Source organism: Alloyangia pacifica, from assembly GCF_900116195.1.
Taxonomy (GTDB): Bacteria; Pseudomonadota; Alphaproteobacteria; order Rhodobacterales; family Rhodobacteraceae; genus Salipiger; species Salipiger pacificus.
In genome coordinates this window covers 341,846-394,768 of sequence record NZ_FOZW01000005.1, presented here as the reverse complement: position 1 = coordinate 394,768, position 52,923 = coordinate 341,846, and the positions used below count along the sequence as shown (strand labels likewise).

Annotated in this window: 50 protein-coding genes (1 of these 50 running past the window's edge); 28 read left to right on the top strand and 22 right to left on the bottom strand. The window is 67.6% G+C overall.

The window, feature by feature from the left end; translation table 11 throughout:
- A partial coding sequence (locus BM397_RS30070) for a LysR family transcriptional regulator (protein ID WP_143015381.1) occupies positions 1 to 71 on the bottom strand: 71 nt, incomplete at its 3' end.
- 101 nt (positions 72 to 172) lie between these two features.
- On the opposite strand from BM397_RS30070, the gene BM397_RS13225 reads away from it, so the two are divergent.
- Positions 173 to 1,405 carry a urate hydroxylase PuuD gene (locus BM397_RS13225; protein ID WP_092424711.1) on the top strand — a complete coding sequence of 411 codons (1,233 nt, stop codon included), beginning with the start codon at positions 173 to 175 and terminating at the stop codon, positions 1,403 to 1,405.
- Between the two features lie 47 nt (positions 1,406 to 1,452).
- On the opposite strand, the gene BM397_RS13220 is transcribed toward BM397_RS13225, so the two are convergent.
- Entirely contained in the window at positions 1,453 to 1,947 is a 495-nt protein-coding gene (locus tag BM397_RS13220; protein WP_245696067.1) for a hypothetical protein, read from the bottom strand.
- Positions 1,948 to 2,248: 301 nt separating this feature from the next.
- Here BM397_RS13220 and BM397_RS13215 point away from each other — a divergent pair, with 301 nt between their 5' ends.
- The gene (locus BM397_RS13215) at positions 2,249 to 2,713 is read left to right on the top strand and encodes a GNAT family N-acetyltransferase (protein ID WP_092424709.1); all 465 of its coding nucleotides are present in this window, start codon (positions 2,249 to 2,251) and stop codon (positions 2,711 to 2,713) included.
- Positions 2,714 to 2,717: 4 nt separating this feature from the next.
- Here the strand turns inward: BM397_RS13215 and BM397_RS13210 are convergent, their stop codons facing one another.
- Complete coding sequence (locus BM397_RS13210; RefSeq protein ID WP_092424707.1) at positions 2,718 to 3,233, bottom strand: DUF2478 domain-containing protein; 516 nt, start codon at positions 3,231 to 3,233, stop codon at positions 2,718 to 2,720.
- A 78-nt stretch (positions 3,234 to 3,311) separates the two neighbouring features.
- Between BM397_RS13210 and BM397_RS13205 the strand changes: the two genes are divergently transcribed.
- Genes BM397_RS13205 through BM397_RS13190 form a run of 4 tightly spaced genes read left to right on the top strand, consistent with a single transcriptional unit; the run spans position 3,312 to position 7,481 of the window.
- On the top strand, positions 3,312 to 4,187 hold the full coding sequence (locus BM397_RS13205) for a formate dehydrogenase accessory sulfurtransferase FdhD (protein WP_092424705.1): 876 nt from the start codon (positions 3,312 to 3,314) through the stop codon (positions 4,185 to 4,187).
- Positions 4,184 to 4,834 (top strand): molybdenum cofactor guanylyltransferase MobA, encoded by a 651-nt coding sequence (gene mobA / locus BM397_RS13200; RefSeq protein ID WP_092424703.1) that lies wholly within the window; start codon positions 4,184 to 4,186, stop codon positions 4,832 to 4,834. Before BM397_RS13205 ends, mobA begins: the two co-directional genes overlap by 4 nt.
- Entirely contained in the window at positions 4,831 to 5,322 is a 492-nt protein-coding gene (mobB, locus tag BM397_RS13195) for a molybdopterin-guanine dinucleotide biosynthesis protein B (protein ID WP_092424701.1), read from the top strand. The genes mobA and mobB overlap by 4 nt, the downstream gene beginning before the upstream one ends.
- Positions 5,319 to 7,481 (top strand): molybdopterin-binding protein, encoded by a 2,163-nt coding sequence (locus BM397_RS13190; RefSeq protein ID WP_092424699.1) that lies wholly within the window; start codon positions 5,319 to 5,321, stop codon positions 7,479 to 7,481. The genes mobB and BM397_RS13190 overlap by 4 nt, the downstream gene beginning before the upstream one ends.
- A gap of 173 nt (positions 7,482 to 7,654) precedes the next feature.
- Here BM397_RS13190 and BM397_RS13185 read toward each other — a convergent pair whose 3' ends face one another.
- Positions 7,655 to 7,882, bottom strand: a complete 228-nt coding sequence (locus BM397_RS13185) for a sulfurtransferase TusA family protein (protein WP_092424697.1) — start codon at positions 7,880 to 7,882, stop codon at positions 7,655 to 7,657.
- A gap of 151 nt (positions 7,883 to 8,033) precedes the next feature.
- Here BM397_RS13185 and BM397_RS13180 point away from each other — a divergent pair, with 151 nt between their 5' ends.
- Complete coding sequence (locus tag BM397_RS13180; RefSeq protein ID WP_092424695.1) at positions 8,034 to 9,728, top strand: NAD(P)H-dependent oxidoreductase subunit E; 1,695 nt, start codon at positions 8,034 to 8,036, stop codon at positions 9,726 to 9,728.
- A gap of 109 nt (positions 9,729 to 9,837) precedes the next feature.
- Positions 9,838 to 12,606, top strand: coding sequence for a formate dehydrogenase subunit alpha (gene fdhF / locus BM397_RS13175; RefSeq protein WP_092424693.1), 2,769 nt, complete (start codon positions 9,838 to 9,840; stop codon positions 12,604 to 12,606).
- Positions 12,607 to 12,850: 244 nt separating this feature from the next.
- On the opposite strand, the gene BM397_RS13170 is transcribed toward fdhF, so the two are convergent.
- From BM397_RS13170 to BM397_RS13145, 6 genes are all read right to left on the bottom strand, one after another.
- Entirely contained in the window at positions 12,851 to 14,794 is a 1,944-nt protein-coding gene (locus BM397_RS13170; RefSeq protein ID WP_092424691.1) for a sensor histidine kinase, read from the bottom strand.
- Positions 14,795 to 14,897: 103 nt separating this feature from the next.
- A complete protein-coding gene (locus BM397_RS13165; RefSeq protein WP_092424689.1) occupies positions 14,898 to 15,395 on the bottom strand; it encodes a DUF6505 family protein in 498 nt (165 codons plus the stop codon).
- Entirely contained in the window at positions 15,392 to 16,102 is a 711-nt protein-coding gene (locus BM397_RS13160) for a biotin/lipoate--protein ligase family protein (RefSeq protein WP_092424687.1), read from the bottom strand. The genes BM397_RS13165 and BM397_RS13160 overlap by 4 nt, the downstream gene beginning before the upstream one ends.
- A complete protein-coding gene (gene apbC, locus BM397_RS13155) occupies positions 16,099 to 17,163 on the bottom strand; it encodes an iron-sulfur cluster carrier protein ApbC (protein ID WP_092424685.1) in 1,065 nt (354 codons plus the stop codon). Before apbC ends, BM397_RS13160 begins: the two co-directional genes overlap by 4 nt.
- A gap of 3 nt (positions 17,164 to 17,166) precedes the next feature.
- Complete coding sequence (locus tag BM397_RS13150) at positions 17,167 to 17,358, bottom strand: DUF6494 family protein (protein ID WP_092424683.1); 192 nt, start codon at positions 17,356 to 17,358, stop codon at positions 17,167 to 17,169.
- A gap of 37 nt (positions 17,359 to 17,395) precedes the next feature.
- On the bottom strand, positions 17,396 to 19,342 hold the full coding sequence (locus BM397_RS13145) for a 4Fe-4S binding protein (RefSeq protein WP_092424681.1): 1,947 nt from the start codon (positions 19,340 to 19,342) through the stop codon (positions 17,396 to 17,398).
- Between the two features lie 374 nt (positions 19,343 to 19,716).
- Between BM397_RS13145 and BM397_RS13140 the strand changes: the two genes are divergently transcribed.
- The 11 genes from BM397_RS13140 (at position 19,717) to BM397_RS13095 (ending at position 30,903) form a co-directional block, all read left to right on the top strand.
- Positions 19,717 to 20,250, top strand: coding sequence for a DUF3305 domain-containing protein (locus BM397_RS13140; protein ID WP_092424679.1), 534 nt, complete (start codon positions 19,717 to 19,719; stop codon positions 20,248 to 20,250).
- Positions 20,247 to 20,885: a DUF3306 domain-containing protein gene (locus BM397_RS13135; protein WP_092424677.1), complete on the top strand. Its 639-nt coding sequence runs from the start codon at positions 20,247 to 20,249 to the stop codon at positions 20,883 to 20,885. The genes BM397_RS13140 and BM397_RS13135 overlap by 4 nt, the downstream gene beginning before the upstream one ends.
- Positions 20,886 to 20,905: 20 nt before the next feature.
- Positions 20,906 to 21,520 carry a TorD/DmsD family molecular chaperone gene (locus BM397_RS13130; protein WP_092424755.1) on the top strand — a complete coding sequence of 205 codons (615 nt, stop codon included), beginning with the start codon at positions 20,906 to 20,908 and terminating at the stop codon, positions 21,518 to 21,520.
- Positions 21,521 to 21,570: 50 nt separating this feature from the next.
- Positions 21,571 to 21,765: a twin-arginine translocation signal domain-containing protein gene (locus BM397_RS13125; RefSeq protein ID WP_092424675.1), complete on the top strand. Its 195-nt coding sequence runs from the start codon at positions 21,571 to 21,573 to the stop codon at positions 21,763 to 21,765.
- 124 nt (positions 21,766 to 21,889) lie between these two features.
- Positions 21,890 to 24,868: a formate dehydrogenase subunit alpha gene (locus BM397_RS13120; protein WP_092424673.1), complete on the top strand. Its 2,979-nt coding sequence runs from the start codon at positions 21,890 to 21,892 to the stop codon at positions 24,866 to 24,868.
- 12 nt (positions 24,869 to 24,880) lie between these two features.
- A complete protein-coding gene (gene fdh3B / locus BM397_RS13115) occupies positions 24,881 to 25,474 on the top strand; it encodes a formate dehydrogenase FDH3 subunit beta (RefSeq protein WP_092424671.1) in 594 nt (197 codons plus the stop codon).
- A gap of 115 nt (positions 25,475 to 25,589) precedes the next feature.
- Complete coding sequence (locus BM397_RS13110) at positions 25,590 to 26,798, top strand: formate dehydrogenase subunit gamma (RefSeq protein ID WP_092424669.1); 1,209 nt, start codon at positions 25,590 to 25,592, stop codon at positions 26,796 to 26,798.
- Positions 26,799 to 26,803: 5 nt separating this feature from the next.
- Entirely contained in the window at positions 26,804 to 28,078 is a 1,275-nt protein-coding gene (locus BM397_RS13105) for a c-type cytochrome (protein ID WP_092424667.1), read from the top strand.
- Positions 28,079 to 28,084: 6 nt separating this feature from the next.
- Positions 28,085 to 28,210, top strand: a complete 126-nt coding sequence (locus tag BM397_RS29710) for a hypothetical protein (RefSeq protein WP_256218755.1) — start codon at positions 28,085 to 28,087, stop codon at positions 28,208 to 28,210.
- A gap of 10 nt (positions 28,211 to 28,220) precedes the next feature.
- On the top strand, positions 28,221 to 29,597 hold the full coding sequence (locus BM397_RS13100) for a sigma-54-dependent transcriptional regulator (protein WP_092424665.1): 1,377 nt from the start codon (positions 28,221 to 28,223) through the stop codon (positions 29,595 to 29,597).
- Positions 29,598 to 29,637: 40 nt separating this feature from the next.
- Positions 29,638 to 30,903 (top strand): lytic murein transglycosylase, encoded by a 1,266-nt coding sequence (locus BM397_RS13095; RefSeq protein WP_092424663.1) that lies wholly within the window; start codon positions 29,638 to 29,640, stop codon positions 30,901 to 30,903.
- Here the strand turns inward: BM397_RS13095 and BM397_RS13090 are convergent.
- From BM397_RS13090 to pobA, 5 genes are all read right to left on the bottom strand, one after another.
- Positions 30,900 to 31,787, bottom strand: a complete 888-nt coding sequence (locus tag BM397_RS13090) for a substrate-binding domain-containing protein (protein WP_092424661.1) — start codon at positions 31,785 to 31,787, stop codon at positions 30,900 to 30,902. The two genes, BM397_RS13095 and BM397_RS13090, sit on opposite strands and share 4 nt — an antisense overlap.
- A gap of 46 nt (positions 31,788 to 31,833) precedes the next feature.
- Complete coding sequence (locus BM397_RS13085; RefSeq protein ID WP_092424659.1) at positions 31,834 to 32,655, bottom strand: ABC transporter substrate-binding protein; 822 nt, start codon at positions 32,653 to 32,655, stop codon at positions 31,834 to 31,836.
- A gap of 58 nt (positions 32,656 to 32,713) precedes the next feature.
- Entirely contained in the window at positions 32,714 to 33,481 is a 768-nt protein-coding gene (locus BM397_RS13080) for an ATP-binding cassette domain-containing protein (protein WP_176806642.1), read from the bottom strand.
- A 23-nt stretch (positions 33,482 to 33,504) separates the two neighbouring features.
- Positions 33,505 to 34,212, bottom strand: coding sequence for an ABC transporter permease (locus BM397_RS13075; RefSeq protein ID WP_092424657.1), 708 nt, complete (start codon positions 34,210 to 34,212; stop codon positions 33,505 to 33,507).
- 172 nt (positions 34,213 to 34,384) lie between these two features.
- Positions 34,385 to 35,554, bottom strand: coding sequence for a 4-hydroxybenzoate 3-monooxygenase (gene pobA, locus BM397_RS13070; RefSeq protein ID WP_092424655.1), 1,170 nt, complete (start codon positions 35,552 to 35,554; stop codon positions 34,385 to 34,387).
- A gap of 89 nt (positions 35,555 to 35,643) precedes the next feature.
- Here pobA and BM397_RS13065 point away from each other — a divergent pair, with 89 nt between their 5' ends.
- From BM397_RS13065 to BM397_RS13025, 9 genes are all read left to right on the top strand, one after another.
- Positions 35,644 to 36,489 carry a helix-turn-helix domain-containing protein gene (locus BM397_RS13065; RefSeq protein ID WP_092424653.1) on the top strand — a complete coding sequence of 282 codons (846 nt, stop codon included), beginning with the start codon at positions 35,644 to 35,646 and terminating at the stop codon, positions 36,487 to 36,489.
- A gap of 113 nt (positions 36,490 to 36,602) precedes the next feature.
- Positions 36,603 to 37,586, top strand: a complete 984-nt coding sequence (locus BM397_RS13060; RefSeq protein WP_092424651.1) for a type I glyceraldehyde-3-phosphate dehydrogenase — start codon at positions 36,603 to 36,605, stop codon at positions 37,584 to 37,586.
- Between the two features lie 119 nt (positions 37,587 to 37,705).
- Positions 37,706 to 38,059, top strand: a complete 354-nt coding sequence (gene uraH / locus BM397_RS13055; protein WP_092424649.1) for a hydroxyisourate hydrolase — start codon at positions 37,706 to 37,708, stop codon at positions 38,057 to 38,059.
- Positions 38,060 to 38,227: 168 nt separating this feature from the next.
- Complete coding sequence (locus tag BM397_RS13050) at positions 38,228 to 39,313, top strand: ABC transporter ATP-binding protein (protein WP_092424647.1); 1,086 nt, start codon at positions 38,228 to 38,230, stop codon at positions 39,311 to 39,313.
- A 25-nt stretch (positions 39,314 to 39,338) separates the two neighbouring features.
- On the top strand, positions 39,339 to 40,307 hold the full coding sequence (locus tag BM397_RS13045) for an ABC transporter substrate-binding protein (protein WP_092424645.1): 969 nt from the start codon (positions 39,339 to 39,341) through the stop codon (positions 40,305 to 40,307).
- Between the two features lie 4 nt (positions 40,308 to 40,311).
- Entirely contained in the window at positions 40,312 to 42,048 is a 1,737-nt protein-coding gene (locus BM397_RS13040; RefSeq protein WP_245696066.1) for an ABC transporter permease, read from the top strand.
- On the top strand, positions 42,036 to 43,061 hold the full coding sequence (locus BM397_RS13035; RefSeq protein ID WP_092424643.1) for an MBL fold metallo-hydrolase: 1,026 nt from the start codon (positions 42,036 to 42,038) through the stop codon (positions 43,059 to 43,061). The genes BM397_RS13040 and BM397_RS13035 overlap by 13 nt, the downstream gene beginning before the upstream one ends.
- A gap of 3 nt (positions 43,062 to 43,064) precedes the next feature.
- Complete coding sequence (locus BM397_RS13030; RefSeq protein ID WP_092424641.1) at positions 43,065 to 43,646, top strand: dual specificity protein phosphatase family protein; 582 nt, start codon at positions 43,065 to 43,067, stop codon at positions 43,644 to 43,646.
- Between the two features lie 56 nt (positions 43,647 to 43,702).
- Positions 43,703 to 44,674 carry a LacI family DNA-binding transcriptional regulator gene (locus BM397_RS13025; protein WP_245696065.1) on the top strand — a complete coding sequence of 324 codons (972 nt, stop codon included), beginning with the start codon at positions 43,703 to 43,705 and terminating at the stop codon, positions 44,672 to 44,674.
- Positions 44,675 to 44,685: 11 nt separating this feature from the next.
- Here BM397_RS13025 and BM397_RS13020 read toward each other — a convergent pair whose 3' ends face one another.
- From BM397_RS13020 to BM397_RS12990, 7 genes are all read right to left on the bottom strand, one after another.
- Complete coding sequence (locus BM397_RS13020) at positions 44,686 to 45,084, bottom strand: PIN domain-containing protein (RefSeq protein WP_092424637.1); 399 nt, start codon at positions 45,082 to 45,084, stop codon at positions 44,686 to 44,688.
- An 18-nt stretch (positions 45,085 to 45,102) separates the two neighbouring features.
- Positions 45,103 to 45,330 carry an AbrB/MazE/SpoVT family DNA-binding domain-containing protein gene (locus BM397_RS13015; RefSeq protein ID WP_092424635.1) on the bottom strand — a complete coding sequence of 76 codons (228 nt, stop codon included), beginning with the start codon at positions 45,328 to 45,330 and terminating at the stop codon, positions 45,103 to 45,105.
- A gap of 747 nt (positions 45,331 to 46,077) precedes the next feature.
- A complete protein-coding gene (locus BM397_RS13010) occupies positions 46,078 to 48,282 on the bottom strand; it encodes an NADP-dependent isocitrate dehydrogenase (RefSeq protein ID WP_092424633.1) in 2,205 nt (734 codons plus the stop codon).
- Between the two features lie 301 nt (positions 48,283 to 48,583).
- On the bottom strand, positions 48,584 to 49,708 hold the full coding sequence (gene flhB / locus BM397_RS13005) for a flagellar biosynthesis protein FlhB (RefSeq protein ID WP_092424631.1): 1,125 nt from the start codon (positions 49,706 to 49,708) through the stop codon (positions 48,584 to 48,586).
- Positions 49,709 to 49,718: 10 nt separating this feature from the next.
- Complete coding sequence (locus tag BM397_RS13000) at positions 49,719 to 50,474, bottom strand: flagellar biosynthetic protein FliR (protein WP_092424629.1); 756 nt, start codon at positions 50,472 to 50,474, stop codon at positions 49,719 to 49,721.
- Positions 50,474 to 52,573, bottom strand: coding sequence for a flagellar biosynthesis protein FlhA (gene flhA, locus BM397_RS12995; RefSeq protein WP_092424627.1), 2,100 nt, complete (start codon positions 52,571 to 52,573; stop codon positions 50,474 to 50,476). Before flhA ends, BM397_RS13000 begins: the two co-directional genes overlap by 1 nt.
- A protein-coding gene (locus BM397_RS12990) for a lytic transglycosylase domain-containing protein (protein WP_092424625.1) crosses the window boundary here: on the bottom strand, positions 52,573 to 52,923 show its 3' portion. The gene runs 462 nt beyond the window's last position; the window shows 351 of its 813 coding nt (coding positions 463–813); the start codon falls outside the window, past its right edge — the gene reads right to left on this strand; its stop codon occupies positions 52,573 to 52,575. The genes flhA and BM397_RS12990 overlap by 1 nt, the downstream gene beginning before the upstream one ends.

The following is a 52,923-nucleotide window of genomic DNA, read 5'->3' as shown; positions in this document are numbered from 1 at the left end:
CGCCCCGCGGCGGACATGCTGCCCAACTCGTAGACACGGACGAAGGTGCGGATATTGTCGAGGTAGGACATTCTCTGGGAAATCTTGAAACTGCTTGGTTTACCCCGGAGATAGCAGAATAATCGGTCCCGGCCTAGGGTGCCGCAAAAGACCACATCAGGGAGAGACGGGCATGTATGATCTTGCCATCATCTGGGATTGGCTCGGCTTCGCCGTGCGCTGGCTGCACGTGATCACCGCGATCGCCTGGATCGGCTCGTCCTTCTATTTCATCGCGCTCGACCTCGGACTGCGCAAGGTGCCGCACCTGCCCCCCGGTGCCAGCGGCGAGGAATGGCAGGTCCACGGCGGCGGCTTCTACCACATCCAGAAGTACCTCGTGGCGCCCGAGACCATGCCCGACCACCTGACCTGGTTCAAATGGGAGAGCTACGCGACCTGGCTGTCGGGCGCGGCGCTGCTGATGATCGTCTACTGGGCCGGCGGCGAGCTCTTCCTGCTCGATCCGACCAAGGCCGACATCTCGCTCTTCGTCGGCATCGTGATCTCTGCGCTGTCGCTGACCATCGGCTGGCTGATCTACGACCGGCTGTGCAAGTCCAAGCTCGGCGAGACACCGACGCTGCTGATGCTGCTGCTCTTCGGGATGCTGGTGGTGATGTCCTGGGGCTACAACCAGATCTTCACCGGCCGCGCCGCGCTGCTGCACCTCGGCGCCTTCACCGCCACCATCATGACCGCCAACGTCTTCTTCATCATCATGCCGAACCAGCGCATCGTGGTGGACGACCTGAAGAACGGCCGCACGCCCGATCCCAAGTACGGCAAGATCGCCAAGCTGCGCTCGACGCACAACAACTACCTGACGCTGCCCGTCGTCTTCCTGATGCTGTCGAACCACTACCCGCTGGCCTTTGCCACCGCCAACGCCTGGATCATCCCCTGCCTGGTGTTCCTGATGGGCGTGACGATCCGGCACTTCTTCAACTCGATGCACGCCCGCAAGGGCACGCCCTACTGGACCTGGGCGGTCACCGCGCTGCTGTTCATCGCCATCGCCTGGCTCTCGACCGCGCCGATGATGGACAGCTACGAGGAGGCCGAGGCCCGGCCCCTCACCGCGACCGAGCAGAAGTTCGCGGCGGCGACCGGCTTCGAGGACGCCTATTACGCGGTGATCGGCAATTGCTCGATGTGCCATGCGCGCGAGCCCTCGTGGGACGGGCTGCACCACCCGCCCAAGGGCGTGGTGCTGGAGACCGAATCCGACGTCGCGCGCCACGCGAAGTTGATCTTCCTGCAGGCCGGGGCCAGCCACGCCATGCCGCCGCCCAACGCCATCCAGATGGACGACGCCGCGCGCCGCGAAATCGTGCAATGGTACCGCGCCGCGACAAGGGGCTGAGCGGAAACCGGCCCTGACCGGAGGGAGCGGCCAGGACCTGTCCCGCCTCAGTGTAGCGGCTGCCGCTCCACCGAAGGTCGGACCGGCGCCGAAGGCAGCGCCGCGCAGAGATCTCCCATCGCGACGATCAGCCCCTCGGTCGCGTTGCCCTCGCAGAGCAGCATCGCATGCGCTTCGGCATCCGCGATGCGGCCCCGGCGCACCGCCCGGAAGGTGTTGAGGAACAATCTCTCGTGCCCGCAGAGCCGCGCCGCGCAACCGGGGCAGTCGGGATTGGAGAAGTTGAAATGATTGCGCCGGGCGGCCCGCATCTGCTGCACGGAGCGCAGCACCGCGCAGACCACATGCGGTCCCGCCTCGCGCCCCATCACCTGCTCGGCGCCAGAGATCGCGCGCAGCCATCCCTCGGCCTCGGGCTGTGCGAAGGACTGGAAGAAGTAGCGGGCGATCATCAGGACGACCAGATCGCTCTGCCCCAGTCCGGTCAGGTCCGACAGCCCCGCCGGGCCCCGACCGCAACGGTCATGCCCCGCGCCGCTCATGTCGCGGACCCTTCGCCATTCGCCGTGTGAACCTTTGCCATGTCGCCTCCGGAGTCTGAAGACAGCGCCTGTCTTCGCCTGTGGAATTGGATCGCTCTGGCTGGCGCGTTGCTGGCCGCGCGCCTTACATGACAAAAATACTCGGATTAATCAAGCCCCCGCGCATCTCGATCTCGCGGCGCGCCGCCGACCCGTGATCACGTCATTGTTATGACGCGCATGCATGACGGGATCCCCGTTTTGTCGGTAGTGCGACAGGCCGCTCATCTCTATCTCACCGTCGGTGCAGAAAGGATGACCCATGGCGACCGCAGAGGCAGTGCTGACAACCGTAACGACCGAAGGTTCCGTCCATCGGGCGGCGGCGCTGCTCTATGGCCATTGGAAACGCCTGAGCGCCGCGGCGATCCGCAGCCGCTTTCACAGCCGCGTCGGCGATGATTGGCTGAAGCGCCGCGCCCTGTCCTGCCGTCCCGACCTTGTTCTGGGACTGGAGGCCGATGGCGACACCCGCGCCGTGCTGGAGGTCTACCGGGTCGCGCGGACCCACGCGGAGATCGCCCTGTCGGTCGAAGACGCCTACCAGGGCCGCGGCTACGGGCGGCAGCTCTTTGCCGCCGCGCTCGGCCACGCCCGCGACATGGGTATCGAGACGGTCGAGGCGACCTTCTCCCATGACAACCGCGCCATGCTGCAGATCGCGCTCGGGGCCGGCGCCAAGATCATCGCCGAGAGCGGAAACCGATGCGCGACAATCTGGCTCTGAGGTCCTAGGCCGCCTGCGCCTCGCGGATCCGCGCGCGGCACCAGTCGGTGACCGCATCGGCATCGGTGGGCAGCGGCTCTGCCATGTCCTCGGCAAAGGCAAGGAAGGCATCGAGGTTGCCGGCATTGACCGCAACCAGCACCGGCACGCCTGACGACAGCGCCTCGCCGATCACCGGGCGGAAGCCGCGGCCGTCCACCTCCTGCTTGCCGAACTTGTTCACCAGCAGCAGCGCCGCGCCCTTCTGCAGACCCGCGCTGACCAATCCGACGACGCGCTCGAGCCCCTGCGGATCGAGCCGGCAGCCGCGCGACAGCGCGCCGAGATCCTGGCTGATGCGCACCACGTCTTCACCGCTCAGCACCTGCAGGTCCATGTGGCACTTGCTGGCGGGTCCGGTTTCGATGTTGTGCTGCACCGCGCCGGCAAGCGGCAGCCCCTCGGCGCGCAGCCGGTCAGCGACCTCGCGCATCAAGCGGTCCACTTCGCCGCGCCCCAGACCCGTTACGTACCCAAGCATGCTCGTCCCCTTGAAACTCCCCGGCGCAGGTTACAAGATGCCCAACGCGCAGGCCAGAGGAGGCGCAAGATCATCCGCATGCCCGAATTTCCCCTGCTCCCCAACCCCACCGACCCGCGCCTGACCCGGCGCATCTCGGGCACCGACCAGACCGGTGCCGCGACCGAGATCTCGGTGGTCGAGGAGCGCCCGCTCACCATCTATCTCAACCGTCAGGAAATCGTCACCGCGATGACCATCGGCGACTATCCCGAGTATCTTGCGCTGGGTTTCCTGCGCAATCAGGGAATGCTGCGCGCCGATGACGTGGTGACCGGTGTCGACTACGACGACGAGATCGAGACCGTCGTCGTCCGCACCGAGCGCGAGACCTCCTACGAGGAGAAGGTGCAGAAGAAGACCCGCACCTCCGGCTGCGCCGTCGGCACCGTCTTCGGCGACATGATGGAGGGGCTCGAGGGGCTGACCCTGCCGCGGGCCGAGGTCCGCACGTCGTGGCTCTATGCCTTGGCGAAAGAGATCAACACCACCCCCTCGCTCTATCTCGAGGCCGGGGCGATCCATGGCACGGTGCTGTGCCAGCAGGACAAGCCCTTGGTCTACATGGAGGATGTCGGACGGCACAACGCGGTCGACAAGATCTCGGGCTTCATGTTCCGCCACGGGCTGAGCGCCGAGGACAAGATCCTCTACACCACCGGGCGGCTGACCTCGGAGATGGTCATCAAGACCGCGCTGATGGGCATTCCGGTGCTGGCCTCGCGCTCGGGCTTCACCGCCTGGGGCGTCGAGATTGCCCGGCAGGTCGGCCTCACCCTCATCGGCCGGATGCGCGGGCAGCGCTTCGTCTGCCTGTCGGGCGAGGAGCGGCTGGTGCGCGACGTCGATCCGTCGTCCGTCCCCGAGGAAGACCGCAAGTCCCGCCGGAAGTCTGCAGACGAGGCCGCCGAATGAGCCGCCCGCTGCAACAGCCGCTGGGGGTGATCCTCGCGGGCGGCCTCGCCACGCGTATGGGTGGCGGCGACAAGGGGCTTCTGGAGATCGGCGGCGAGCCCCTCCTGCAGCGCGTGATTGACCGGATCGAGCCACAGGTGGGCGGGCTGGCGCTCAATGCCAACGGCGATGCGGGCCGGTTTGCCCGCTACCGCCTGCCGGTGCTGCCCGATACGATCCCCGGCTTCCCCGGCCCGCTGGCCGGTGTTCTGGCCGGGCTCGACTGGGCCGCCGAACAGGGGGCCGACAGCATCGTGACGGTGGCCGCCGATACGCCCTTCTTCCCCTGCGATCTGGTGCCGCGTCTGCTGCTTGCCGCCGAAGACGCGCCACACCTGCTGGCGCTGGCCTGCACGCCGCGCTCCGGTGACGAGGCGCTAAAATCCGGCGGCGGCAAGAAGATCAACCGGCACCCGACCTTCGGCCTCTGGCCGGTTTCGCTGCGAGACGACCTGCGCGCGGCGCTCGAGGGCGGGCTGCGCAAGGTGGTGCTCTGGACCGACCAGCACGGCGCGGGCGAGGCGCTCTTCCCCGCCGAGCCCTTCGATCCCTTCTTCAACGTCAACACGCCCGAGGACCTGGCGCGGGCGCAGGCGCTCGCGTCATGAAGATCTACGGCGTCACCGGCAGCAAGAACTGCGGCAAGACCGGGCTGATGGAGCGGCTGGTGGCGGAGGTCTGCGCCCGCGGCCTGTCCGTCTCCACGCTGAAGCACGCCCATCACAGCACCGACGTCGACCAGCCCGGCCGCGACAGCTACCGCCATCGGCAGGCCGGCGCGCAGGAAGTGCTGCTCGCCTCGCCGCACCGCTGGGCGCTGATGCACGAATTGCGGGACGCCCCCGAGCCGCCGCTCTCCGAGTTGCTGACGAAGCTCTCCCCAGTCGATCTGGTGCTGATCGAGGGCTACAAGGCCGCACCGCATCCGAAGATCGAGGCGCATCGGGCCGAGACCGGCAAACCGCTGCTCTCCCCCGCGAATTCCAGCATCCGCGCGGTGGCCGCCGACAGCCCGGTGGACACGGCCCTGCCCCGGTTCAATCTCGACGACACCAAGGCCATCGCCGATTTCATCCTGCGCGAGGTCGGGCTTTGAGCTTCGACACCTTCGTCGTCGTGGACTGGTCGGGGGCGTCGAAACCCTCGCCCGCGAAACCGTCGAAGGATGCGATCTGGATCGGCGTTGCCCGGGAGAAGGGTGTCGAGGCCAGCTACCACCGCACCCGCCACGACGCGATCGAGACGCTGGCCGCGCTCTTCGAGGCGGAGCGCGCCGCCGGACGGCGGGTGGTGGCGGGTTTCGACTTTCCCTTCGCCTACCCGAAGGAATTTACCCAGGCGCTGACCGGCTCGTCCGACCCGCTGCGGCTCTGGCGCGCCCTGAGCGAGCGCGTCGAAGATGCGCCGGACAATGCAAACAACCGCTTTCAGGTCGCCGCCGAGCTGAACGATCTCTTTCCCGGCGTCGGCCCGTTCTGGGGCTGCCCGGAGACCTTTGCTGACCCGCGCCTGCCAACCCGGGGCACGCAGCGGGAGGGCCACGGCCTGCCCGAGCGGCGCGCGTGTGACGGCACCCCCGGCGCGCAGCCGGTCTGGAAGCTCTACACCACCGGCTCGGTCGGCTCGCAGGCGCTGCTCGGCATCCCCCGCCTGCAGGCGCTGCGCACGCGGTTCGGCGATGATATCGCCGTGCGCCCCTTCGAGAGCCGCGAGGCGCCGATCACGCTGGTGGAGCTCTTCCCCTCGTTGATCGCCCGGACCGTGGCGGAGCTGGCCGAGCCGGACGAGATCAAGGATCGCGCGCAGGTGCGCATCCTGGCCGGGGCGCTGCGCGCGCTCGACCCGCAACGGCTTGACGCAATGACCCGCGAAGGCGATGCCAAGGAAGGCTGGATTCTCGGCCTCGGACACGAGGACGCTTTGATCGCAGCCGCCCGTCGCGCCTTTCCCCAGCCCAGCGAGCTCGCCATGCCTTCCGATCCCGAAAGCCCCCTCCTCCCGCCCCGCCTGCGCGACGACTGTTTCGCCATGCCGCAGGGAGTTGCCTGGGTGCCGGTGGACGAGGCGCTGGCCAAACTGCAAGGCGCGCTCCGCCCGGTGACCGGCACCACCACAATCGCCACCGCGCGCGCCGCGGGCCGGGTGCTGGCCGAGGATGTAGCCGCCAAGCGCTCCAACCCGCCGATGCCGAACTCAGCGGTGGATGGCTACGGCTTTGCCCACGCCACCACCGGCAGCGGCGTGCAGCGCCTGCCGCTGGTGGCGGGCCGCGCCGCCGCCGGCCAGCCCTATCCCCACGCCGTGCCCGCAGGACAGGCGGTGCGCATCCTCACCGGCGCGATCCTGCCTGAAGGGGTGGATACGGTGGTTCTGGAAGAAGACACCAACACCGACGGCACCACGGTGGTCTTCGACGGGCCGATCAAGCCGCGCGCCAACACCCGCAAGGACGGCGAGGACGTGGCGGCCGGGGCTCCCGCGCTGACGAAGGGCCAGCGGCTGCGCGCCCCGGACCTCGCGCTGGCCTCGGCGCTCGGCATTGCCGAACTGCCGGTGCACCGGACCCTGCGCGTCGGTGTGCTCTCGACCGGCGACGAGATCATCGCCTCGCCCGAGCTGCCCGCCGCGCCGCACAAGATCTGGGACGCCAACCGCCCCATGCTGCTGTCTCTGGCGCAGGGCTGGCACTACGAGCCTGTGGACCTTGGCCATGTCGGCGACGATGCCGAAGAGATTGCCGAGCGTCTGCATGAGGGCGCGCGCGAGGCTGACGTGATCCTCACTTCGGGCGGCGCCTCTGCGGGGGACGAGGACCACGTCTCGGCATTGCTGCGCGCCCGCGGCACGCTGTCGAGCTGGCGCATCGCGCTGAAGCCGGGCCGTCCGCTGGCGCTGGCCATGTGGGAGGGCGTGCCGGTCTTCGGCCTGCCGGGCAACCCGGTGGCGGCGCTGGTCTGCGCCCTGGTCTTCGCCCGCCCGGCGCTGTCGCTGATGTCCGGCGCAGGCTGGACCGCACCGCAGGGATTCACCGTTCCCGCCGCCTTCGGAAAGCGCAAGAAGCCCGGCCGCCGCGAATACCTGCGCGCACGGCTGAACGCGGAAGGCGCGGCCGAGGTCTTCGGCTCGGAAGGCTCCGGTCGGATCAGCGGGCTTTCCTGGGCGGATGGGCTCGTCGAGTTGCCGGACGAAGAGATGAATGTCACACCCGGCACGCCCGTGCGCTACATCCCCTATGCCTCGTTCGGGCTGATCTGAGGCGGTCGAAGCCCGGCCCATGGCAGCTGCTGCGCGGCTTTCACGACGCTCCCCTTCCACCACCCTGGATGAAGGGCGGCCCGGCAATCTACGGCAGGATTTCGCGACAAGGTGGGCGGAGCACAGCGTCAGTTGATGCCACCTTTGACATACCGTCGCGCAACCTCCCGCCCTCAGCCCTTGCGGATCAGGTAGACCTGCGCCTCGCCCTCTTCGGAGGTGCCGACCAGCAGGTGACCGGCCTCGTTGCAGAAGTGCGGCACGTCGATCACCGCCGCAGGATCGGTGGCAATCACCCGCAGCACCTCGCCGCTGTCCATGCCCTGAAGACGCTTGCGCGCCTTGAGCACCGGCAGCGGGCAGAGCAGCCCGCGGGCATCGAGTTCGTTGTCCCAGGTCATGCGATCTCAATAGCAGACGGCCTGGCGCTGTCCATCCTCCTGAACTTCGTTTGATTGAGATTCTCTATCAATTGACGGCATAGCGATATTGACTGGCAATGACCCGATGCCCGAAGAACGGACACCCACCGCGACGACAGGGAGGCAACCGATGGCGCTGGATCAGCAGCAGGGGATCTGGAAATCCGGCCGCAAGGGCGGCAAGGGACGCGCCACGCCGAAGGGCCGCCAGCTCGACGACCGCGCCTGGGACGAGGTGAGGGCGCTGCTCGGCGACCGCCCGCGTCGCCGCGACCTGCTGATCGAGTTCCTGCACCTGATCCAGGACCGCTATCACCACCTTTCGGCCGCCCACCTAAGGGCCTTGGCCGAGGAGCTGCGCATCTCCATGGCCGAGGTCTGGGAGGTCGCGACCTTCTACGCCCATTTCGACCCTGTGAAGGAGGGCGAAGCCCCGCCGCCCGACCTGACGATCCGCGTCTGCGACTCGCTGTCCTGCGAGATGGCCGGCTCCGAGGCTCTGTTCGACGCGCTTTGCGCCGGCCATGACCCCGCTCGGGTCCGCGTATTGCGCGCGCCCTGCATGGGCCGCTGCGACACCGGACCCACCGTCGAGATCGGCCACCTGCACGTCGACCACGCCACTCCCGAAAAGGTCCAGGCGGCGCTCGACAAGGGCGACTTCGAGCCTGTGATCCCGGCCTATGAGACCTTTGAGTCCTATCGGACGAGCGGCGGTTACGACAAGCTGCTGGCGCTGCGCGATGGCGGCGACTGGGAAAAGGTGCAGGAGGAGATCTTTGCCGCCGGCCTGCGCGGCATGGGCGGCGCCGGCTTCCCCTCGGGCAAGAAATGGGGCTTCGTGCGCGCCAATCCGGGGCCGCGCTACCTCGCGGTAAATGGTGACGAGGGCGAGCCGGGCACCTTCAAGGACCGCTTCTACCTCGAACGCACGCCGCACATGATGCTCGAGGGCATGCTGATCGCCGCCTGGGCGGTCGAGGCGGAGACCTGCTTCATCTACATGCGTGACGAATATCCGGCGATCCATCACATCCTGCACAAGGAAATCGCCGCGCTCGAGTCCGCGGGGATTGTCGAGCCGGGCTACATCGACCTGCGCCGTGGTGCCGGGGCCTATATCTGCGGCGAAGAGTCGGCGATGATCGAATCCATCGAGGGCAAGCGCGGCATGCCGCGCCTGCGCCCGCCCTTCGTGGCGCAGGTGGGCATCTTCGACCGCCCGACGCTGGTGCACAACGTCGAGACCCTGCACTGGATCGGCCGCATTGCCCGCGAAGGGCACCAGATCAAGTCAGAGGTCTCGCACAACGACCGCAAGGGGATGCGCAGCTACTCGCTCTCTGGCCGCGTCGCCAATCCGGGCGTCTACGTGCTGCCGGCCGGCAGCACGATCAACGATCTCATCAAGGCCGCGGGCGGCATGGCCGAGGGGCATGTGTTCAAGGCCTACCAGCCGGGCGGCCCCTCCTCCGGGCTGCTGCCCGCCTCTCTGGGCGACGTGGCACTGGATTTCGACACGCTGCAGCCGCATGGCACCTTCATCGGATCCGCCGCCGTGGTGGTGCTGTCGGATCAGGACAGCGCCCGGGGCGCGGCGCTCAACATGCTGAAGTTCTTCGAGAAGGAGAGCTGCGGCCAATGTACCCCCTGCCGCGTCGGTTGCGAGAAGGCGGTGAAGCTGATGCAGGCCGAGACCTGGGATGGCGATCTGCTCGAGGATCTCTGCCAGGTGATGACCGACGCCTCGATCTGCGGCCTCGGTCAGGCCGCCCCGAACCCGATACGCCTGGTGATGAAACATTTCCCCGACGAGGTGAAATGATGCGCGTTCCCGCTCCCTGTCCCCAAAGGAACGCGCAGCAGCGCGGCCGCGGTATCCATCCCGCCGCGGCCGCACCCAAACCCAAGCCCAGCCACCGCGAGGCATAGTCATGGCCGACGGATCGAACGTTCCCCAGACCTCCTTCATTCTCGACGGGCAGGAGGTCAGCGCCTTCCCCGGCGAGACCATCTGGCAGGTCGCCAAGCGGCTCGGCACCACGATTCCCCACCTGTGCCACAAGGACGCGCCGGGCTACCGGCCGGACGGCAACTGCCGCGCCTGCATGGTCGAGATCGACGGTGAGCGCACGCTGGCCGCCTCCTGCTGCCGCGCGCCCGCCGAGGGCATGAAGGTGACCACCGACAGCGCCCGCGCCAAGAAGTCGCGCGAGATGGTCATGGAGTTGCTGCTGGCCGACCAGCCCGTCCGCGACGAGGCTCACGACCGCAGCTCGCATTTCTGGGACATGGCCGAGGCCACGGGCGTTTCCGAGAGCCGCTTCCCGAAGTTGGAAGAGACCCGTATCCCTCTGCTCGACGACAGCCACGTGGCGATGAAGGTCAACCTCGACGCCTGCATCCAGTGCAACCTCTGCGTCCGCGCCTGCCGCGAGGTGCAGGTGAACGACGTGATCGGCATGGCGGATCGCGGCCACGACGCCTTCCCGGTCTTCGACATGGACGATCCCATGGGCGACAGTTCCTGCGTCGCCTGCGGCGAATGCGTGCAGGCCTGCCCCACCGGCGCGCTGATGCCCGCCACGGTCGTGGACGACCAGCAGCACGGCGACAGCCGCGATTTCGATGAGGCGGTGCAGTCGGTCTGCCCGTTCTGCGGCGTCGGCTGCCAGGTCTCGCTGAAGCTGAAGGACGGCAAGGTCAAATACGTCGAGGGGATCAACGGCCCGGCCAACGAGGGGCGGCTCTGCGTCAAGGGGCGCTTCGGTTTCGACTACATCCACCACCCGCACCGGCTGACCAAGCCGCTGATCCGTCTGGACGGCGCCGAGAAGGGGCTGAACGTCGATCCTGCCAATCCCTTCAGCCACTTCCGCGAGGCGTCGTGGGACGAGGCGATGGAGGCCGCCGCCAGCGGCCTTGCCAAGCTGCGCGATCAGGGCGGCGAGACCGTCGCGGGCTTCGGCTCGGCCAAGTGCACCAATGAAGAGGCCTATCTCTTCCAGAAGCTGATCCGCCAGGGCTTTGGCCACAACAACGTCGACCACTGCACGCGCCTTTGCCATGCCTCCTCGGTCTCGGCGCTTATGGAGAACGTCGGCTCCGGCGCGGTCTCGGCCACCTTCAACGAGATCGAAAACGCCGACGTGGCCATCGTCATTGGCGCCAACCCGATCGAGAACCACCCTGTCGCCGCGACCTTCTTCAAGCAGTTCGCCAAGCGCGGCGGCAAACTCATCGTCATGGATCCGCGCGGCCATGCGCTGAAGCGCTTCGCCAGCCATATGGTGCAATTCCGCCCCGGTGCCGACGTGCCGCTGCTCAACTCGATCATGTCGGTGATCGTCGAGGAAGGGCTCTACGATCAGGCCTATATCGACAAGTTCACCGAGAACTGGGAAGCCGAGAAACAGCACCTTGCGGGCTTCGCGCCAGAGGCGCTGGAGGAGCTGACCGGCATTGACGCCGCCACGGTGCGCGACGTCGCCCGCACCTTCGCGACCGCCAACGCAGGGCTCATCTTCTGGGGCATGGGCGTCAGCCAGCACATCCACGGCACCGACAATTCGCGCTGCCTGATCTCCCTCGCGCTGATGACCGGCAACGTCGGCAAGCCCGGCGCGGGCCTGCATCCGCTGCGCGGCCAGAACAACGTGCAGGGGGCCTCTGACGCGGGGCTCATCCCGATGTTCCTGCCCGACTATCAGGACGTGACCGACGACGGTGTGCGCTCGGCCTTCACCGAGATCTGGGGCTCGGGCGACTTCAGCGGCAAGAAGGGTCTCACGGTCACCGAGATCATGGATGCGGTCCATGAGGGCGGCATTCGCGGCATGTACATCCTCGGCGAGAACCCGGCCATGTCGGACCCGGACGTGACCCACGCCCGCGATGCGCTCGCGAAGCTCGAGCATCTCGTGGTGCAGGACATCTTCCTGACCGAGACCGCCAACTACGCCGACGTGATCCTTCCCGCCGCCGCCTTCTACGAGAAGACCGGCACGGTGACCAACACCAACAGGCAGGTTCAGATGGGCCGGGCCGGGGCCACGCCGCCGGGCGAAGCGCGCGAGGACTGGGCGATCACCGTGGAGCTGGCGCAGCGACTGGGACTGAACTGGACCTACAGCCACCCGCGCGAGGTCTTTGCAGAAATGGCGCGCGGCATGCCCTCGCTCGACAACATCAGCTGGGAGCGGCTGGAGCGCGAGGATGCGGTGACCTATCCGTCGCTCTCGCCCGAGGACCCGGGGCAGCCCATCGTCTTCGCCGACGGCTTCCCGCGCGAGGGGGGCCGGGCACGGTTCACCCCCGCCTCGGTGATCCCGCCGGACGAGACGCCCGACGCCGACTACCCGATGATCCTCACCACCGGGCGGCAGCTCGAGCATTGGCACACCGGCTCGATGACCCGCCGCTCGAAGGTGTTGGACGCGGTCGAGCCCGGGGCGAACTGCTCGCTGCATCCTTCGACCCTGCGCAAGCTCGGCGTGGAGCCCGGCGGCATGGTGAAGCTTCAGACCCGGCGCGGCGAGATCGAGGTCATGGCGCGGGCCGACCGCGCGGTCGCGCCGGACATGGTGTTCCTGCCCTTCGCCTATGTCGAGGCGGCGGCGAACATCCTCACCAACCCGGCGATCGACCCCTACGGCAAGATCCCCGAGTTCAAGTTCTCGGCGGTGCGGGTAACGGCAGCCTAACGGGTCGGGAGCCCCATCGGCACCTGCCCTTGGGCTGGCGCCGCGACGATTGAGGTCCACGCTCTGTGCCTGACGTGGCGGTGCAGTCCCGATCCGCCGTGAAAGGTGAAAGACACGCCGGCGCGCAGGGATAGCGACGTCCATTGGTCTCGGACCAATCGCGCCTCAATAGACAAGCGCCACGATGAAAGATCGCTCGCCCGGCGGCTTCGCCTTGCGTCCGGGCGGGCTTACGCGCCTCGCCTTACCCCACCACCGGCAGCCAGACAGTGAACACCGCCCCGCCATCCGGTGCATTGGCGGCGGTGATCAGGCCCCCCGCCCGCTGCACGATACTCTGCGAGATCGACAGACCGAGCCCGGTGCCCTCGCCGCGGCGCGTGGTGAAGAAGGGATCGAAGAGCGACGGCAGGTTCTCGGGTGCGATGCCCGGGCCCGTGTCACGCACGATCAGCGCCACGCCCAGCTGTCCGTCACGCGCCTCTTCCACCAGCACCAGCGACAGGCGCCCCGCCTCGCCCATGGCCTGCGCGGCATTGAGCACGAGGTTGATGACCACCTGCTGCATCTCGCCCGCATCTATGGCCACCTGCGGAAGAACGGGCAGATCGGCACGAACCTCGATCTCGCCCTTGCTCAGCGCGTGGTCGACCAGCAGCAGCGAGTCCTCGACAAGCGGCGCCAGCGCCACGCTCTCTCCGCAGTCCGAGAACTCCGCGGGACGGGCGAACTTCAGCAGCTTGCCGACGATGGCCTCCATGCGCATAATCTGCCGGTCGATCAGCGACAGCTCGGTCTCGACCCGGCCCGCCTCCTCGCCCAGCTCCATGCGGATCACCTCGACGTTGCCCTGAATGACCGCCATCGGGTTGTTGATCTCATGCGCAACGCCCGCGGTGATCTCGCCTATCGAGGCGAGCTTCTCGCTCATCACCAGCTGGCGGTAGGTTTCCTCGAGCTTGGCATTGGCCTCGCGCAACTCGGCAGTGCGAGTGTCCACGCGGTCCTCGAGTTCCTCGGCCCAGGCGCGCAGCTTCAGGTCGCGGTCCTGCACCTGGTCGAGAAGCCCGTCGAGATGCGCCGCCACCTGGCCGATCTCGTCCGGGCCGACCGGGCCGATCCGTGCCGCGAGGTTGCCGCGCCCCACACGCCGCATGGTCTGGGTCATCCGCTCGAGCGGCGCGAAGATGCCCTTGGCCATCCACAGGAAGACGGGCACTGAGAGCACCAGAACCGCCGCGAAGGCCGCCATCATCCACAGGTAGGCGGCGCGCTTGGCCTCGGCGAAGGGGGCCTCGAGAAATCCGACGTAGAGCATACCGACCCGCTCCCCGAAGCTGTCGACCAGCGGCAGGTAGCCCGAGATGTACCAGTCGTTGACCACGAAGGCGCGGTCGAGCCATGTCTGCCCCTCGCCCAGAACCGCCTGCCGCACCGACGCAGAGACCCGCGTGCCGAGCGCCCGCACGTCCTCGAAGAGCCGCACGTTGGTCGAGATGCGCACGTCGTCAAGGAAGAGCGTCGCCGTGCCCTGCCGGGCGCCACCGGTCACCGGGTTGAGGTAGACCAGCGCATTGATCGCATCGATGAACCCGAGGTTGCTATTGAGCAGCACGCCCCCGACCAGCACGCCCTCGTGCCCCGGCAGGCGCACCGGGCTGGCGGCATGCACCACCATGCCGCGGTCCTCCACCCGGCGGTCGGTGGGCACAGCGGCCTGCGTCTCGATCAGGTCGATCCGTGCGCGGGCGGCAAGGTTGCGCGGCAGCGCCTCAAGTGCCTCGGTCGGGAAGATGTCGATCGCGGTGCGGGTCTTGCCTTGCGCGGCCGCGGCGATCACCGGCCAGTCTGCAGGGGCCTCCGGTAGATCGGAAGTAGGCAGGTAGTAGAGGAAATCCAGCAGCAGCTCGGAGCGCTTGTTGAGCAGGAACTGACGGTCCGGGACACCGTCCGCGAAGGACTCGGCGAAGGCGACCGATCCGGCCACGCCCGACAGCTCCTCGCCGGTGCGGGCCATCAGCTGCGACAGGTACTGCTCGGCGATGCGCAGGTCGCTCTGCACGTTGGCCGCCAGTACCTTGTCGTAATCCTCGGTCCAGCGGGTCATGCCGAGCAGCAGCAGCAGCGGCATCAGCACGACCAGCGGCGCGAGCGCAAGGATCAGCAGGCGCAGGCGGACGGAGATCATCGGGCGGGTCTTGGCTTTCATGTCGGGGGGAGCCTAGCACGGCCCCCGCCCCCGGTCAGTCCGGATCGTCAGTCAGAATCGGCGGGCCGGATCGATGTCCGCCTCAGTGGTGGTGATCGTGCGGATCGTCGAGCGAGCCGTGGATGGCGAACTGCTCGAGTCCGGCGTCGTTGGCCTCTATCACCCGGTAGCTCTCGCGCACCCCGGCGTCGGTGAGCTCGCGCGCGACGGTGAGCAACGTGTTGGCGGCATGGTCCTCGCAGAGCTCGACCATCTGTGCCAGCTCTTCGGCGGCCACAGGACGGGCGGCTTCGACCGAGGGTGCGCCGTAGTAGGTGACGAAATGCTCGGCCAGCAGGTCGGTCAGAACCTGCAGTTCGGTGGGCTCGACGTTGGTCACCGCGACGAAGGTCACGCGGCCGAAGGTCTCGAGCCCCAACCAGCCGTTGGCAAAGGCCTGCCGCGCCTTGCCGGTCAGATCACCCTCGGCCCAGTTGGAGAACTCGAAGCCGCCCGAGATACACCACTCCCCGGTGCGGGCGGGCGAGGCGAAAACACGGGTGTCGCTCTCGTCGAAATGGATGGCGCGGGCGAGCTTCATGGGGCCGGCTCCAGAATGGTGGTAAGCGGAATGAGGTGGGTGGTCTCGCCGTCGCGCAGCAGCATGCCGAACTCCTCGTCGACGCCTAGGAAAGTGCCCGACAGGCCGTTCTGCGTGACCTCCTCGCCCATGTCCTGCACCAATGCGCGCCAGTCAGCGTGCAGCGCGCGGCTGCCGTCGTCCTCCCAGCGGTTGACCCAGTTCAGCGTGTGCCGCGCCCAGGCTTCCAGCAGCGCGGGCGGCTGGACCTCGGCGCAGCCCTCGGCATAGAGCGAGGTCTGGTCGGGGGTGTCGCCGGGACGATCGCTGGCCGGGATCAGCGGCAGGGTGAAGCCGATGACCAGCCAGTCAGGCACCTGCGCCGGATCGCTGGTCGAAGCCATGCAGCGGAAGCGTCCGCAGGCGGCGCCGTTGACCCGGATGCCACCGTCCCAGTCGAGATGCACGGCGACCTCGGGCGGGGCCATGACGCCAAGCGCGTTCTGGAAGCCGACGCCGCAGAGCGGCAGCATCGACATGGCCTGTGCGAGCGGCACCTCGGGGGCGAAGACCAGCGCCCCCTGCAGCACGCTGGCGGTGATACGATAGGCGACCAGCCCGGCATCGCAACCCAGAAGGGCGCGCTGGCAGGCATGGTCGAAGGCATCGGTGGTCACCTCCTCGCCCCAGAGAAGGGGCGGGAAGGCCAGGTCGTCGGTGGTGCTCATGCCACCCCCTGCGCCACCAGCGCCGCGGCGATGGCGTGGAACGCCTGCGCCTGCGCGCTGTCGGGCTGGCTGACGACGATCGGCGCGCCGCCGTCCGAGGCAAGTCGGATCTGCAGGTCGAGCGGCACCTCGGCGAGCAGCGGCACGCCGAGCTTCGCCGCCTCGGCGGCGACGCCGCCATGGCCGAAGACGTGCTCTTCATGGCCGCAGTTCGAGCAGACATGCGTGGACATGTTCTCGACCATGCCGAGGATCGGCACGTTCAGCTGCTTGAACATGTCGATGCCCTTGCGCGCGTCGAGCAGCGCCACGTCCTGCGGCGTGCTGACCACGATGGCCCCGTCCACATGCGCTTTCTGGCTGAGTGTCATCTGCACGTCGCCGGTGCCCGGCGGCAGGTCGACGATCAGCACGTCGAGTGCGCCCCATTGCACCTGCATCAGCATCTGCTGCAGCGCGCCCATCAGCATCGGGCCGCGCCAGACCACCGCCTGATCCTCGTTGGTCATCAGGCCGATCGACATCATCGTCACGCCGTGGTTGCGCAGCGGCAGGATGGTCTTGCCGTCAGGCGAGGCCGGACGGCCCGAAACCCCCAGCATCCGCGGCTGGCTGGGACCGTAGACATCCGCATCCAGAAGACCCACGCGCCGCCCCTGCTGCGCCAGCGCGCAGGCAATGTTGGAGGACACCGTGGACTTGCCCACGCCGCCCTTGCCAGAAGCAATGGCGATGATGTGGTTCACGCCCGGAACGCGCTGCGGTCCCTGCGGCTCGGCCTTGCGCATCTTGAGATCCGGCGGCGCCTTCTCGGTATGGCCGGTCAGCACGATGGAGACCGCCGAGACGCCCTCGGTGGCCTTCAGGGCGCTTTCCGCCTGTTCCTTGATCCTGGTGTAGGCATCGCTCTGGCTGGGCGGGATCTCCATGACGAAACGCACCGCGCCCGCCTCGTCCACGTTCAGCGCGCGCACGACGCCACTCGACATGATGTCGCCGCCCGCAACCGGATCGGCGACGCTCTTCAGGACGGCCTGAACCGCCTCTCTGCTGGCTGGCAAGGTTTACTCCTGTCCCTTGATCTCGCCCGTGACCTCATGGGTCAGGCCAAGTTCCTCGATGGTGACCACGGCCTTCACGGCAAAGGTCTTCCCGGCGGTGTCATTGCCGCGCATGGCCTCCTCGATGGCCTGCTGCGAGGTGACACCCACCTGCTTGAGGAACTTGCGCATGGACATGTTGAAATCGTCGCTCATTGGGGTCTCCCCTTAGTTGCAGCGGTATGCGTTCGGGTCAGTGGTCGCGCCGCTTGCTGAGGTAATCGTCCGTGGTCCGGGGCCGCGGACGTTCGCCTGCGGCAAACGGGTTGTCCTTGGCATGGTACTGCGCATTCACCCGGCAGTCGTCACACATCTGGATCATCCGCAGCTTGTCGCCATCGAACATGGGATGGGACTGAAGCTTTTCGGTGATCCGGTCAATGGTCGACTTCACGCCGAAGAGCGAGCCGCACTCGATGCAGGCAAAGGGCTCTTCCTCGTTGACCACGCGCTGCTCCAGCGCCTCGTCGCTGAGCAGCAGGCGCGGCTCGTAGGTGATCGCATCCTCGGGGCAGATGTTGGCACAGAGGCCGCACTGCAGGCAGGCGTCCTCCTGGAAGCGCAGCTGCGGCAAGTCGGGGTTGTCGCCGAGCGCGCCAGAGGGGCAGAGCGAGACGCAGGACAGGCAGAGCGTGCAGGCGTCGGTGTCGACCAGCACGGCGCCATAGGGCGCGCCCTCGGGCAGCGGCAGGCTCTCGGCACCGGGGTGCAGCGCCTTCGCCGCCTGCCGGGTGATCTGGCGGCGGGTGCCCATCGGGCGCACCGGCGTGGCGACGGGTGCGGGGGCCTGCTCGGCGTAGAGCGCGGCCGACATGGCGTCGGGGTCCGGGGTTTCCAGCAGGCGCACCTTGCCGCCGCCGCTGATCGCGTCCGACAGCGCCACCTGCGCCTGCAGCGCCGGAAGGTCGGCCCCCGGCCCCGGCAGCACCGTCACCGAGGCGAAGCCGGCGGCGAGCGCCGCGACGGTCTCGGCATGGCCGAAGGCGCCGATGGCACGGATTTCCAGCGGCACCACGTCGGCGGGCAGACCGTCGCCGTGGCGGGCAGACAGCCGGATCATCTCGGCTCCGTGGGCGTCATGCACCAGCAACCGCGGCGCATGGCCGCCCGCGTCGAGGAAGGCCTTGGCGAGCGTCTGAACCCGGCGCATGGTCAGGTCGACCGGAGGCGCGTCGTAGCTGATCGCCCCCGAGGGGCAGGCCGAGGAACAGGCACCACAGCCGGCGCAGATCATCGGGTCGACCGTCACATGCTCGCCGTCGGGCGAGATCGCGCCGGTGGGGCAGAGATCGAGGCAGTTGGTGCAGCCGGTCTGGCCCGCGCGCGAATGGGCGCAGAGCAGCGACTCCAGCCGCACGTAGAGCGGCTTCTCGAAAGTGCCGACAAGATGCGAGGCGGACATGACCGCCGCGGCCACCGCCTGCGGGCGTCCGGGATCGGCGCGCAGGTAGCCTTCGCGCTTCTCATGCGCGGGGAAGAGCGGCAGCTCGCGGCGCAGGTCGAGGATCACGTCACATTGTGACACGCCACCGTCGCGCGGCTCGGTCAGGGAGAAAGCCCCACGCCCGCCGGGCTCCACCTGGCGCAGCGCGTCGATGGTGACCCTGAACTGCCCGAGCGCGCCCTGCGCCTTGCGCAGGCGACCGGTGATCACGTCATAGGCGCGGGTGTCGGGGATGTCTTCCGCGCCCTCCAGCAGGACCGTCACCCCAAGGTGCGGCGCCAGTTGTTCCGCAGCCGCAAGAGCAACCTCGGCTTCACCAAGAATAAGGCACAGACCCTCCGAGATGACGTCGAGCGTCTTCTCCGGCGCGGCGGGCAACATGGCCTCGGCCGCGAGGGCGGACATTTTGGGTAGTTTGGACGCGCGATCGGCGCTCCACCCGGCACGGTCGCGCAGGTCGAGCAGCGGTGCGGGCTCCACCTCGAGCTCCTCCGCCAGCGCCTCGAAAGTCCGGCTCTCCTGGGTGCAGCAAAGGACTACATTCCCCTGCGTCAATCCCTGGGCGGCGCGCTCGATCTGGCTCGTGCACAGCGCCTTGCAGGGGGGCGTGACCTCGAATCCCGTGGCCTCGGACAGGGCCTCGGCATCGATGGACTGACTGCCCATACAGTCACATGTTATCAAGGTCTTGGTCATGTTTTCCTTCCTGGCGAACGGGCCGGATTCGTCCCGTTTTGCGCTCGGTTAGGGGGGTAGCTAGCCCCGATTCGCCCCCTCCGACAACTCAATTCCTCGGGCGGAAACCCGCCGAGCGCCGCGCTGCCCGGCCGCCAGCGAGCAGGGTGATTCGCATGCTGCATCGCGGCACCTTTCCAGAGCAAAAAACTCGGATTGGACAGTTTGTCCCTGCCGCATTTTTGCCCCCTTGGCAGCTGCCCAAAATGTCCACCATCGGCCTCAGAATACCGCGGTGCACCGATTGGCCCTTCCCCGATGGGCTCTACATGTTTCAATCACGGTGGGAGGAAGGATACATCATCGTGACAGGTCATCCGAGCAACGATCAATTCATGCCCGTGGGCGTTGTGCTGCGGCGCACCCCCGGTGTCACCCGTTGGGCCAAGTGGGCCTGGCGGGCCGTTGCCGTGCTGCCCGGGGCCGGTCCAGCCGACTGGCGCGAGCTGCGCCGCGAGGGCGACGTGGTCGAATATCATGCCGCGACGCGCTCGCTGGAACTCTACCGCGCCGAGACCGAGGCCTACCTGCACGGCATCACCGCCCGCGAACCCAGCGTCTATGTCGTCATGCGCAAGACCCTCGGCGAGCATCCCTTCGAGGTCGTGCTGATCACCGCCTCGCCCTACGAGGCGCAGGACTACTGCGACAGCGGCGAGGACATCGTCGAGAAGGTTCCCATGCCCGCCGGGCTTCTGGCCTGGGTGGGCGATTTCGTCGAGCGTTACCATGAAGAGGAAGAATTCGTGAAACGCCGCCGCGATCGTGCAAGAGTGGACGGCAAGCAGGACGGCATCGGCGACCCGCGCATTTCGACAACAGCGGATGTCTACGCCTCGCCCGCCCTGAAAAGAGGGAGGCTGCAATGAAGGATTTCTGGTCCCGCAGGAAGGCCGCTGTCGAGGCCGAGACCCGCGCCGAAGAACAGGCGCAGGACACCGCCCGCCGCGCCGAGACTGAGGCGCAGCTCGCCGAGCGCAGCGACGAGGAGCTGCTGGCCGAGGCCGGGCTGCCCGCGCCGGAAGAGATCACCGACGGCGAAATGGTCCGCAAGTTCCTCGAGTCGCAGCTGCCCAAGCGGCTGAAGAACCGCGCCCTGCGCACGCTCTGGCGCTCGAACCCGGTGCTCGCCTGCCTCGACGGGCTCAACGACTATGACACCGACTTCACCGCCGTGACCCCTGCAGCAGACTTCAAGACCACCTATCAGGTCGGCAAGGGGCTGCTGGCGCACCTCGAGTACGTCGGGCAACCGAAGACCGAGACACAGCCTGAGGAGGCCGAGAGCGAAGACGCAGACGCGGCTGCGCAGGTTGCCGACGCCGGCACCACCTCGATCCGCGCGCCGGAAACGCTTGGCCCGACCATCGAGGCGCAGCCGCAGATCGCGCCGCTGCACCCCATTGAGCCGCAGGTGGCCGAGGCCGCCCAATTTGACCCCGAGCCCGAGGAAAGCACGCTGCCCGCCAGTTCGCGCCGCATGCGCTTTTCCTTCGAGGCCTGATGATGACCGACGAGAGCAACATGACCGCAGCCGCACAAGCCACTGCCCCGAAGATCGCCGAGGAGGATCGCCTCCGCGCCGATCTCTACAACTTCCTCGGGCTGATCCTCGCCCGGCCCGCTGACCAGGGGCTGATTGACCAATGCGCCGGGCTGACCGGAGATGCCACCCCGATCGGCGAGGCGGTCACGACCCTGTCCAAGGTCGCCAAGATCTCGAAGCCCAAGGCAGTGGAGAGCGAATACAACCGGCTGTTCATCGGCCTCGGCCGGGGCGAGCTGCTGCCCTACGCCTCCTACTACCTGACGGGCTTCCTGAACGAGAAGCCGCTGGCACTGCTGCGCCAGGACATGACCGCCCGCGGCCTCGCCCGCGCCGAGAACGTCTTCGAGCCCGAGGACAACATCGCCTCGCTGATGGAGATGATGGGCGCGATGATCGTCGGCCGTTTCGGCACTCCGGCCACGGTCGGCCAGCAAAAGAGCTTCTTCAACAAGCACATCGCCCCCTGGGCGAGCCATTTCTATTCGGATCTCGAAGGCGCCAAGAACTCGGTCTTCTACGCCCCGGTCGGACGTCTCGGCCGGGCCTTCATGGAGATCGAGACCGAAGCCTTCCGGATGAGCGCGGAGTGATCCGCACAATGGCGGGCAACCGCCGCAACCCTGAGAGAGGAGGTCTCTCGATGAAGCGGAAAGACGAGGAGGCGACCAGCCGCCGCGACTTCCTGAAACTGGCCTCGACGGCAGCGCCGCTCGCGGCGGTCGCCGTGGCGACCACCACCGGGACCGAGGCGGAAGCCGCAGAGCCCGACCTGTCGTCGAACAAGATGCAGGACACCGCGCACACGCGCGCCTACTACGCCGCCGCCCGGTTCTGACCGGACGCAGCACTTCCCGCCAAGGACGACTGGTTGCGTGACGCCCGACTGTCCAAGGCACCCGATCAACACCAAGCAAGCCAGGCACCATGCGGGGGCCTAGCGCGCAAGGGGAGAGAGAAACATGTTGAGGAAAAAGACCAACGGGGTTGCGCGACGCCCCCAGCGGACAAGTATCCTTTCCGAAGTGGCGAACACTTCGGTTGACCGTCGCGCCTTCCTGCGCGGGTCCGGTCTGGCGATCGGCGGCCTTGCTGCCGTGGCCGCCACCGGAGGTACGGTAACCCAGGCCACCGCGGCCACCGCCACCGGCGGCGAGATCAAGACGGTGAAATCCGTCTGCACCCACTGCTCGGTCGGCTGTACCGTGATGGCAGAGGTGCAGGGCGGCGTCTGGATCGGGCAGGAGCCCGGCTGGGACAGCCCGTTCAACCTCGGCTCGCATTGCGCCAAGGGCGCCTCGGTGCGCGAGCACGCGCATGGCGAGCGGCGCCTGAAGTACCCGATGAAAAAGGTGGGCGGCGAATGGCAGCGCATCTCCTGGGAGCAGGCGATCAACGAGATCGGCGACCAGATGATGGACATCCGCGACAGCTCGGGTCCTGACTCTGTCTACTGGCTCGGCTCGGCCAAGCACAGCAACGAACAGGCCTACCTGTTCCGCAAGTTCGCCGCCTACTGGGGCACGAACAACGTGGATCACCAGGCCCGTATCTGCCACTCGACCACCGTTGCCGGCGTTGCGAACACATGGGGCTACGGCGCCATGACCAACTCCTACAACGACATCCACAACTCGCGTGCGATCTTCATCATCGGCGGCAACCCCGCCGAGGCGCACCCTGTCTCGCTGCAGCACGTGCTGAAGGCGAAGGAACAGAACAACGCGCCGCTGATCGTCTGCGATCCGCGCTTCACCCGCACCGCCGCCCACGCGGACGAATACGTGCGGTTCCGTCCGGGTTCGGACGTGGCGCTGGTCTGGGGTCTGCTCTGGCACATCTTCGAGAATGGCTGGGAAGACAAGGACTTCATCCGCAGCCGTGTCTGGGGCATGGACGAGATCCGCACCGAGGTCGCCAACTGGACCCCGGACGAGGTCGAGCGTGTCACCGGCGTGCCGGGCAGCCAGCTCGAGCGCGTGGCGCGGACGCTGGCCAACAACCGTCCGGGCACCGTGATCTGGTGCATGGGCGGCACCCAGCACACCAATGGCAACAACAACACCCGCGCCTACTGCATCCTGCAGCTCGCGCTGGGGAACATGGGCACCGCCGGCGGCGGCACCAACATCTTCCGCGGCCACGACAACGTGCAGGGTGCAACCGACCTCGGCGTGCTCGCCGACACGCTGCCGGGCTACTACGGCCTGACCGCGGGCGCTTGGGCGCACTGGGCACGCGTCTGGGAAGAGGACCTCGACTGGCTCAAGTCCCGCTTCGCGATGCTGAAAGGCAAGGACGGCAAGGACAAGGAGATGATGGGTCTGACCGGCATCCCGGTCTCGCGCTGGATCGACGGTGTGCTCGAGGCGAAGGACAACCTCGAACAGCCCGACAACACCCGCGCGATGGTGTTCTGGGGCCACGCCCCGAACTCGCAGACCCGCCTCAAGGAAATGAAGACGGCGATGGAGAAGCTCGACCTGCTGGTCGTGGTGGACCCCTATCCCACCGTCTCGGCGATCCTGCACGACCGGACCGACAACACCTACCTGCTGCCGGCCGCGACGCAATTCGAGACCTACGGCTCGGTGACCGCGTCGAACCGCTCGATCCAGTGGCGTGACAAGGTCGTGGACCCGCTCTTCGAGTCCCTCCCCGACCACATCATCATGCACAAGTTCGCCACCAAGTTCGGCTTTGCGGACCGTCTGTTCCGCAACATCGAGGTGAACGGCGAAGAGCCCCTGCTCGAGGACCTGACCCGCGAGTTCAACAAGGGCATGTGGACCGTGGGCTATACCGGCCAGTCGCCGGAACGGCTCAAGATGCACATGGCCAACCAGCACACCTTCGACCGCACCACGCTGCGTGCCAACGGCGGTCCTGCGGATGGCGACTTCTACGGCATGCCGTGGCCCTGCTGGGGCACCGCCGAGATGAACCACCCGGGCTCGGCCAACCTCTACGACCTGTCGCTTCCGGTGAAGGACGGCGGCCTGCCGTTCCGCGCCCGCTACGGCGTGGAATACAATGGCGAGAACCTGCTGGCCGAGGGCTCGTATACCGTCGGGTCCGAGATCGAGGATGGCTACCCCGAGTTCACCATGCAGATGCTGATCGATCTGGGCTGGGACAAGGACCTGACGCCCTACGAGCGGCGGATGATCGAATGGGTCGCGGGCTACATCGACGCGCGCCCCAGCACCGACACCGAGGTCGGCGAGCAGGACCAGACCGGTCCCTACCCGTCCGACTTCGCCGAGAAGATCGGCGGCGTGAACTGGAAGACCGACCTTTCGGGCGGCATCCAGCGCGTGGCGATCGAGCATGGCTGCGCCCCCTACGGCAACGCCAAGGCACGCTGCGTGGTCTGGACCTTCCCGGATCCGGTCCCGGTGCACCGCGAGCCGCTCTACACCAACCGGCGCGATCTGGTGGAAGACTACCCGACCTACGAGGACAAGACCTTCTGGCGCGTGCCGACCATGTACGCCTCGATCCAGAAGAACGACTTCTCGAAGGACTATCCGATCATCCTCACCTCCGGCCGACTGGTCGAATACGAGGGTGGCGGCGACGAGACGCGGTCCAACCCGTGGCTCGCCGAGCTCCAGCAGAACATGTTCATCGAGATCAACCCGCGCGACGCCAACAACCTCGGTGTGCGTGACGGGGCCGACGTCTGGGTCGAAGGCCCGGAAGGCGGCAAGGTCAAGGTGATGGCCATGGTCACCCCGCGGGTGGGCGAGGGCGTTGCCTTCATGCCCTTCCACTTCGGCGGCTATTTCGAGGGCGAGGACCTGCGCTCGAAGTATCCCGACGGGGCGGATCCGATCGTGCTGGGCGAGTCCACCAACACCGCGCAGACCTATGGCTACGACTCCGTCACGCAGATGCAGGAGACCAAGGCCACACTCTGCAAGATCATGCCGGCGTAAGGAGAGCGAGACATGGCACGAGCTAAATTCCTCTGCGATGCCGAACGCTGCATCGAGTGCAACGCCTGCGTCACCGCGTGCAAGAACGAGCACGAGGTGCCTTGGGGTATCAACCGCCGCCGGGTGGTGACCATTCAGGACGGCCAGCCGGGCGAACGCTCGATCTCGGTCGCCTGCATGCACTGCTCGGACGCGCCCTGCATGGCCGTCTGCCCTGTGGACTGCTTCTACCAGACTGAAGACGGTGTGGTGCTGCACTCCAAGGACCTGTGCATCGGCTGCGGCTATTGCTTCTACGCGTGCCCCTTCGGCGCGCCGCAGTACCCGCAGGCGGGCAACTTCGGCTCCCGCGGCAAGATGGACAAGTGCACCTTCTGCAACGGCGGCCCGGAAGAGAACAATTCCGCAGCCGAGTTCCAGAAGTACGGGCGCAACCGGATCGCCGAGGGCAAGCTGCCCATCTGCGCCGAGATGTGCTCGACCAAGGCCCTGCTGGCCGGGGATGGCGACGAAGTGTCGGCCATCTACCGCGAGCGCGTGGTCGCCCGCGGCTTCGGCTCGGGCGCCTGGGGCTGGGGCACCGCCTACGACGAAAAGGCCAACTGAGCCAAAGGTCGGCGGGCCCCTCGGGTCCGCCGGTAACGCAACGAAGACCCGCGCGGGGCGGCGCCAGCCGCCGTTCCGCGCGATTCTCGCGTGACCCTACTTCATGGAGACGACCATGCTGCGCCACCTGCTGGCACTTTTCGCACTGGTCCTGATGACCGCCGCCCCTCTGGGCGTCGCGGCGCAGGGCACCCTTCTTCCGCCCGAGCCCGACCGCTCCGCCACCGGCGGCGCGCAGACGCTCGAGGACATCATGCGCAGGCAGGCGGGCATCAAGGTCGATGACAGCTTCCGGCGCGACAACATCGGCGGCGAAGCCCCGGACGCGCCCGAGCTGGGCACGCTCGGCGGCGCCTCCGACCCCGATCTCTGGCGCGCGCTGCGATACAACGAGGCCGACGTGCGCGCGTCGACCATCAACCCCAACGGCAAGGTGCTGATCCAGGACGGCGGCATGTGGTGGCTGACCTTCCGCCGCGGCCCGCTGGCCACCTACGGCGGATGGCTGCTGCTCGGCACCATCGGCATCCTGGCGGTGTTCTTCCTGTTGCGCGGCCGCATCCGCATCGACGGCGGCAAGACGGGCTCCACCGTACAGCGCTTCCAGTGGATCGAGCGTTTCGCCCATTGGACGCTGGCGGGATCTTTCCTGCTGCTGGCCTTCACCGGTCTGTTTACCCTGTTCGGGCGGATGTTCCTGATCCCGCTGCTCGGGCACGAGTTCAACTCGGTGCTGCTCACCGGCTCGAAATTCATCCACAATAACGTCAGCTGGGCCTTCATGCTCGGGCTGATCATGGTTTTCGTCATGTGGGTCTGGCACAACATCCCCGACCGCACCGACATCACCTGGTTCGCGCAGGCCGGCGGCATCATCGGCAACAAGCACCCGCCCGCGAAGAAGTTCAACGCCGGCCAGAAGATCATCTTCTGGGGGGTGATCGTGCTTGGGGCCTCGGTCTCGGTCTCCGGGCTCTCGCTGCTCTTCCCCTTCGACATGCCGCTCTTCTCGCACACCTTCTCGGTGCTCAACGACTGGGGCGTGCCGGGCTGGTTCGGCATGGACGCCTTCCCGGTGCACCTCGCCCCGCAGGAAGAGATGCAGTTCGCGCAGCTCTGGCACGCCATCGTTGCCTTCCTGATGATGGCGGTGATCATCGGTCACATCTACATCGGCACGGTGGGCATGGAGGGCGCCTATGACGCCATGGGTTCCGGCCAGGTCGACGAGAACTGGGCGCATCAGCACCACTCGATCTGGTACGAGAAGGTGAAGGAGCGCGAAGCCGAAGAGGCCCGCAAGTCGGCCACACCGGCGGAGTAATCCAGATGGGCCGCCTGGCCGTCATCCTGAGCCTGATGCTCTGCGCCGCCCCCGTGGCGGCGCAGGAGTTCGCCACGCTCAAAGGTCACGGCGGGCCGATCATGGGCATCGCCGTCGCGCCTTCCGGGCAGGTGGCGACGGGCAGTTTCGACAATTCCGTGGGTCTCTGGGATGGCGGCATGCCGCGCTGGCTCGAGGGCCACGCCGCGGCGGTGACCGCGCTGACTTGGGGTCCGGAGGGCACCCTGGTGTCGGGCGGCGACGATTTCGCGGTACGCGTCTGGGGCGAAGCGCCGCGCGTGCTCGGCCAGCATCAGGGCAAGGTCGCGGCGCTCGCCGTCTCACCGAACGGTCGCACCGTCGCCAGCGGCAGCTGGGACGGCTCCATCGTGCTCTGGTCTCTGGACGGCGACGAAGGCACCGCGCTGCCCGCCCCCGGCGCCGGGGTGAACGCCGTGGCGTACGATGGTGCCGACACGCTCTATGCCGCCACCATGGCGGGCGCCTTGCTGCGCTACGACCTCGGGACCGATGATGCGCCCGTCGCCCTCGTCCAGCACGGTTTCGGCATCAACCGGCTGGCGCTCGGCCCCGGCTGGATCGCCTATGGCGCGGTCGACGGCGGCACCCGGGTGATCGACCTGCAGACCGGCGCGCCGATCGCCGACCTGACGCTCGACCGCCGCCCGATCCTTGCCATGTCCTACAATGCACCCTCGCATCAGCTCGCCGTCGGCGACGGCGAGGGCTACATCATGATCGTCGACACCGAGAGCTGGCAGATCACCCGCGACTTCCGCGCCACCCGGCAGGGGCCGGTCTGGGCGCTGGCCTTCTCGCCCGATGGCACGGTGATCCACGCCGGAGGGCTGGATGACGCCGCCTATTCCTGGCCGGTCGAGGCGCTTGACGTCTTCGAGCCCGGCATCGACGGTGCGCGCAGCTTCCTGCGCGCCGCCGAGACCATGCCCAACGGCGAGCGGCAATTCATGCGCAAATGCTCGATCTGCCACGCGCTCACCGCCGGCCCCTCGCGCAAGGCCGGCCCCACGCTGCACGGCGTCTTCGGCCGCCGCGCGGGCACCGTGCCGGGCTACAGCTATTCGGACACGCTGGACGGATCCGACATCACTTGGAACGAGGCCACGATCGACGCGCTTTTCGATCAGGGTCCGGACCATTACATTCCCGGCTCGAAGATGCCCATGCAGGTGATCGCGGGCGGCAGCGACCGGGCCGATCTGATAGACTACCTCAAACAGGCCACCAAAGGAGAGTGACCGCATATGAAAGCCATGTTCACAGGCTTCGCCGCCATCATCGTCATCGGCATCGCCGCCTATTTCGGTCTGCACGAGATGGGCTTCTCGTCCGCCGACGTCTATTCGAGCTCCAACGTCCGCCACGACTGAGCCCCAGCGCATGACGCCGAAGGATGCCTCCACCGACGATTACGGCCCGACGCTGGCCGGTGCTTCGATCCTCGTGGTCGACGACGAGCCCGGCATGCGCAACTTCCTCGTCAAGATGCTGGCCCCCCGGGTGCAGCGGGTCGAGGAAGCGGGCTCGGCGGCGGAGGCCACGCAGAAGCTGGATGCCGCGCATTTCGATCTGGTGATCCTCGACAACGTCATGCCCAAGCGCACCGGGCTCGATTGGCTCGCCGAACAGCAGCGCAAGGGGTTCTTCGGCGACACCATCCTGATCACCGCCTACGCGGACCTCGAAACCGCGATCACCGCGCTGCGCGCCGGGGTCAGTGACTTCGTCCTGAAGCCGTTCCGCGCCAACCAGATCCTCGGCGCGGTGGCCCGGACGCTCGACCGCAAGTACCTGCGCCGCGACAACACGCTGCTTCGGCGCGAGCTGCGCACCGGCCAGTTCCAGGGTAAGCTGCTCGGCAAGTCCGAAGTGATGGTCGCGGTGCGCGCCTTGCTCGCCAAGCTCGCGCCGCTGCCGACGCCGGTTCTTTTCACCGGCGCCAGCGGCACCGGCAAGGAAATGGCCGCACGCCACTTGCACCAGCTTTCGGACCGCGCCGACAAGCCCTTCGTGCCGGTGAACTGCGCCGCGATCGCCCCCGACCGCATGGTGCAGGAGCTCTTCGGAAGCGTCGAGAACGGCGAACGTCTGAAGCCCGGCCTTTTGCTGCTGGCCGATGGCGGCACGCTCTTTCTCGACGAGGTGGCGCAGATGCCCGAGCCGCTGCAGGCCGCGCTGCTGCGCGTGCTCGAGGATCAGCGCATCCGCCCCACCGGGGCCGAGCGCGAGATCCCGCTGAACCTGCGCTTTCTCTTCGCCACCAACGCCGATCTCGAGGCGCTGGTCGCGCAGCGCAGATTCCGCGCCGATCTCTACCACCGCATCAACGTGCTGAAGGTCGAGATGCCGCCGCTGTCGGACCGGTCCGACGACATCCTCGAGCTGGCCGCGCTGTTCACCAAGCAGTTCTCCCAGGCGCTCGGCATGCCGGGACTCGAGCTCGATGAGCAGACCCTGCTGAAGCTGCGCCGCTATGACTGGCCCGGCAACGTGCGCGAGCTGCGCAACCTGATCGAACGCTCGGTGATCCTCGGCGGCTTCCCCGAGGAGTTCTCGGGCGCAGGCGGGGTGACCGGGACGCGGGCAATCGAGGATCTCGACCTCGTGGTGCAGCGCCACATCCTGCACATGCTCGACCTCTGCGATGGCAACCGGGCCGAAGCGGCGCGGCGGCTCGGCGTCTCTCGCAAGACCATCGACCGCAAGATCGCGCAATGGGGCGAAGAGAGCGTGACCCCACCGCAGGCGCCGCGTTAGGCTGGGTCAAAACCCGCCCGAGCAGCCCTCCGGAGTCCCCATGATCAGCCCCCTCCAATTCAAAGCATGGCGCCGCGCCCTCGCCGCCGGGCTCCTCGCCTGCGCCTGCCTCGCCTCCCCTGCCCTCGCTCTCGACCGAAGCGCGGTGGAACGGCAATTCCGCGGCTGGCTGGAACAGACGGTCTGGCCGCAGGCGGCGCGCAAGGGCGTGTCGCGCGGCACCTTCGAGTCGGCCTTTGCGGGCGTGCATCTCAACTGGGATCTGCCAGACCTCGTGCCTCCCGGCACCAAGCCCGAGACCCCCAGGCAGCAGCGACAGGCCGAGTTCGGCCAGCCTGCGAAATACTTCAACCGCGGCTCCATCGACAGCGCGACCTCCATCGGGCGGCAGATGGCCGGGCGGCATGCCTCAGCCCTCGCCGCGACGGAAAAGGCCACCGGCGTGCCCGGGCGGATCATTCTCGGCATCTGGGGCCGCGAGAGCGGCTATGGCCGCGTGGCGATCCCGCACAGCGCCTTCGAGGTGCTGGGCACCAAGGGCTTCATGTCCACCCGCGCTGCCTATTTCACCGACGAGCTGATCGCCGCGCTGCAGATCGCGCAGGCGGGTCATGCCCCGGCCGGGGTGATGAAAAGCTCCTGGGCCGGGGCGCTCGGCCAGCCGCAGTTCATGCCCTCGAACTTCCTGAAATACGCTGCGGACGGCAATGGCGACGGCCATGCCGACATCTGGCGCTCGGAGGCGGACACCATCGCCTCGATCGGCACCTACCTTGCCAAGCACGGCTGGCAGAGCGGGCGCGACTGGGGTTTCGAGGTCCGGGTCCCGGCCTCCGTGTCCTGCACGCTCGAGGGCCCCGATCAGGGCAAGCGCATCTCGGACTGGGAAAAGCTCGGCATCACCCGGATCTCGGGCCGCCCCTTCCCCGAGCACGAACGCCGCGGCGAGGGCTTCCTGCTGATGCCCGCCGGGCGGCACGGGCCGGCGTTCATCGTCACACCCAACTTCTACGTGCTGAAGGACTACAACATGAGCGATCTCTACGCGCTCTTCGTCGGCCACGTGGGCGATCGCATCCAGTACGGCGTGGGCGATTTCAGCGCGCATTGGGGCACGGTCGGGGGGCTCTACCGCTCGGACGTCGCCGCCATGCAGCGGGCGCTTGAACGGATGGGACATGACGTGGGAGGGGCCGACGGGCTGCCGGGATTCAAGACCCGCCGCTCAATCGGCCGCTGGCAGGAAGCGCAGGGGCGGCCCGCCACCTGCTTCCCCGAAACAGCAATGAAATCGGCCCTGCGCTAGGCGTTCCAGACCACCTCGCCGAGGCGGGACAGGTCGTAGCCGCCAAGGCTGCCTGCACGGGCGCGGAAGGTCTCGGAGCGGCAGAAGGCGATGAGCGTCTGCAGCGGCGGGTCGAACCAGGCCTTGCGATCGAGCAGCAGATCGAAGCGTTCCTCGATCACCGGCACGAAGCGCAGCCCGTAGGAATGCGCCACCGACTCGAGGCCGAAGGTCACGTCGGCCTCGCCGCGCCGAACGCTCTGAACCGCCTCGTCCTCGGTGCGTTCCAGCGGCGTCAGCGTGACCGACCCCAGATCGAGTCCCGCCTCGGCAGCGAGATCGCGCAGCAACCCGGCGGTGCCGGAGCTGTCCTGACGCGGCGCCAGCCGCAGGCCCGCAAGATCGGCCAGCCCCCGCGGCGTCGGGCCGTCCTCGCGCAGCACCAGCCCGCGGCGCCGCGCGGCAAAGCCGACCAGCACCGCGTTCTGCTCGGCGGACGCCGTGCGGGCGGCACCGGTGTTCCAATCTCCATTTGCGTCCCGAACGTGCAGGCCGGTCGCCACACCCTCGCCCGCGGCAAAGCGCGTCAGACCATCCAGCGAGCCGTCGAAATAGGTGGCAAGCCCGCAGCGTGACTGGCGGATCGCCCAGTCGAGCAGCGGATCGTGGGAGCCGAGGAAGACCCCGGGCCTCGTCACCGGGGCCGCGACAAAGCCACCGCTCTGAGCGCCTTCGATCCAGGCGCGGATCTCGGAGGCGGGGAACAGCAGCTTTCCGGTGGCACGCGAGCAGGGCACCTCACCCGAGGCGGCAAGATCGTAGATCTTGCGCTCCTTCAGGCGCAGCAGATCGGCCAGTTCGCGGACGGTCAGGTATTCGTGTGGCGGGATCTGCAGGTCGGTCATCGTCTCGGGCGTGTTGGGGGCGGCACCGTGCCGCCCCCGGACCCTATCAGTTCTTCGGCGCGTTGGGGAAGAACAGCTGCTGTCCGTCGACCTTGTAGTCGGCAATCACCTTCTGGCCCTCGTCCGAGAGCAGCCAGTCGGCGAAGTCCTGCGCCGCGTCGATCTTCACGCTCGGGCATTTTTCCGGGTTCACCGGGATCACGCCGTACTGGTTGAAGAGGGTCTCGTCGCCCTCGACCTCGATCGCGTAGTCCTGCTTGTTCTGGAAGCTGATCCAGGTGGCGCGGTCGGTCATCACGTAAGCGCCCATGCCGATGCCCGCGTTCAGCGTCGCGCCCATGCCCGAGCCGGTCTCACGGTACCACTCACCCGAGGCAGCGGTGGGGTCGATGCCCGCGGCCTTCCAAAGCGCGACTTCCTTCTTGTGGGTGCCGCTATCATCGCCGCGCGAGGCAAAGAGCGCGCCCGCCTCGGAGATCTTGGTCAGCGCCGCCTCGACGTCGTCCATGCCCTTCACGCCCGCCGGGTCGCTTTCAGGCCCGACGATGACGAAGTCGTTGTACATGAGATCCGTGCGCTCGGTGCCGAAGCCCGCCGCGACGAATTTTTCTTCCGACGGCTTGGCGTGCACCAGCAGCAGATCGCCGTCGCAGTTCTCGGCGTTCTTGATCGCTTGGCCGGTGCCCACGGCCACGACGTTGACGGTGATGCCGCTTTCGCCGGTGTAGATCGGCAGCAGGTAGTCGTAGAGCCCGGAGTTGGCGGTCGAGGTGGTCGACTGCACGATGATCGACTGCTCCTGCGCGAGGGCACCGCCGGCGAGGCCGAGGGTCAGCGCGGTCGAGGCGATCAGTCTTGCGATGGTCATGAGGAACGTCCTTCTGTCCTTGGTAATCAATCACTTGGGATGCACGTTGGGCGGGGGATCAGAGCACGATCCGGCCCGCGAGATAGTCCCGCGCCGGCTGGCTGCGCGGCTCGGGGAAGAAGACATCCGCGTGGCTGTGCTCGGCCACGCGTCCGCGGTGCAGGAAGACCACCTCGTCCGCCATGCGCCGGGCCTGCCCGACGTCATGTGTGACGAAGATGATCCGCGTGCCCCGGTCGCGGGCAGCGCCGACGATGCGCTCGATCACCAGCACCGAGGCGGGATCAAGGCTGGCGGTGGGCTCGTCGAGGAACAGCACCTCGGGGTCGGTGGCCAGCGCGCGGGCCAGCGCCAGCCGCTGCGCCTCGCCGCCCGAGAGCAGCCGCGCGGGCTGGCGCGCCTTGTGCAGCAGACCGACCTCGCGCAGCAGCGCATCGCGGCGCGACCGGTCGCGGCCGCGGGCCTTCAACACGAAATCGAGGTTGGCGGCGACCGAGCGGCGCAGCAGCACCGGCTTCTGGAACACCAGCGCCTGCCGCGCGGTGGCCTGCGCGGCAGAGGTACCGTTCCAGCTCACCTCTCCGCCGCTCGGGACCAGCAGCCCGTGCAGCATCTTCAGCAACAGGCTCTTGCCCGCGCCGTTCGGCCCCATGATCACCGTGCAGCCACCGGGCGCGAGGCTCAGCTCCACCCCGTCGAGCAGCGCCGCGCCATCGGCGGCAAGCCGCAGGCCGGAGACGCGCAGGGGCAGGAGCGGGCGGGACATGGCGGCCTCATCGCGGGGGCGCGCCACGGGCGGCACGGCGGTGATCGGCAGGTCAGACATGGGCTGTTCCGGACATGGTCACCTCAGACATGGGCCTGCCGCGCCGCGGTCATGCGCAGTGCCTGCACCCCGGCGTTCACGCCAAGCGCCAGCACCAGCAGGATGATCCCCAGCGCCAGCGCCAATGGCAGGTCGCCCTTGGATGTCTCGAGCGCAATGGCGGTGGTCATCACCCGGGTCAGGTGGTCGATGTTGCCGCCAACGATGATCACCGCGCCGACCTCGGCCACGGCGCGGCCAAAGCCCGCCAGCCCGACCGTCAGCAGCGCGTAGCGTCCGTCCCAGAGCAGCGTCGTGATGCTCTGCCAACGCGAAAGGCAGAGCGAGCGGAATTGCTCGGCATATTCGGCGTGAAGGTCTTCGAGCACCTGCCGCGACAGCGCGGCGACGATGGGCACGATGAGGATGGTCTGCGCGAAGACCATCGCGCCGGGGGTGTAGAGCAGCCCCAGAAAGCCGAGCGGCCCGGAGCGCGAGAGATGAAGGTAGACCAGCAGGCCGACGACCACCGGAGGCAGGCCCATCAGCGCGTTCATCACGATCAGCACAAGGCCCCGGCCGCGGAACCGGCTCACCGCGATCAGCGCGCCGATCGGCAAGCCGATGGCGCAGGCAAGCACCGTGGCGCTCAGGCTGACCCGCAGCGAGAGGCCGACGATCTCGTAGAGATCGGCCTCGCCGGACAGGACCAGCGACAGCGCCAGATGGAAGGCCTCCCCGATGCTTTGCAAAATTTACCCTCCCTGCGGAAATTTTGCCTTATTCCGACTATGCATCCTCTCGCCCATGACGCAAGAGGCGTCAATAGTCCGAATGAAATACGGCCCGCTCGGGGGAACGGGCCGCTATCGACGCAGGACTGCAAAATTTCCGGGCCGGCCCCGGGAGGCCGGTGAAATTGCCTCAGAACGGCAGGCCGACGTAGTTCTCCGCGAGGTCCTTGCGCGCGGTTTCCGAGTCCGCGAGGTGGCGCAGCGTGGCCCGGCGCATTTCCTCGGCAAAGCTGTCTTCGCCCTCGAAGCGGTGCAGCATGGTGGTCATCTGCCAGCTGAAGCGCATGGCCTTCCAGATCCGCGCCAGCGCGCGCTCCGAATAGCCATCGATGCCCGCGGTCTGGCCGGACTTCAGCGCCGCAATCAACGCCTCGTGCAGGTAGTAGACGTCCGAGACCGCGAGGTTCAGCCCCTTCGCGCCGGTCGGCGGCACGATATGCGCGGCGTCGCCGACGAGGAACAGCCGGCCCCAGCGCAGCGGCTCGGAAACGAAGCTGCGCAGCGGCGCGATGGATTTCTCGATCGACGGGCCGGTGACCAGCTTGGCCGCGGCCTCCGAGGGAATGCGGCGCTTGAACTCAGTCCAGAAGCGCTCATCGGACCAGTCCACGACCTTGTCGGTGAGCGGCACCTGCACGTAGTAGCGCACCAGGTTCTCGTTGCGCATCGAGGCCAGCGCGAAACCGTGCGGCGAGTTGGAATAGATCAGCTCGTCATGCACCGGTGGGGTGCGCGAGAGGATCCCCAGCCAGCCGAAGGGGTAGACCCGCTCGAACTCGCGGCGCTTCTCCTCGGGTATGGTCTTGCGGCTGACCCCGTGGAAGCCGTCGCAGCCCGCCACGTAGGCGCAGCTGATGCGGTGGCGCTCGCCGTTCAGCGTGTATTCGACCGCCGCTTCGGAGGCATCGAGGTCGTGGATGGTCACCTCCTCGACGCCGTGGATCACCTGCGTCCCCATGGCGTCCTGCGCGCCGTACAGATCCTGCGTCACCTCGGTCTGGCCATAGACCATGACCTGCTTGCCGGTGAGCCCCTTGAAGTCGATGTGCACCATCAGCTCGGCGTCGGTGAGATAGGTGCCGTCGTGCGGATAGCCCTCGGCATCCATGCGCGTCCCGACACCCGCTTCGCGCAGCAGCTCGACCGTACCCCATTCGAGGATCCCAGCCCGGATCCGCGACAGCACGTGCTCGCGGCTCGACCGCTCCAGCACCACGGTTGCGACCCCGGCCTTGTTCAGCAACTGCGAGAGCAGCAGACCCGAGGGGCCTCCGCCGATGATCACGACTTCGGTTTTCATGCAATCTCCTCCTATCTTTGCACGCACCCTAAGCCCCGCAAGGCCTCGCGCGAATAGACGTGGAGTGCATAGGCTGGTACTATTCATGCATGAACCGCCGCCCCGACATTCCCCTGTTCGACCTCTTCGGAGAGACCGGAGGGTTCCCAGACACCGTGCATTGCGAACGCATCTGGGACCGGGCAAGACTTCACGAATGGGTGATTTCCTCACACAGGCATGCCGAGATCACACAGGTCTTCTTCATGCGACACGGCCATGCCGAGGTTTGGATCGACGGTCAGCCGCACAGTTTGGATGACGGACAGTTCCTGCTGATCCCGGTACAGATCGTGCATGGCTTCGAATTCCAGAAGCTGAGCGAGGGGTTGGTGCTCTCCTTTCCCGCGCCGGTGCTCGCGGGCATGCGCCCGGCCTCTGCGGGGCTCGCCGCACGATTGGCGCGCCCGGCGATCGGGGATGCCTCGGACACGCTGGTCACCCTGTCGGAGCACCTCGTTGCCGCCTTCGCCCGCCCTGGCCCCTATCGCGCCAACCTGCTGGTAGCGCTGGCGCAGGCCCTGCTCGCCGAGATCTGCGCTTTGGCCCCGACCGAAGAGTCCGAAGCCGCCGGCGGGGCGAAGATGATGGCACTCGACGCGCTCATCGCGGCGCATCTGTCGGAGGGCTGGCGCGCCGGCGACTACGCCGCCGCCCTGTCGATCACCCCCGGCCACCTCACCCGGCTCTGCCATGCCGCCACCGGCCTCAGCGCCTCGCGCTATATCGAGGGCAAGGTCATGACCGAGGCGAGCCGGATGCTCGCCTTTACCCAAGTGCCCGTGGCCGAGGTCGGATATCGCCTGGGCTTTTCCGACCCGGCCTATTTCTCGCGCCGCTTCCGCGCGCTGCGCGGCCAGAGCCCCAGCGACTACCGCAGCCGCTTCGTGGGCTGAGGCGCCGCGGGAGCCGGGCGTGCCCGCACGCCACCCAGAACTCGCCTCCGCTCCTTGACCCCGCCGCGCAGAGGCGTATCGCTGGCCGCGTCAAAGTTTCGCGGAGGCACCCTATGACCCGCATCATGATCAACGGCTTCGGCCGCATCGGCCGCACCCTGCTGCGCCAGCTGCTCACAGACCCGGCCAATGCCGATCTCGAGCTGGTGGCGATCAACGATATCGCCTCGCCCGAGATGTGCGCCTATCTCTTCCGCTACGACAGCGTCTTCGGCCCCTTCCCCGGCACTGTCACCGAGGAGCCCGGCGTGCTGGTCGTGAATGGCCGCCGCATCCCCTTCCACACCACGCGCGACCTGCGCGAGTTGGATCTCGGCCACGTCGACGTCGTGCTCGAATGTACCGGCGCGGCCTCCAACCGCCCGCATGCCGAGGCCGGGCTTCTCGCCGGGGCGAAATCGGTGCTGCTCTCCGGGCCGTCCGAGGCCGCAGATATCACCTGCGTGCTTGGCGCCAACGAGGACGAGATGGGCGATGCACGCATCGTGTCGAACGCCTCCTGCACCACCAATGCGATCGCGCCGATGCTGAAGGCGCTGGACGCGCGTTTCGGCATCGCCCGCGCGCATGTGACGACCATCCACTGCTATACCGGAAGCCAGCCCACGGTGGACGCGCCCGGTGCCAGCTACGAGCGCAGCCGGGCCGCCGCCGTGTCGATGGTGCCGACCAGCACCAGCGCCGCCAAGCAGGTGATCAAGGTGCTGCCCTCGCTGGACCACCGGCTCAGCGTGACCGCCGTGCGCGTGCCCTGCATCTCGGTTTCGGCAGTGGACGCGGTGCTGCAGCTGGAAGAGGTGCCACAGGACGTCAATGCGGCGCTGTCCGAGCTTTTCGCGGGCTCCCCGCTGGTCGGGCTGACCGCGGATCCCTGCGTCTCGACCGACCTGCGCGCCCGACCGGAGTCGCTGGTTCTCTCCACCCGCGAGACCCGTGTCGTCGAGGGCGGTCAGCTTCGGCTCTTCGGCTGGTACGACAACGAGTGGGGATTCTCGGCGCGGATGCTCGACATGACCCGCCGCATGGCGGCGCGCTGATCTTCAAGCGGCGTTTGAAACTGTCTCGGGCACCGGGGCCTCAGTCGGGCCTTTACCCGGTCCCGGCATCTGCCACTATGTCCCGCGACACCGCCGAGATAGCTGATGGAGACCCGCCGATGACCGGATACCTGACGACGCATGTGCTCGATACCGCCCGCGGCTGCCCCGCCGAGGGGCTGAAGATCGAGCTGTTCCGGATCGAGGGCGAGGCCCGCAGCCTGCTCAAGACGCTGGTCACCAATGACGACGGGCGCACTGACGCGCAGATCCTACCCGCCGCCGAGTTCGCGCTCGGCACCTACGAGCTGGTCTTCCACGCGGGCGCGTATCTCGATGCTTGCGGCACGCCCCCCGAGGAGCCGCGCTTTCTCGACGTGGTGCCGATCCGCTTCGGCATGTCCGAGCCCGCGCATTACCACGTGCCGCTGCTGCTCTCGCCTTTCGGCTATTCGACCTACCGCGGCAGCTGACCGCGCTTTCACGATCTGACCCGAACGGCGCCCCTCGCGGGCGCCGTTTTCGTTTCCATGTCGGATTTCACCGATCTGTCATGCACTTGTCGCCCCGCTGTCGCAGCCCACCGCCAGAGATCGCCACGACGCTGCACAGCTGTGCAGCCAGACACCACGGGGCAGACCATGAGCGACATCCGCATCTCGGGCATCGACAAGAGCTACGGCCAGACGCAGGTGCTGCGGCAGGTCTCGCTGAGCATCGAGGCTGGGGAATTCATCGCCGTGCTCGGCCCCTCGGGCTGCGGCAAGACCACCTTGCTGCGCTGCCTCGCGGGCTTCGAGCGGCTCAACGGTGGCCGGATCGAGATCGGCGGCGAGACGGTCTCCGCCCCCGGTCGCCACCTCGCCCCCGAGCATCGCGGCATCGGCGTGGTGTTCCAGAACTACGCGCTCTGGCCGCATATGTCAGTGGCGCAGAACGTGGCCTACGGACTGAAGATCGCGGGCATTCCCAGATCGGAGAGGAATTCCCGAGTGTCAAAGGTGCTCGACCTCGTCGAGCTGGGGCCGCTGGCACACCGCCGTCCCGCCGATCTCTCGGGTGGGCAGCGGCAGCGCGTCGCGCTGGCCCGCTGCCTTGCGATGGAAAGCCGCGTCGTGCTGCTCGACGAGCCGCTGGCCAATCTCGACGTGCACCTGCGCGGCACGCTGGAAGAGGAATTCGCCGCCTTCCACGCCCGCTCCGGCGCGACCATGTTCTACATCACCCACGACCAATCCGAGGCGCTGGCTCTCGCCGACCGCGTCGCGGTGATGGACAAGGGCCGCATCCTGCAGTTCGACCGCCCCGAGGCCCTCTTCAGCCAGCCGCAGAGCGAGACCGTCGCGGGCTTCATCGGCGAGGGGCGGGTGCTCGAGGCCGAGGACATCCGTCCGCTCGGAGATGGCCATGCCGCCGCCTCGGTGCTCGGCCGGCCGGTCCGGCTGCGCTGCGCCCCTGGAGAGACCGCCCGACGCCGCGGCAAGATCGCCTTCCACCCCGGCGACCTTCACCTCACCAATGCCGCCGAGGCCATTCCCTGCAATGTCACCCGCGCCACCTACCGCGGCGCCTACCTGCGCGCCGAGGTCATGGCCGGTCCCGCCGGAGACATCCCGTTGTCCGTGAACATCGCCGCCCCCGCCGCTCTGAGCCGCGGCCAGCGGATCTCTCTCGCCCTGCGCGACGGCTGGGTCATCCCCGATGCCGCACCCTCTCACCCCTCCTGAACACGCAACCGCAAGGACACCGAACATGCGTCTTCTCAGCCTCACCCTCGCCGCGACGCTGCTTTCGAGCGCCGCCTATGCAGAAACCACGCTGACGCTCTATACCAGCCAGCCGCCGGAACAGGCGCAGCAGACCGTGGACGCCTTCGAGGCCGCCCACCCCGACATCAAGATCGAATGGACCCGCAACGGCACCTCGGCGCTGATGAACGTCGTCCGCGCCGAGATCGAGGCCGACAACGTGCAGCCCGACATCCTGCTGGTCGCCGACGTGATCAACCTCGGCGAGCTGAAGGCCGGCGGTCACCTGCTGGCCTACGAGGACGCCCCCGTGTCCGAGTACGACCCCGCCACCTATGACGCCGATATGACCTATTTCGGCACCAAGGCGATGACCACCGGCATCGCCTACAACACCGAGATCGCCGAGCCGGTCAGCAAGTGGATGGATCTCATCACCGAAGAGAACCGCGGCATGATCGGCGTGCCCTCGCCACTCTACTCCGGTGCCGCGCTGAACCACCTGCACGCGCTGCTGAACGCCGAAGGCATCGGCTGGGCGTTCTACGAGGGCCTCAACGACCTGGACATCGTCCCCGAGGGCGGCAACGGCCCGGCCACCAAGGCCGTCGCCTCGGGCATGGCGAAATACGCGATCATCGTCGATGCCAACGCGCTGCGCGCCAAGGCCGACGGCTCGCCGGTCGATTTCATCGTGCCCGAGGACGGGGTGAGCTTCATCACCGAGCCCGCCGCGATCATGGCCGGCACCGAGCACCCCGAGGAAGCCAAGCTCTTCATCGACTTCCTGCTCAGCGAAGAGGGCCAGAAACTGGTGGCCGAGCAGGGCTCGCTGCCGATCCTGCCGGGCGTCGAAGGCCCCGAGGGCTTTCCCAAGCTCGAGAACATGAAGCTGCTCGGCTACAACGTCGACGCGGCGCTGGAAACCAACGAGGCCGTCCGCGCGCATTTCGGCGAGCTCTTCGGGCTCTGATCGCGTGACCCTCGTGCAAGACCAACCGGCGCGCCCCCCTCGGGCGCGCCGACTGCTCAGGCGCTTCGGCAGCGAACGTGTTCTGACGCTGGTTCTGATCCTCTTTGTCGGGCTGCTCTCCATCGCGCCGCTCGCCCGGCTGCTGCATGCCGCGCTCTTCCCGCAGGGCGCCTTCGACGCCGCACGCATTGCCGATATCCTCGGCGGGCGCCGGGTGCTGGAGGCCACGTTCAACACCCTCTGGATCGCCTGCGCCGCGACGCTGCTGGCCACGGTGGTCGGCACGCTCGCCGCGCTGCTGACCTCGCTCACCGACATGCGCCGCCGCACGCTCTGGGTCTTCGGCTTCGTGCTGCCGCTGATGATCCCGCCGCAGGTCACCGCGCTGGCCTGGGTGCAGGCCTTCTCGCCCGCCAGCCCGATCCTCGGCCCGCTCGGCCTGTCGCTGCCGCCCGGCACCCGCCATCCGCTCTACTCCATGGGCGGGATCATCTTCCTGCTCGGGCTCTACAATGCCCCCCTCGTCTTCCTGTCGGTCCGCGCTTCGCTGCAGCGCCTGCCTGCCTCGCTGATCGAGGCCGCCCATGCCAATGGCGCCAATGCAGGTGCCGTGACCCGCGACATCGTTCTGCCGCTGATCCGCGGCGGCATCTTCGCGGGCGCCGCCCTGGCCTTCGTCTCGTCGATCGGCAACTTCGGCATCCAGGCGATGCTCGGCATCCCGGCCCGCATTCCGACGCTGATCACCCTGATCTACCAGCGGCTCAACGCCTACGGCCCCTCAGCGCTGAACGACATGGCCCTGCTTGCCCTGCTTCTGGCGCTGCTGACGGTGATCGGCATGACCCTCACCGCCTGGCTCGGACGTCGCGGCGATCAACGCGTCGACGCCGCGCAGCGGCCACCGCGCATGGCCCTGGGCCGGTGGCGCCTTCCGGTCAGCGGCGTGGCCTGGCTCTATCTTGCGCTCTGCCTTCTGCTGCCTATCTCGGCGCTCTTCGGCACCGCGCTGGTGCGCGGCTACGGCGTGCCGCTGACCCTCGAGACGATCACCTTCGAGAACTTCGCCAACGCGCTCTTCCAGCACGAGGGTATCCGGAGCGCCTTTCTCACTTCGCTCTGGCTGACGCTGCTGACCGTGGCGATCCTGATCCCCGCCGCCGTGGCCCTCGGCTACGTGCTGAGCTGGCGGCGCGGCTGGATCGCAAGGCTGCTGCGCATCGCCTCGGAACTCGCCTACGCGCTGCCCGGCATCATCATCGGCGTCGCGATGATCCTCTTCTTCCTGCGCCCGCTGCCCTTCATCGGCACCGGTCTCTACGGCACGGTCTGGGTCATACTCGCCGCCTACCTGTCGAACTTCCTCGCCTTGGCGCTGCGCCCCATCCTCGGCGGCTACGCGCAGATCGACCGGGCGCTGGACGAGGCGGCTCAGCTCGCGGGCGCCGGGGTCTTCGCGCGGCTGCGCGACATCGTCCTGCCTGCGCTCGCGCCTTCGGCCATGGCAGCTGCGATCCTCGTCTTCATGACGGCGGTGAACGAGATCCAGGTCTCGGTGCTGCTGGTCAGCTCGCGCGCCACCACCATCGGCCCGATGATCATCTTCCTCGAAGAGGCCGGCTCCTCCACGCTTGCCGCCGCCGTCGGCTGCCTGATGGTGCTGCTGGTGCTGGCGCTCATGGGGCTGTCGCTGCTCGTCGGCCGCCGCCTGCCCGAGGGGGTGCTGCCATGGCGCGACTGACCGCCCTCAGCGGCCTCGGCCGCAAGAGCGCCGCGCTCTTCCTGCTCGAAACCGAAGGCCGCAGGCTGCTGCTCGACATGGGCGGCGGGCTGGAACTGGGCGAGCGCCCCGACCTCTCTCGCGCAGGCCGCATCGACGCGGTGCTGCTGAGCCATGCCCATGTCGATCACGTCGGCGCATTGGGCCGGCTGGACGAGATCGGCACGCCCCCGGTCTTTGCCACCCCCGAGACGCTGCACCAGTTGCCGACCGAGCTGCGCCCCACCCGCAGCGCCGCGCTGCCCGACCGCGGACCCGCGGAGGTGCTGGGCCTCCGGTTCGACACCGGCCGCTCGGGCCATGCCCCCGGCGGTATCTGGATGCGCTTCCCGACCTTGCGCGGCGGGTTTCTCTACACCGGCGACTTCAGCATCGAGGCGCCGCTCCTGCGCTGCGATCCCTTTCCACGCAGCGCCACGGTGCTGGCCGATGCCTCTTACGGCGACCGCGAGGACTCGCTGGCGGTCCAAATCGCCGCGCTGACGGACGCCGCGCGCAACGGCGCGGTGCTACCCTGCCCTGCTGATGGGCGCGGCCCCGACATGGTGGCAGCGCTTACCGCAGCGGGGCTGACCGTCCACGCCTGCCCGCAGATCGCCGGTGAAACCGAGCGCCTTACCGGTTGCCGCCCGGCCGAGGCCACGCCCCAGACCGCCGAGCCAGCGCAGGTCATCGTCGCCGACGGGCCGAACGCCGAGCACGGGCTGCCCGCGGCGCTGCGCGATCGCCCCGGCTTTCGCTTCATCTTCTCCGGCCATGTGCCGCGCAGCAGTCCGGCCCATGCGATGATCGCGGAGGGTCGCGCCCGTTGGATGGGCTGGAACGTGCATCCGCGTCTTTCCGACCTTCTGGCCCTCGCCGAGACCACCCGCGCCGAACGGGTTCTGCCCGCCTTCGTCGACCTGACAACCGCCCCCCGCCTGACCGCTGCGCTTGGCCCGCGCCTGCGGTGCTGCACCAGCCTCGAGGTCTGAGCCATGTCCCGCCACCATCTTCCCCAAGCCGTTCCCGCGTCCGAAGCCGCAGAGGATGACACACCGCTGCTCTGGCAGATCCCGGGCGAGATCGGCCCCGGGCTCGACGCGCTCTGGCTCGGCAACCTGCCCGCCGCCGAGGATCGGGCCGCCCTGCAGAGGGCGCGGATCGGTGCCAGCCTGAACCTCGCGATGAACATCTTCCCCGGACCGCTGCTCCGCCCGGACGGCACCCACTTGCGGCGTTATCAGATCGGCTTGCTGGACGGGCCGGGCAATGCCCCCGAGACGCTCGCCGCGGCGGTCACGCTGATCGACGGGCTCGCGGCGGTCTATACCGAAGGCAAGCCGCACTACCCGGCGCACGAGAAGGGCGGGCTGCTGGTGCATTGCCGCGGCGGCCGCTCGCGCTCGGTCACCGTGCTGGCGCTCTGGCTGCACCTGCGGCGACCCGCCGAGTTCCCGCGCTTCGAAGAGGCACTGGCGTATCTCCGCGCACTGCGCGGCCTCGATGAGACCTACCCGCTGCCGCCGATGCTCACGCTCGCCCGCGAGGTTCTGGACCGCGGCCTTTGCACCCGATGAGACCGCCGCGTCCGCCACTCGGCCCCCCCAGGGGCCGCTTCGTTTCGGCCGCCGACGTGGCGCGTCTGGCGGGGGTGTCGCGCTCGGCAGTGTCGCGCGCCTTCACCCCCGGCGCGCAGGTCTCGGAGCAGGCCCGCGCGCGCATCCTCGAGGCCGCCGAAGAGCTCGGCTACCGGGTCAACCGCCTTGCCCGCACGCTGCATCAGGATCGCTCGGACCTTGTGGGCGTGGTCGGCGGCAATTTCTCGAACCCCTATATCTCCGCCCAGCTCGACGCCTTGTCGCGGGCGCTGCACGCGCGGCGCCTGCAATGCCTTCTGATGAACAGCGCGAGCGGCGGGGACGACCTCGGGCGGCTTCTCGACTACCGGGTGCGGACCGTCGTTCTGCTCTCAGGTGCCGCGCCCGACACGCTGATCCGGCTCTGCGCACAGAACGGCGCGCGCATGGTGCTGATCAACCGACCGCGCCCGCCCGAGGGCGCGCGGGCCGACCTTGTGCTTGCCGACAGCGCCCATGGCGGTCGGCTCGCGGCGGACCGGCTGGCCCGCGCGGGCTGCCAGAACGTGGCGGTGGTGATCTCCGGTTCACGCACCTCGGCCAAGCTCGACCGCGCCGAGGCCTTCTGCTCTGAAATGGCGCTGCACGGCATACCGGTCACCCGCTGGGCCGATGGCCCGAACAGCTACGAGACCGGCGTCGAAGCAGCACGCGCCCTGCTCATCCCCGGCGACAGGCGGGTGGACGGCATCTTCGGAGTCACGGATGAGATTGCCCTGGGCGTCCTGAATACCGCGCGGTTCGAGCTAGGCCTGCGCGTGCCCGAAGACCTGTCGGTGATCGGTTTCGACGACGCGCCGATCTCAGGCTGGTCCTCGCACGGGTTGACGACGATCCGTCAGCCGCTCGAGGCGCTCACCCGCGCGACCATGGAGGCGATCACCCTGCCGCCGGAAGCAGAGCCCGTACTCTGCGCAGTGCCGGTGCAGCTTGTCGAGCGCGGCTCGGTGCGGGCGCCGATCACCTGAGCGCGTCCAGCTCAGCGGCCGAAGGGATTGAGAATCCGCAGGCTATCCTCGACCAGAAGCCCGTGGTGCATATCCTCGGACCAGAGGGTATCGCAGCCGGCCTGCAACGCCGCGGCGACGATCATCGAATCGTAGACGGAAAAGCCGTAGCGCGCTCCCAGCGCGCGTCCGATGTCATGGGTCTGCGCCGTCAGCGGCACCACCTCGCAGAGCGCCCGTATCCCGGCGAGGAAATCACCCGCCTCCTCCGTGCTCAGCTTCGCCTTGCGCAGGCAGTTCACCAGCGCCTCATTGAGAACCTGCACGCTGATCAGACCGCCCTGCACCAGAAGCCCCTCGGCGCGCTCCGCCTTCGGCCCCTCGCCCAGCAGGTAGAGGATCACGTTGGTGTCGAAGAAGACCCTGTCCATGCGCCTATGCGCCCCGCGTCAGCGCGCGTTCGCCTCGTCGCGGGACAGGCGCGCGCCCTCTGGCAGACGGCCCCGGAACCTGCGCAAGTCGGCGAGGATCTCTTCGGGCCGCTCCGCACGGCTGACCGCCAGACCGCGCACGTCGGGATGCAACTCGATGCGGTCGCCCTCCTTCAACCCCAGCTCGCGCACGAGATCGGCAGGCAGGCGCACGGCAAGCGAGTTTCCCCATTTCGAGATCTGCATGATGGCCTCCGCAGCGCATGGATATACTTCGCCAAAAGTATATCCTAACCCGCCCATTTTCAACCATCCGGGCGGCCAATTCCGCGAAATCGGGGCCGGAAAAAATAGACACCCGGAGATCACTCTCCGGGTGCCGGTCATAATATATAAAAGACAAAGGTTACGTTGGCACCAGGGCCTCCCCCCTTCCAACCCGCCACTTCGTCGCCCAGAAAATACGGGCGTGCCACTGTCACCAGGAGAGAAAACTCCGATCTTGCTCAGTCATGACAGCGACCCGGGCATCTCCAAGAGTAGCGGGAAATCGCCGTACGTAAGCAGTTTTTTGCGCCACCCATGCCAGTTTCGCGCAAGCCACTGTCTTGCCGCATCTTTTCCACAATCTGTGAACCAAAGATTTTCAACCACTGCGAGAACGACTCAGTCGCGGCCTCTACGGGGCGGAGAAGGCAAGTGAGAATCACCTGAGCTTCACCGCGCGACATGACCCTCCAATTTGTTAATTTATTGTAACTACTGATTTTTTTCAGATCATGACTCAGTCAGCTACCAAATAGTGTAGTCAGAATTTTCACAAACACTTTCTGATGTAGCGATGCGTAGTCGCCTCGAAGATCGGCTTCAATTGTCCCCACCCGCCTGTGGGCAAGTATTCAATCGTATACCTTGGCCTCTCAATCGAAGCGCAGAAACGCAGACGCCCCCGACCTTCCGGTCGGGGGCGTTGCTCTCGTCCTGTGCGCGCGATCAGCCGAGAATGCCGTTCAGCGTCGCCGAGGGGCGCATCACGCCGGCGGTCTTATCCGCATCGCCGTGGAAGTAGCCGCCCAGATCGGCGGGCTTGCCCTGCACCGCAGCCAGCTCGCCGACAATCGCGGCCTCGCCTTCGGCCAGCGCCTTGGCGATGGGTGCGAAATGCGCCGCCATCTCGGCATCGTCGGACTGTGCCGCCAGCGCCTCGGCCCAGTAGCGGGCGAACCAGTAGTGGCTGTCGCGGTTGTCCGGCTCGCCGACTTTGCGCGAGGGCGAACGGTCATGATCGAGGATGCCCTGCGTCGCGGTGTCGACCGCGTCACCCAGCACCCGCGCCTTGGCGTTGCCCTTCTGGTCGGCGAGGAACTTGAAGCTCTCGCCGAGGGCGCAGAACTCGCCCAGCGAGTCCCAGCGCAGGTGGTTCTCTTCCACCAGTTGCTGCACGTGCTTCGGAGCCGAACCGCCCGCACCGGTCTCGAAGAGGCCGCCGCCGTTCATCAGCTTCACGATCGAAAGCATCTTGGCGGAAGTGGCCAGCTCGAGGATCGGGAAGAGGTCGGTCAGGTAGTCGCGCAGCACGTTGCCGGTGATCGCGATGGTGTTCTCGCCCTTGGTGATGGTCTCGAGCGAGGCGATGGTGGCTTCGCGCGGGGCCATGATCTCGAACTTGTCGGCCACGCCCTTGGCTTCGAGGATCGGCTTCACGTAGTCGATCAGCTGGGCATCATGGGCGCGGGAGGCGTCGAGCCAGAAGATCGAGCGGTAGCCGGTCGCCTTCTGCCGGTCGATCGCCAGGTTCACCCAGTCCTCGATCGGCGCCTTGCGGGCCGAGGCCGAACGCCAGATGTCGCCCGCTGCAACGTCGTGCGAGTGCAGCACGGTGCCGTCGTCGAGGATCATCTTGACGGTGCCTGCCTCGGGCAGTTCGAAGGTGGTCGGGTGCGAGCCGTATTCTTCCGCCTTCTGCGCCATCAGGCCGATGTTCTGGACGGTGCCGGCGGTGGCCGGGTTCAGCTTGCCGTTCGCCTTGAAGAACTCGATGGCCGCGTCATAGACCGGCGCGTAGGAGTTGTCCGGGATCACGCAGTTGGTGTCGGACTCGTTGCCGTCCGGCCCCCAGCCCTTGCCGCCGGCGCGGATCAGCGCGGGCATCGAGGCGTCGATGATCACGTCCGAGGGAACGTGCAGGTTGGTGATGCCCTTGTCGGAGTTCACCATGTACATCGGCGGACGCGCGGCGCGCACCTCGTCGATGGCCGCGACGATCTCTGCATTGCCCTTCACCCGCTCCAGCAGGTCGCCGAGGCCCGAGTTCGGGTTGACGCCGAGCGCCTTCAGCTCGTCACCGAACTTCTCGAACACCGGCTTGAGCCATGCCTTCACCGCATGGCCGAAGATGATCGGGTCCGAGACCTTCATCATCGTCGCCTTCATGTGCAGCGAGAACAGCGTGCCCTCGTCCTTGGTCTTCTTGATCTCGTCCTCGAGGAAGGCGTCGAGCTTGGCAGCGCTCATGTAGGTGGCGTCGACCACGGTGCCTGCGGGGTAGGAGACGCCCTCTTTCAGAACGGTCTCGCCGGACGCGGTTTCCAGCACGATCTTCGCGGTCGCGGCCTTGTCGAGGGTCGCCGATACCTCGTTCGAGAAGAAGTCGCCGCCCGACATCGAGGCGACGCGGGTCTTGCTGGCGGCGGTCCACTCACCCATGCGGTGCGGGTTGTTCTGCGCGAATTTCTTCACGGCTGCGGCGGCGCGGCGGTCCGAGTTGCCCTCGCGCAGCACCGGGTTCACGGCCGAACCCTTGATGCCGTCGTACTTGGCCTGAATCGCCTTTTCCTCGTCCGTCGAGGCTTCATAGGGGTAGTCGGGCAGCGCGTAGCCCTGGCCCTGCAGTTCCTTGATCGCGGCAACCAGCTGCGGCACCGAGGCCGAGATGTTCGGCAGCTTGATGACGTTCGCTTCCGGGGTCTTCACCCAGTCACCCAGCCAGGCGAGGTCGTCCGACTGGCGCTGCTCTGCGGTCAGAGCTTCGGGGAAGGTCGCGAGAATGCGGCCAGCCAGCGAGATGTCCTTCGTGCCGATCGACACGCCGGCGGCGGCGGCAAAGCTGCGGATGATCGGAAGCAGCGAGGCCGAGGCCAGCTCGGGCGCTTCGTCGACCTTGGTGTAAACGATGTCAGGAGTGTTGTTCTCAGCCATGATGCGATGCCTTTCCTGGGGGTCTGGCCCCCTTTAGCCGTTCTGCATACAAAGGTCTACAGTCGCGGTGCCGCAGGAATGCGTCACATCGCGCCCCCCTGCCCTAACCCGGAATTCAAGGGATTTCCACGTCGCGCAGAATGATTGCGCGACCATGCGCCGGCGGTGACATTGGCCATGCGACCCGTGTGGGCGGCTGCCCGTCTGATGGCTTCGCAAGCATTGTGCTCGGCACTCTGCTCCAGAGAAATGCCTATGGCTCAGAAGGGTCGGGCTGCATGCGCAGGGTGCAAGGCCCGGCCTAGTCCTCTTCGCGCAGGCTCGACCCCTCGGGCAGCGGGCGCTTGATGTTGCGCTGCATGTCCATGACATAGCCGATGATCGCCGCCACCGCTTCCCAGTGCTGGATGGGGATCTGCTTGTCGACCTCCGCCACGTCGTGCAGGGCGCGGGCCAGCGGCTTGTTCTCGATGATCGGGACCTCGGACTCGCGCGCTAGCTCGCGGATCCGTGCGGCCATGAGGTCGGCGCCCTTGGCCAAGCAGACCGGCGCGATATCGACGCCGCTCTCGTATTTGAGCGCCACCGCGAAATGGGTCGGGTTGGTCAGCACCACCGTGGCACGCGGCACCGCTTGCGCGATGCGCTGCCGCGCCCGCTCGCGGCGCAGTTGCTGTCGCTTGCCGCGGATCTGCGGATCGCCCTCGGTGTCCTTGTGCTCGTCCTTGATGTCCTGCAGCGACATGCGCTGCTTGCGCCGGTGATCGAACCGCTTCCACAGCACGTCGCCGATGGCGATGACCAGCAGCAGCGCCAGCACGACCAGCAGCATCTGCGACGCGGTCCGCCGGGCGAAATCCGTCACCATCTCGGGCAGGATCCCCTGCACCATCCAGATCTCGCGCACGCCGTGATAGGTGATCCACAGCCCGATGGCGCCGACCATGAGCACTTTCAGGACGCTCTTGCCGAACTCGACCATGGCGGTCATCGAAAAGAGCTTCTTGAACCCCGAGAGCGGCGAGATCTTGGAGAGCTTGGGCCTGATCCTTTCCGCTGCCACCACGATGTCGCCCTGCAGCAGCGCCCCGGCCACCGCCCCGAGAACCATCAGCGTCAGCAGCGGCGCAAGCAGGATACCGACGCCGCGCAGCACCCCCCAGGTCACGCCACCAAGGTCGCGCATGCCCTGAACGTCCTCGCCGACCGACACCTGCCCCGCGGTCTCGAAGACCCCGCGCAGGACCCCCGCGAGGGGCGCTGAGACGCTGGGCATGACAAAGGCGGTGATCGCGAAGAGTGACAGCACCGCCGTGACGTTGCCCACCTCCCTGGAACTCGGGACGTCGCCCTTCTCGCGCGCCTTTCGGAGCTTTCGCTCCGTCGGCTCTTCGGTCTTGTTGCTCTTGTCCTCGTCTTCCGCCATCGCCTGCGCCTCAGAACACCAGCAGGCCGAGCCATTCGGCGAAGTGCTCGGCGAATTCGCGCAGCATCAGCGGCGACGCCATGACCAGCACCAGCAGGCCCGAGCAGATGAGCACCGGTCCCGCGACGAAGAACACCGGCAGCGTCGGCATCATCCGCGCGGTCAGGCCCATGGCGAGATTGAGCAGCAGCCCCATGACGAAGAAGGGCGCGGCGATCGACAGCCCCATGTAGAAGCTCGCGCTCACCGCCTTGACGATCTGCTGCGCGAGATCGCCGGTGAGGATGCGCCCCGGCGGAAAGACATCGTAGCTCATCACCATGGCGCCGATGATCAGGTGGTGCAGGTCGGTGGCGAAGATCACCGCCACCGCCGCCATCATCAGCGCGGTCGACACGAGGTTGGCCCCCTCGAAGGAGCCGAGGCTGGGCGAGAAGGCGTTGGCGAGCCCGGCGATCATGCCGATCTGGTAGCCGGCGAATTGCAGGCCGGTCAGCAGGATACGCCCGCACATGCCGATCCACACGCCGATCGTCAGCTCGATCGCAAGGATGCCTATGAAGGCGGCGGTGTTGTCGAAATCCACCGGGCCGAGCGGCGCCAGCGGGTAGAGCGCGAGCGACAACACAAGCGCCATGGCCAGACGGTGGCGGACCGGAAACAGCGGCTCGCCGAGGCCGGGCATGAACATCAGGATGCCGCCGATGCGGGCAAAGACCAGCGCCACCCCGAGGAACTGGACGGTGATCAGCGCCGAGACGTTCATTACTTGCCGATGGTCGCGACGGTGCGCAGCGCGGCCTTGCGGTGGATCTCGTTGTGCGACAGCACCGTGGTCATCGGGCTGACTCGCTCGAGCATGGAGCGCACGAAGCTGCGCACCTCGGGGCTGACCAGCAGCGCCGGCCATTCGTCACGCTCGGCGAACTGCTGGATCTCGCGGCGGGCCTGCAGCACAAAGTCCTGCACGCGCTGCGGCGACATGACGAAGTTGCGCTCGTCGCCGCTGACCCGGAGCGCCTCGAGGAACTCCTTTTCCCAGGCCGGACCCATGGTGATCACCGAGATGAAGCCCGAGCCGTCCATCATCGACTTGCAGATCTGGTTTGCGAGGCGGCGGCGCACCTGCTCGGTGATCTGCGTGACACTGGAGGTGCCGCGCTTGGCCTCAGCAATTGCCTCGACGATGAGCGGCAGGTTGCGCACCGAGACCCGCTCGGCAAGCAGCCCCTGCAGCACCTGCTGGATCAGCACCATGGGCGCGTTGCCGGGGATCTCCTTGGCCAGCTTCTGGTACTCGCGGTCCAGCCCCTCGATCAGCTCCTGCGTAGCGCCGTAGGTCATCAGCTCGGGCAGATGTTCCTTCACCACCTCGGTCAGATGGGTGATGATCACGCTTTCCGGGTCGACCACCGTGAGCCCCATGCCCTCGGCGGTCTTCGCGGTCTGAGGATCGACCCAGAGCGCGTCGAGGCCAAATGTCGGGTCCTTGCCCCTCTCACCCTTGAGGCCGCACTCTCCCGGGTTGACCACCATCATGCCGGCGGGGCGCACCTCGCCGCGGGCGACCTCGACCCCCTGCACCATCAGCGCGTAGCTCTGCGAAGGCAGCATCGGCTCGTCCTTGATCCGCACGGTGGGCAGCACGAAGCCGAACTCACGCGCAAAGAGCCCGCGCAGGCTCTTGATCTTGCCCGCCAGCGCGGCGTCGGGGCTGGAGATCAGCGGCACCAGCGCCTGCCCCAGATCGAGCCGCAGCGTGTCGAGTTTCAGCGTCTCCTTGATGCTGTCCTCAGCCGGCGCGGCCTCGGCCTTCTGCCGCTGCGCTTCCTCGCGGGCGGCGCTGCGGGTGGCTTCCTCGGCACCGCGCTGCACGGTGATGCCGAGAAAGATCATCAGCCCCGCCAGCGCCGCGAAGACCAGCGACGGGAAGCCCGGCAGCAGGCCGATGGCAAAGAGCAGCGCGGCGGCCATGAACAGCGCCTTGGGGAATTTCGACAGCTGGCCCAGAACCGCCTCGTTGGCCGCGCCCTCGGTGCCGCCCTTGGTAACGATCAGACCCGCCGCCAGCGACACGACGAGCGCCGGGATCTGCGACACCAGCCCGTCGCCGATAGTCAGCACGGTGTAGAAGTTCGCCGCCTCGGACAGCGACAGCCCGTGCTGCGCCACGCCGATCAGGATGCCGCCGATGACGTTGATCAGCGTGATGATGATCCCTGCCACCGCATCGCCGCGCACGAATTTCGAGGCACCGTCCATGGCCCCGAAGAAGCCGCTCTCGTCCTCCAGCTCCTTGCGGCGGCTGCGCGCCTGTTCCTCGTCGATCAGCCCGGCGCCGAGATCGGCGTCGATGGCCATCTGCTTGCCGGGCATCGAGTCCAGCGAGAAGCGGGCCGAGACCTCGGCGATCCGGGTCGAGCCCTTGGTGATCACCACGAAGTTGATGACCACCAGGATCGCGAAGATCACGATGCCGATGATGAAATTGCCGCCGACGATGAAGCGCGAGAAGCCCTCGATCACCCCGCCCGCGGCGCTGGGGCCGGTGTGGCCCTCCGACAGGATCAGCCGGGTCGAGGCGACGTTCAGCGACAGCCGCAGCATGGTGACCACCAGCAGCAGCGTCGGGAAGGAGTTGAATTCCAGCGGCTTCGGGATCCACAGCGCCACCATCAGGATCAGCACCGAGACCGACAGCGAAACCGCGAGGCCGAGATCAAGGATCACCGGCGGCAGCGGCACGAACAGCATGCCGAGCATCAGTGTCACGCCGAGGGCAAAGGCCACGTCGCGGTTGGCAAAGCCCTTGCTCATCAGGCCGGAACGCTTGCGCGTCGTGGTGAAGGGGTCGGTCACGGCCATCAGAACATCTTTCGGAAGGCGGGCAGGACGGGTTGCATGACTTCGCGCCCATAGAGGCTGCGGGCTCCCTCGTCGGCGGCGCCGGAACGGGTGGTCAGCCAGGAGGTCCAGAAATGCCCTTCCGGCAAGGGCTCGACAGAGGCCACGGCGACCGGGGCGGGCAGATCGCCCCCCGCCGCGCCCGCCGCAAGCGCGCGGAAGATGTCGAGCCGGTCATTGGCGATACTGACATTCTGCTTCAGCCGCCCGAGGTAGGCCTGCTGGTACTCCGGGGTCGCCGAGTGGTAGCGCCCCGCCGCCTCGACCCAGTCGCCGGTCTGCTCGTAGAGCGAGACAAGCAGCCGCGCCGC

Coding starts and splice junctions, on each gene's coding strand:
- BM397_RS13225 (WP_092424711.1), top strand. CDS start 173: ATGTATGATCTTGCCATCATCTGGGATTGGCTCGGCTTCGCCGTGCGC.
- BM397_RS13220 (WP_245696067.1), bottom strand. CDS start 1,947: ATGAGCGGCGCGGGGCATGACCGTTGCGGTCGGGGCCCGGCGGGGCTG.
- BM397_RS13215 (WP_092424709.1), top strand. CDS start 2,249: ATGGCGACCGCAGAGGCAGTGCTGACAACCGTAACGACCGAAGGTTCC.
- BM397_RS13210 (WP_092424707.1), bottom strand. CDS start 3,233: ATGCTTGGGTACGTAACGGGTCTGGGGCGCGGCGAAGTGGACCGCTTG.
- BM397_RS13205 (WP_092424705.1), top strand. CDS start 3,312: ATGCCCGAATTTCCCCTGCTCCCCAACCCCACCGACCCGCGCCTGACC.
- mobA (WP_092424703.1), top strand. CDS start 4,184: ATGAGCCGCCCGCTGCAACAGCCGCTGGGGGTGATCCTCGCGGGCGGC.
- mobB (WP_092424701.1), top strand. CDS start 4,831: ATGAAGATCTACGGCGTCACCGGCAGCAAGAACTGCGGCAAGACCGGG.
- BM397_RS13185 (WP_092424697.1), bottom strand. CDS start 7,882: ATGACCTGGGACAACGAACTCGATGCCCGCGGGCTGCTCTGCCCGCTG.
- BM397_RS13180 (WP_092424695.1), top strand. CDS start 8,034: ATGGCGCTGGATCAGCAGCAGGGGATCTGGAAATCCGGCCGCAAGGGC.
- fdhF (WP_092424693.1), top strand. CDS start 9,838: ATGGCCGACGGATCGAACGTTCCCCAGACCTCCTTCATTCTCGACGGG.
- BM397_RS13170 (WP_092424691.1), bottom strand. CDS start 14,794: ATGATCTCCGTCCGCCTGCGCCTGCTGATCCTTGCGCTCGCGCCGCTG.
- BM397_RS13165 (WP_092424689.1), bottom strand. CDS start 15,395: ATGAAGCTCGCCCGCGCCATCCATTTCGACGAGAGCGACACCCGTGTT.
- BM397_RS13160 (WP_092424687.1), bottom strand. CDS start 16,102: ATGAGCACCACCGACGACCTGGCCTTCCCGCCCCTTCTCTGGGGCGAG.
- BM397_RS13150 (WP_092424683.1), bottom strand. CDS start 17,358: ATGAGCGACGATTTCAACATGTCCATGCGCAAGTTCCTCAAGCAGGTG.
- BM397_RS13145 (WP_092424681.1), bottom strand. CDS start 19,342: ATGACCAAGACCTTGATAACATGTGACTGTATGGGCAGTCAGTCCATC.
- BM397_RS13140 (WP_092424679.1), top strand. CDS start 19,717: ATGCCCGTGGGCGTTGTGCTGCGGCGCACCCCCGGTGTCACCCGTTGG.
- BM397_RS13135 (WP_092424677.1), top strand. CDS start 20,247: ATGAAGGATTTCTGGTCCCGCAGGAAGGCCGCTGTCGAGGCCGAGACC.
- BM397_RS13130 (WP_092424755.1), top strand. CDS start 20,906: ATGACCGCAGCCGCACAAGCCACTGCCCCGAAGATCGCCGAGGAGGAT.
- BM397_RS13125 (WP_092424675.1), top strand. CDS start 21,571: ATGAAGCGGAAAGACGAGGAGGCGACCAGCCGCCGCGACTTCCTGAAA.
- BM397_RS13120 (WP_092424673.1), top strand. CDS start 21,890: ATGTTGAGGAAAAAGACCAACGGGGTTGCGCGACGCCCCCAGCGGACA.
- fdh3B (WP_092424671.1), top strand. CDS start 24,881: ATGGCACGAGCTAAATTCCTCTGCGATGCCGAACGCTGCATCGAGTGC.
- BM397_RS13110 (WP_092424669.1), top strand. CDS start 25,590: ATGCTGCGCCACCTGCTGGCACTTTTCGCACTGGTCCTGATGACCGCC.
- BM397_RS13105 (WP_092424667.1), top strand. CDS start 26,804: ATGGGCCGCCTGGCCGTCATCCTGAGCCTGATGCTCTGCGCCGCCCCC.
- BM397_RS29710 (WP_256218755.1), top strand. CDS start 28,085: ATGAAAGCCATGTTCACAGGCTTCGCCGCCATCATCGTCATCGGCATC.
- BM397_RS13100 (WP_092424665.1), top strand. CDS start 28,221: ATGACGCCGAAGGATGCCTCCACCGACGATTACGGCCCGACGCTGGCC.
- BM397_RS13095 (WP_092424663.1), top strand. CDS start 29,638: ATGATCAGCCCCCTCCAATTCAAAGCATGGCGCCGCGCCCTCGCCGCC.
- BM397_RS13090 (WP_092424661.1), bottom strand. CDS start 31,787: ATGACCGACCTGCAGATCCCGCCACACGAATACCTGACCGTCCGCGAA.
- BM397_RS13085 (WP_092424659.1), bottom strand. CDS start 32,655: ATGACCATCGCAAGACTGATCGCCTCGACCGCGCTGACCCTCGGCCTC.
- BM397_RS13080 (WP_176806642.1), bottom strand. CDS start 33,481: ATGTCTGACCTGCCGATCACCGCCGTGCCGCCCGTGGCGCGCCCCCGC.
- pobA (WP_092424655.1), bottom strand. CDS start 35,554: ATGAAAACCGAAGTCGTGATCATCGGCGGAGGCCCCTCGGGTCTGCTG.
- BM397_RS13065 (WP_092424653.1), top strand. CDS start 35,644: ATGAACCGCCGCCCCGACATTCCCCTGTTCGACCTCTTCGGAGAGACC.
- BM397_RS13060 (WP_092424651.1), top strand. CDS start 36,603: ATGACCCGCATCATGATCAACGGCTTCGGCCGCATCGGCCGCACCCTG.
- uraH (WP_092424649.1), top strand. CDS start 37,706: ATGACCGGATACCTGACGACGCATGTGCTCGATACCGCCCGCGGCTGC.
- BM397_RS13050 (WP_092424647.1), top strand. CDS start 38,228: ATGAGCGACATCCGCATCTCGGGCATCGACAAGAGCTACGGCCAGACG.
- BM397_RS13045 (WP_092424645.1), top strand. CDS start 39,339: ATGCGTCTTCTCAGCCTCACCCTCGCCGCGACGCTGCTTTCGAGCGCC.
- BM397_RS13035 (WP_092424643.1), top strand. CDS start 42,036: ATGGCGCGACTGACCGCCCTCAGCGGCCTCGGCCGCAAGAGCGCCGCG.
- BM397_RS13030 (WP_092424641.1), top strand. CDS start 43,065: ATGTCCCGCCACCATCTTCCCCAAGCCGTTCCCGCGTCCGAAGCCGCA.
- BM397_RS13020 (WP_092424637.1), bottom strand. CDS start 45,084: ATGGACAGGGTCTTCTTCGACACCAACGTGATCCTCTACCTGCTGGGC.
- BM397_RS13015 (WP_092424635.1), bottom strand. CDS start 45,330: ATGCAGATCTCGAAATGGGGAAACTCGCTTGCCGTGCGCCTGCCTGCC.
- BM397_RS13010 (WP_092424633.1), bottom strand. CDS start 48,282: ATGGCTGAGAACAACACTCCTGACATCGTTTACACCAAGGTCGACGAA.
- flhB (WP_092424631.1), bottom strand. CDS start 49,708: ATGGCGGAAGACGAGGACAAGAGCAACAAGACCGAAGAGCCGACGGAG.
- BM397_RS13000 (WP_092424629.1), bottom strand. CDS start 50,474: ATGAACGTCTCGGCGCTGATCACCGTCCAGTTCCTCGGGGTGGCGCTG.
- flhA (WP_092424627.1), bottom strand. CDS start 52,573: ATGGCCGTGACCGACCCCTTCACCACGACGCGCAAGCGTTCCGGCCTG.